Source organism: Bradyrhizobium sp. CCBAU 45384 (genome assembly GCF_028128665.1).
GTDB lineage: Bacteria > Pseudomonadota > Alphaproteobacteria > Rhizobiales > Xanthobacteraceae > Bradyrhizobium > Bradyrhizobium manausense.
This window is the reverse complement of the sequence record NZ_LBIZ01000099.1, coordinates 1-57,065: the sequence shown is the minus strand read 5'-3', so window position 1 is coordinate 57,065 and position 57,065 is coordinate 1. Positions and strand designations below refer to the sequence as shown.

Genomic DNA, 57,065 nt, shown 5'->3' with positions numbered 1-57,065 from the left:
CGGGTCTGCTGCTGGAGCTCGCCGTAGGTGAGCTGCGAAACGGTGTCGTCGAAGGCGAGCTTGTTACCTCGGCCTTCCTCGACGTTACGGTCGAGCAGCCAGGTCACCGCGTTGTAGGGTCCCTCGCTCACGGTCGCCTCCCCCGAATTTTGAATTATAATTCATAGAAAGACACTGTGCTGGCTTGCTGTCAATGCCAGCAGGCACTATGTTTCATTAAAACGCGCCGCAGGACACCTGTAAAGAAGGCTCATGACCGACAGTCCCGACGCCGAATCCCGCTTTCTCGAACAGCTCGGCCAGCGCGTGCGCACCATGCGCGCGCTGCGCGGCATGTCGCGAAAAGTGCTCGCCAAGGTATCAGGAATTTCGGAGCGCTACATCGCGCAGCTGGAGAGCGGCAAGGGCAATGTCTCGATCGTGCTGCTCCGCCGCGTCTCCGACGCGATGGGCGCTCATCTCGAAGATCTGCTTCCCAGTGCCGATCCGACGCCGGACTGGCAGATGTTTCGCGACCTCTTGCGCAAGGCGACGCCTAGCCAGATTGCGCAAGCCAAGGATCTGCTCACCGGGGGCAGCGCGTCAGCGCCGCGCCGCGCGCCGTTCTGCGGTATCGCGCTGATTGGCCTGCGCGGCGCCGGAAAATCGACGCTCGGACGCATGCTGGCGAAGAAGATCGGCTGGAGCTTTGTCGAGCTCAACAAGGAGGTCGAGCAGCAGAACGGCCTCTCGGTTGCCGAGATCATCGCGCTCTATGGCCAGGAAGGTTTTAGACGCATGGAGCAGGCGGCGTTGCAGCAGCTGCTCGCGCGCAACGAGCTGATGGTGCTGGCGACCGGCGGCGGCATCGTCTCCGAGCCTTTGACCTTCGACCAGATCCTGACCTCGTTCTACACCATCTGGCTGAAGGCCGAGCCCGAAGAGCACATGGCGCGCGTACGCCGCCAGGGCGATCTGCGCCCGATGGCGGACGATCGCTCCGCCATGGCCGAGCTGCGCAACATCCTGCTCAGCCGCGAGCCGCTCTATGCGCGCGCGACGGCGGTGGTCGATACCGCAGGCCTTTCCGTCGATGCCGCTGCTGCGCGGCTGATCGATGCGGTACGGCCGGTGCTGCAGAACGAGGCCCGGAGCTTTGGGCTGCGGAGCGTGGCGCTGTAGAAATGACCTCCACCGACGTCACCATCACGATGTTCGAGCGGATCGGCGGCCGTGCCACGATCAACGCCCTCGTCGACCGCTTCTACGACCGCATGGACGCGCTGGCGCAGGCGAAGACCATCCGCGCCATGCATGCGGACGATCTCGGCCCGATCCGGGACGTGCTGAAGCGCTATCTGACAGAATGGACCGGCGGCCCGAAGCTCTATTCCCCCGAGAAAGGCCATCCGCGGCTGCGGCAGCGGCACATCGGCTTTGCCATCGGCGATGCCGAGCGCGATGCGTGGCTGCTGTGCATGCGCGGCGCGATGGAGGAGACGGTGACGGACAGCGCCGCGCGGCAGGACCTCGACAAGGCGATATCAGGCCTCGCCGACTGGATGCGCAACAGGTAGCGACGCCGTAGCCCGGACTAGCACGACTTAGATCGACCAGTAATTCGGGTGCTGGTAGGGCCGCGAGCGGTCGCCCCAATCGAACTCCTCGCCATCAAACTCGCAGGGGCCGCTGCTCAATTGCTCCGGCGTCAGATCGACCTGGAAGGCCTGACGGCCCGGATCATATTTCAGTGCGCTCCACTGCAAGGGATAATGGTGGTGCGTGCCGAGCAGGCCGCCGGTCTTGATCACGGCATAGGCGACCGTTCCGCTCACCTTGTCGAGCATCAACCGCTCGATCGTGCCGAGCTTGGTGCCGTCACAACCATAGACGGCGACGTGCTGCACGCGATCACTGGGAACCATGGTGTGTTGCATGGCATGCTCCCTGGTCTTGGATGGAGCGCATTATAGCACGGATGCCGGGGGGCGGTGGGATTGGCGTCAACTATAGCAATTGCGTGCGCACCGACTCCGCGCCCTCGCGCAGCAGCGGCAGGAAGCGGTCGATCAATTCCTGCACCGGCACGCGATCGACATGGGCGCCCATGTTGATGGCGGCGACGATGACGTCGTCGTAGCGGCGCACCGGCACCGAGATCGAGCGGAAATGTGGTTCGGCCTCGCGGTCGACCAGCGAATAGCCTTGGGCTCGATCCGCGGCGATGCGTGCGAGCAGCGCCTTGGGATCGGTCTGTGTCTGCGGCGTCAGCGCTTCGCGCTTCATCGCCTTGAGGCGCACCAGCAGCACTGCATCGTCGTGCTGGCCGAGCATGGCGCGGCCGACCGAGGTGCAGAACGCCGGCAGGCGGTAGCCGATTTCCAGCCCACCCGAAAACATCCGCGCCGGACTGCTGCGCGCGATGAACACGACGTCATCGCCATCGAGCACCGCGAGCGAGGAGATTTCGTTGGCCGCGGTCGCGACGCGGTCGAGCACCGGTTGCAGCACCGCGACCAGCTGGTTGGAGCGCAAGTACGACGCCGCCAGGGTCAACACATGGGGCGTCAGCGAGAACAGCTTTCCGTCGCCGCTGACAAAGCCGCCGCGCTGGAGCGTGAACAGCATGCGCCGCGCGGTGGCGCGCGGCAGCTCGGCGGCACGGGCGAGATCACTCAGCGTCATCGGACCCGCATTGGCGCCGAAACATTGCAGCAGGCGCAGGCCGCGATCGAGGGCTTCGACGAAATCCGTCGGACGCTCGTCAGTCTCGCTCCGCTTCAGCTTGGGCATCGGTTGGCGCTCATCTGCAAAATAGTGCTTGCTGCCAATCCAAGGCATGTCATAATTCGCCCATTCGTTCAATAGGCGAACACAACGCACCTCCGGAAAAAGGACGCGACCGCCATGATGAGCCAGGAGCAGAACGACCTGATCACCCGCACCGGTCCGAAGGACCCTTGCGGCAAGCTGATGCGGAGCTACTGGCAGCCGGCGGCGCTGGTCGATGAGCTCGACGGTGCGCGGCCGATCCGCCCCGTGCGACTGCTCGGCGAGAACCTGGTGCTGTTTCGCGACGAGACCGGACGCTACGGCCTGATCGATCGCCACTGCGCCCATCGCGGCGCCGACCTCGCCTTCGGACGACTCGAGCATGGCGGCCTGCGCTGCGCCTTCCATGGCTGGCTGTTCGACGCATCAGGCCAGTGCATCGAGACGCCAGCGGAGCCGAAAGATTCAAAGCTCTGCCAGAACATCCGCCAGCGCTCCTATCCCGTGGTGGAGAAGAGCGGCATCCTCTGGGCCTATCTCGGCGAAGGCACCCCGCCGGCTTTTCCGGAGATCGACTGCTTCGTCGCGCCCGGCACGCACACCTTCGCATTCAAGGGCCACATGGCCTGCAACTGGCTGCAGGCGCTGGAGGTCGGCATCGATCCCGCGCACGCCTCCTATCTGCATCGCTTCTTCGAGGACGAGGACACGTCCACGGCCTACGGCAAGCAGTTCCGCGGCGCTTCTGCGGGAAGCGACCTGCCGATGACAAAAATCCTGCGCGAATACGACCGCCCGATCATCAATGTCGAGCACACCGAATACGGATTGCGGCTGATCGCGTTGCGCGAGATCGACGAGGAGCGCACGCATGTGCGCGTCACCAACCAGCTCTTTCCGCACGGCTTCGTCATTCCCATGAGCACGGAGATGACGATCACGCAGTGGCACGTGCCTGTCGATGACGAGAACTGCTATTGGTACGCGATCTTCACCAGCTATGCGAACCCGATCGACAAGCAGAAGATGCGCGAGCAGCGGCTCGAGCTCTACGAGCTGCCCGACTACGTCTCGCGCAAGAACCGCAGCAACGACTACGGTTTCGATCCGCACGAGCAGCAGACCGCGACCTATACCGGCATGGGCAGCGACATCAACGTCCACGACCAATGGGCCGTGGAGTCGATGGGCGCCATCCAGGACCGCACCAAGGAGCATCTCGGCTCGAGCGACAAGGCGATCGTACAGTATCGCCGCCTGCTGCGGCAGGAGATCGAGAAGGTTGCGGGCGGCGAGAAGCCAATGCTGTTTCTGGACGAGGCCAATGCGCGCAGCATCCAGGGCCCGGCGACCATGGACGGCATCGGCCCGACGCGGGGCTGGGAGACCTATTGGATGGAGGTCGACGTCAAGCGCCGCCGCGGCGCGCCGTGGGCCGCGCCGGTGCCGAAGGAGATCGAAAGCAAGGTGCATCGGCTGACGGCGGCGGAGTGATGTTCGGGCACCGCTGCCGTAGGGTGGGCAAAGGCGCAAAGCGCCGTGCCCACCATTTTTCCGTGATGGATAGAGATCGTGGGCACGCTCCGCTTTGCCCACCCTACGGCAGTGATGGAGTGGCCAAGTGACTTTCATCGCGCGTCACGCGCTTTGGTCGGATGAGCAGAAGGACGCCGCGGCGCGGATGCGTCGCATCGTCGAGGAGAGAAATCTCGAAGTCATCCGCCTCGCCTTCCCGGACCAGCACGGCATCTTGCGCGGCAAGACCATCATCGCCACTGAAGCGATCGTATCGCTGGAAAGCGGCTGTTCGATCACCACCACCATGCTCGCCAAGGACACGTCCCACCGCACGGTGTTTCCGGTGTTCACGTCAGGCGGTGGCTTCGGCATGAAGGAGATGGAAGGAGCGGCCGACGTGCTGATGGTCGCCGATCCCACCACGTTTCGCGTCTTGCCGTGGGCTCCGACCACCGGCTGGGTTCTCTGCGACCTCTATTTCAACGACGGCCGTCCGGTGCCGTTCGCAACCCGCGGGCTCTACAAGCGGGTGCTCGACGAGCTCGGCAGAGGCGGCCACGATTTCGTCGCGGGCCTCGAGGTCGAATTCCACATCTTCAAGCTCGATGATCCGCATATGCGTGCGGAAGACGCGGGCCAGCCGGGTACGCCGCCGTCCGTCAGCCTGCTCTCCCACGGGTATCAGTACCTCACCGAGCAGCGTTTCGATCAGATGGAGCCGGTACTGGAGATTTTACGACGCGACATCGTCGCGCTCGGACTGCCCTTGCGCTCCGTCGAGGTCGAATTCGGGCCGAGCCAGTGCGAGTTCACCTTCGCACCCAGGAAGGGGCTCGAACCCGCCGACAACATGGTGCTGTTTCGCTCTGCCGTGAAGCAGATCGCGCGCCGCCATGGTTATCACGCCACCTTCATGTGCCGGCCAAAACTGCCGAACCTGTTCGCCAGCGGCTGGCACCTGCATCAATCGATCGTCTCGCGCGCGAGCGGCGACAATCTGTTCATGGCCAAGCAAGCCGGCCAGCCGCTCAGCGAGTTCGGCCGCTACTATCTCGGCGGGCTGCTCGATCACGCCCGCGCCGCGACCGTGTTCACGACGCCGACGATCAACGGCTACAAGCGTTATCGCTCTTATTCGCTGGCGCCGGACCGCGCGATCTGGGGTCGCGACAATCGCGGGGTGATGATCCGCGTGCTCGGCGGCCCTGGCGATGCCGCCACGCGGCTGGAAAACCGCGTCGGTGAGCCCGCCGCCAATCCCTATCTCTATATGGCGGCGCAGATCCTCGCAGGCCTCGACGGGGTCGACCGCAAGCTCGATCCCGGCCCGTCCGCCGACACGCCCTACGAGACCAAGGCGCCGCTGCTGCCGAAGTCCTTGCGCGATGCGGTCTCGGCGCTGAAGGACGACCCCTTCTTCCGCGAGAAGCTCGGCGCCGAGTTCGTCGACTATTACACCCACATCAAGAACGCCGAGATCGACCGCTTCCTGGCCGAGGTGACCGATTGGGAACACCGCGAATATTTCGAGATGTTTTGAGGCAGAACCGCCTCACGGCTCTGTGAGGCGACTTCATCCCGGCCGTTCCGACGACATCACTCCGCGCGCCAACGAAGCCGTTTTCCAGGCGCCGCGAAAACCCCTGGAAAAGTGCGAGGTCTATCCTCGACTTTTATGATCAACAATGGAGTTCGATCATGTTGGGTCAATTGATCAGTCTGATTTATCGCCTGTCCTGCCGGACCACCCTGGTCGAGATCGGCACGCACCGCCTGGCCCGCTGACCGGGCTTAAACCAGGTCAGACGGATTGACCAAATGAAGGGGACTTCCATGCGCAAGCTGATCCTGATTGCGACATTGTCGCTGTTGGCGAACCAGGCTTATGCCGGCGGTTCGCGGAGCCTGAGCCTGGCCGCGAGCCCAGTGACCGAACAGCCGGCAACGACCGCTCCGCCGCAGGCGACACAAGCTCCGATGGCGACGCCGCCCGCAACTGTACAGACGGCGACGACTACGCCCGCATCAGTTCCGCCAGCCGCACCCTCGCAAGCCGCGACTACGCCAGCCGCCACGGCTTCACAGCCGATTGCCGAAACCAAGCCGAAGCACCGAGAGCCGTCCACTGAAGCGCGCGTGATCCGCGAGTTGCACCGGCATGGGATTTATTGGTGAGAGCCAATGTCGTCCTGGCGAAAGCCAGGACCCATTACCCCAAGACGAGCTTTGACGAAGACTGGTCGTTCGAGACTGATACCGCGGGCAATTGATAGATCACGCGGTATGGGTCCTGGCTTTCGCCAGGACGACGCCGAAGGAGGCGCTCCAGCGTCGCGCCCCTCACCTCAAATTCCCAAATACTTGTGCTGCAAATCCGGCTCGGCCATCAGCTGGTCCGACGTGCCGCTCCACACCGTCTTGCCGCGTTCGATGATGTAATGGCGGTCGCAGATGCGGGCGAGGTGGTCGACGTTCTTGTCGACGACCAGGATCGACTGGCCCCGGCTCTTCAGCATCGACAGGCAATTCCAGATCTCGTCTCGGATCAGGGGCGCGAGTCCTTCGGTCGCTTCGTCCAGGATCAGGAGCTTTGGGTTGGTCATCAGCGCACGGCCGATGGCCAGCATCTGCTGCTCACCGCCGGAGAGCTGGTTGCCCATATTGCTGGCGCGCTCGGCAAGGCGCGGGAACAGGACGTAGATCGCGGCGAGCGTCCAGGGGTTGGCGCTGCCAAAGCGATCAGCCGCAGCCGCGACCAGATTTTCGCGGACGGTAAGGTTCGGGAAGATCTGGCGTCCCTCGGGGACCAGCCCGACGCCGAGCTTGGCGATCCGATAGGACGGCTGCGTCCGCACGTCAGTGCCCGCAAAGCGGATCGCGCCTGATCGCGCCGGCGTTAACCCCATGATGGAGCGAATGGTGGTGGTCTTGCCCATGCCGTTGCGGCCCATCAGCGAGACCATCTCGCCTGACTTGATCGAGAGCGACAGGCCGAACAGCACCTGGCTGAGGCCGTAACAGGTCTCGATGCCGTCGACGTCAAGAAGTGTGTCAGCCATCGTTTCTTCAGCCATGGCGCGTCACCACATGCGCCTCGCCAAGGTAGGCGCGCTTGACGTCTTCATTGGCGCGGATCGCGTCGGGATCGCCGGAGGCGATGACGCGGCCATAGACCAGCACCGAAATGCGGTCGGCGAGCGCGAACACCGCCGGCATGTCGTGCTCGACCAGCACGATCGAGACTTCTTTGCGCAGCTCCTGGAGCAGCCTCACCATGCCCTGCGATTCGGTGACGCCAAGTCCGGCCATCGGCTCGTCGAGCAGCAGCAATTTCGGCTTGCTGGCGAGCGCAACCGCAAGCTCGATCTGGCGCCGCTCGCCATGGCTGAGCTTCGACACCAGGACATCGGCGCGGTGGGCGAGGCCGACGCGGTCGAGCGCAGCATGCGCGGCATCGCGCAGGCCTTTCTCCTTCCGCGCATTGGCGAAGAAACGGAACGAGGTGCCGGCATGCGCCTGCGCGGCGAGCGCGACATTGTCGGCAGCGGTGAAGTCGAGCAGCAGCGAGGTGATCTGGAACGAGCGTGCCAGTCCCAGCGCGCAGCGACGATAGGCCGGCAGATAGGTGATGTCGCGACCCGCAAGCGAAACGCTGCCGGCATGCGGTGCGAGATGCCCGGTGAGCTGGCTGATCAGCGTGGTCTTGCCGGCACCGTTCGGGCCGATGATGGCGTGCAGCTCGCCCGCCGCGACATCGAGCGAGACGTGATCGGTCGCAATGATGCCGCCGAAGCGGCGCACCAGCTTTTCGACGCGGAGCAGCGGTTCAGCCACGGCCGATCCTCCCGAGCAGGCCCATGATGCCGCCGCGGCCGAACAGCACGATCAATAGCAGCAGCGGGCCCATGATCAGCGCCCAATATTCGGTGATCTGCGACAGGAACTCCTCCAGCAGCAGATAGACCACTGCGCCCATGACGGGGCCGAACAGCGTGCCCATGCCGCCAAGGATCACCATCACCATGAGATCGCCGGACCGGGTCCAGTACATCACGGCCGGGCTGACGAAATCGGTGTTGTTGGCGAGCAGCGCGCCGGCGAGGCCGCACATCGTCCCTGATATGACGAAGCAAACCAGCTGGTAACGTTTGGCCGGAAAGCCGATCGCCTGCATGCGCTGCTCGTTGGAGCGCAGACCCTGCACGACGAGACCGAAGCGCGAATTGACGATGCGCCAGATCAGGAAGATCACGCCGAACAGGCAGGCGAGACAGAGGTAATAGAACTGCGTGCGGTTCGACAGGTTGATCAGGCCGGAGAAATCACTGCGCTTGTAGACGGTGAGGCCATCGTCGCCGCCGTAGCGCGCCAGCCCCGAGGCGACGTAATAGGCCATCTGCGCGAAGGCCAGCGTGATCATGATGAAATAGACGCCGCGGGTGCGAAGCGAGAGCGCACCGATCACCAGGGCGTAGATCGCGGAGGCCGCTAGCGCGACCGGAAACTGGATGAAGCCGCTTCCAACACCTTCCTGCGCAAGCATGCCGACGGCATAGCCGCCGATGCCGAGATAGGCGGCGTGACCGAAGCTCATCATGCCGCCAAAGCCCATGATCAGGTTGAGGCTCGCGGCCGCCAGCGCCAGGATGACGATCCGCGTGAACAGCGTCAGGATGAAGATGTTGCCGGACAGGTAGGAATAGAGTGGCAGCAGCGCGAGGCCTGCCAGCATCAGGGCCGTGACGGCCTTGCTCACGCTCAAACCCTTCATCGACGGTTGGCCGGAAACAGCCCCTCCGGCCGCACCACCAGCACGATCGCCATCAGGAGATAGATCAGCATGGAGGACAGCGCAGGCGCGGCGGTGGAGGCGGCGGCGCCGCTCAACACCTGCCGCAGCAGATTGGGCAAGAAGGCACGGCCGAGCGTGTCGATCATGCCGACGAAGATCGCAGCGAGGAACGCGCCGCGGATCGAGCCGATGCCGCCGATCACGATGATGACGAAGGCGAGGATCAGGATGTTCTCGCCCATGCCGATCTGCACGGTGAGGATCGGCGCCTGCATCAGGCCGGCGAGGCCGGCGAGCGCGGCGCCGAGACCGAACACCAGCGTGTAGAGCAACTTGATGTTGATGCCGAGCGCGCCGATCATCTCGCGGTTGGAGGCGCCGGCGCGTATCAGCATGCCGATGCGGGTGCGCATCACGCCGAGATAGAGCAGCAGAGCCACCAGCAGCGCGACAATGATGATGGCGAGGCGGTAAGCCGGATAGTGAATGCCGGGCAGGATCGGCACCGGCACGGTGAGCCAGGCCGGCAGTGGTAGCGCCAGGCCAGCCGGTCCCCAGATCAAGCGCACGGCCTCGTTGAAGAACAGGATCAGGCCGAAGGTCGCGAGCACATGGTCGAGATGGTCGCGCCCGTAGAGATGCCGCAGCGCGCTCATTTCGAGCACAATGCCGAGCACCAGCGTGGCACCGAGCGCCAGCAGCGCGCCGAGCAGGAAGCTGCCGGTCCAGGCCGCGAAGGTCGCGGCGAAATAGGCACCCATCATGTAGAGCGAGCCGTGCGCGAGGTTGACGAGATCCATGATCCCGAACACCAGCGTCAGGCCGGCGGCGAGCAGGAAGAGCAGCAGGCCGAACTGCAATCCGTTCAGGAACTGTTCGACGACGAGCAGCATCAAGACTCTTTCAGGCGCATGCAGACGCGCGCCGATGTTCGAACACAGTCGCCATCAGTGAAAGAGCTCCCCCGCCTCTACAAGGCCGAAAAAGGGGTAATGGCAGTATCGTTCCGAGGCAAGAGCGATTCCGCGCCGGACATGCACTTTGTTGCATGCCGGTGCATGCGACCCCGATCGGCCCGGCAATAAGGCTTGCCACGCAGGATAGGGCAGCCTGCCGCACCCAAACGATAATCCCTCCCCCGGTTTCCGTGGAGAGGGCGTGGGGGAGGTCGGAACGAGGGGTGACGTCTAAAGCGGGATGAGATTGGGTTGAATCGTCATCGCGCTTTAGCTCTTTGTTTGAGCATGATCTCCGCGCAAACGCGTTCCGCTGATGTCGCGAGGGAAAACCGCTTCACACTTTACGCTAACGCGGCCCTTCGGGTCCGGATCATGCTCTAGTGCGACGTGACCTGGCGGGGGAGATCGTCCGGCACGTTCAGTTCGCTATTGGCTGTCGAGGCCTCCAGCGCCGCCATCCGGAACAAATAGGCCAGCGTCGCCAACCCCGAATCTTCAGCCATGTGCGCGAGCTCGAGCGCCATGTCGGACATGTAGCTGAGATTCTCGTCCTTGGTTTGCGCCATGGTTTGGCTTTCTCGCATCATGTTAGACATCTCAGGCGCTCTTTCGTTGCGCGGCGGTGCGGCCGCAAATATTGGCATGGGCGATGCAGTCGAGACGCGGTCCGTCGTGACGGACGACCGAGGCCATGCCGATGCGATCATGCAGGGCATCGACCGTCTCCTGGCGAATCTCGATGGTCGCCGCCATGGTCCAGGCATTCTCCACCAGCGCCGGCAGGCCGAGCGGCGTCACGACGAAGCCGGCCTCGTGGAAACGCGGCAGCCACCAGGTCTCCATGATCGCGCTGACACGCGCGATTCCCTGATCGAGACAGAACTCCTGCACCGCCGCCATCAGTTGCAGATTGAGCGCGCCATCGCGGCGATCACGAACGACGAAATAGCGCGACCACTCCCAGACCAGCGGATCCTCGGGCCAGCCGCGCACGGCCGCCAGATGCGGAAACACCTCGCTCATCATCGAAGGCTTGGTGGTCGGATAGAGCCGATGGCCGCCGACGACGCGGCGCCCCTCCAGCGCGAGCAAATAGACGGTGTCCTCGTTGTCATAGGAATCGATCTCGCGGCCATCAGGCCTGCGCAGCGTCTCCCAGTGTCGTTCCTCGACGAATATGTCGTGGCGCAGCCGGAAATGCTGCTCGAGTACGTCTTCGTAGAGGTGGCGATTGATCGCGGAAATTGCGTGAATCATGAAAACCCCCATCCAGCCCCAATGGAGGTAGCCTCCGCGAAAAGGCGCAGAGTCGATATTGGGAAATTTCCCAGTACGTCGTTTAGGGATTAATGATTTTGTGGCGAATAGCGAGCGCAACCGCATGCGTACGGTTGACCGCCCCCAGCTTGCGCGCAGCGGTTGCAAGATGCTCCTCGGCGGTGCGCTGCGTGATGTTGAGAATCTCACCGATCTCCCACGCCGACTTGCCCTGCGACGCCCAGGCGATCACCTCGCGCTCACGCGGGGTCAGGCGCGCCGATCGACTCGGCACAGGATCGAGCAGACGGCGAATGTGGTCGAAGCCGTACATCGCCATCAGATGCAGAGCCGGCTTGCTGCGCGAATTCAGATCGAGATGAACGCCGCCGAGCGACACCGCGGCCTCATAGCCGGTGAGCCCGTGGATGGGCACGACGAAGCCGCGTGACATCCGGAAATCGGTAGCGCGGTTCATCACCTCTGCCGCGTTCGGTTCGAGTTCGGCATCATACGGCGCTTCCGACCACTCGAACGGGTTGAGCGATTGCCGGCACAGGCGCACCACGGGATCGACGCGGTCGTAATTGTGTTGCGTGTAAAGACTGAACCAGCCTGCGGGCCAGCGCTTGGCGAGCACCATCTGCGCGAACCGCTGATCGGGATTCGGCAATCCGGTCACGATAATGGTCTCGAAGCCGAAGCGACCGAACGCCGTTTCCAGCGCATTCATGGCATCCGGAACCCTGCCATAGGCTCCCAGCCCTTCGATGAAGTCCAGCGCCTCGCGGCCATAGTCAACGGCGGACATCGATGCGTTCCCTGCCCCTCGCGTCTCCGTATAACACGTCTTTGGGGGCAGCCTCAATTCGCCCGCGTCCGTAATTCCCCGGTGGCCTTGCCATCGAAGATTTAATCTACTTGTGGAGGAAGTGACGTATAGTTACACCTAAGGTGCCTAGAGCGGGAAAGCCACGATGGAAGACGAGAACATCGCCCTCAACAGCGTGCTCGGCCTCGAATTGAACCGCGTGTTTTTCGCCGTGCGCGACACGGCGAACAAGCAGAAGATCATCGAGTTCGCGCGAGCCGTGCTGCAAAGCGAACGCGCAGAGCGCGCCGGCAGCGTGTCGCCGGAGCAACCGGCCAGCTAGGACGCAGCCGCAGCAAGCGACCTCGGCGGCAACGGATTGCGCGACGACGCCCTTCGATTTGAGCGCGTTGATTTGAGCCAGAACAATCTAGCCGGGAAATTGGTTTCCCTTTTTTCCCTGTGGAGAAGGTCGATGAACCTGGTCGAGGCCCGTGCCCCGGACGCGGCGCAGCGTCTCTTCGATGATGCGCTGCAGAGCCGGGGCCCATCCATTCGCAATGCCCCCTCCGGCTTTCCGGGTCCCGGCTCTGCGCCGCAACGCTAGACGCGTTGCAGCGCGACCGGGACACAAGCGGCTTCCTCAATCCACACCGTCGGACACTTGCCGCTGGATGACGCCATGGCTCTCGTGAGATGATCGCCGCCACGATCGTCTTTCGGATGCCAAGACCATGATGACGCTGCGCCAGGTTGAAGTGATCCGTGCCGTGATGGTGACGGGCACCATTGGCGGCGCGGCAAAGCTGCTGAACGTGTCCGCGCCGGGGATCAGCCGGCTGGTCAAATACACCGAGCGCTCGCTCGGCATCCGCTTCTTCCAGCGTCAGAACGGCCGCTATTTCCCGACGCCGGAAGCCGAGAACATTTTCGAGCAGATCAACGGTGTCTACAAGAAGGTCGACGACCTCTCCGAGATCATCTCCAAGATCGGCCGCGGCGGCTTGTCGGAACTGCGGATCGGCTCGGTGCCGAGCATCTCGCAGGTGATGGTGCCGCGCGCCATCGAGCGCGTCCGGCGCCGGTATCCGGATCTCGGCATCGACATCAACATCCTCAAGATCGAAGAAGCCATCGACTATCTGCTGCTCGGCCGCGGCGAATGCGTGGCGATGAGCTACCGATTGGAGCATTCCGGGCTCGACTTCCTGCCGCTCGCCTCGGGCGAGCTCTATTGCGTCGTGCCGCCCGGCCACGAGCTCGCCCGCCGCAAGCAGGTGTCGGCCGCCGAGATCACCCGCTATCCGCTGATCGGCATCGATCCCAACGATCCCTATGGCCGGATCATGGCCGAGATCTTTGCGCGCCACCGGCTCGACTATAACATCACTATCCGTGCGCGCTTCGGTACCACGGTCTGCGCGCTGGTGAAGGCGGGGCTCGGCATCGCCATCATCGACCAGTTCACGGTCGCTCATGGCGGCTATCCCGGCGTCGAGCTCATCAAGATCGCCGAGCCGACGCAATTCGACACCTATATCGCCGTGAAGCGCGGCGCGCCGCTGTCGCTCCATGTCGAATATTTCATCGAATCACTGCGCGCCGAGATGCGCGCAGTCGAGCCAGCACGCAGCAACGGCAAGGCCGCGCTCGGGCGCGTGCGGAAGACCTAACATTATGTTAGGTTTGCGGGACGAAAGGGTAATTGTGCTAGGCAGAGGATTGACTATCGTCCCTCTTGGAATTGCGCGGTTTTCGCGGCTAATGGCCTGACATCGACGCGCGCCCCAAGAAATGATCAAGAAACGATCAAGGAACAATCGAGGGACGATCAAGGACCATCGAGAGACGATACTGAATCATGTCCAGCCGCGGCTCCGTTGCCTCCAAAAAACTCCTGACCGGCTTGATCGGTGCGCCGATCGCTCATTCCGCCTCCCCCGCCATGCATGAGCGCGCCGCCGAGGCGCTGGGCCTGCGGGGCCACTACCAGCTCATCGAGGTCGCCGGCGCGGATGCGACCGGGCTGAGCATGATGCTCGAGGGCGTGCGGCGGCTCGGCTTTGCCGGCGTCAACGTCACCTTCCCCTACAAGGAAGCCGTGGTGCCGCTGCTCGACGAGCTGGCATCGACGGCAGCCACGATGGCCGCGGTCAACACCATCGTGGTCAAGAATAACAGGCTGATCGGCCACAACACCGACACCACAGGCTTTGCACGCGCGGTCAAGCCGCTGCTGGCGCCTTCCGGAAATGCAGTGGCCGTGATCGGCACCGGCGGCGTCGGCAAGGCCATCGCGTTTGCGCTGGCGAGCCTCAAGGTGACTGACCTGCGCATCTTCGACAGCGAGCCGTCGCGGGCCGAGAGGCTTGCCGCGCTGCTGGCCAGTCACGGTGGCGCACGGGTCGCTCGAAGCGTCGAGGACGCGCTTGATGGCGCAACCGGCCTCGTCAACGGCACCCCCGTCGGCATGCTGCCGAACCGGGACACACCGGTCCCCCCGGCGCTGCTGCGCGAAAACCTGTGGGTCGCCGACGCTGTCTATTCGCCGCTGATCACGCCGCTGCTTGCCGCAGCGCGCGACAAGGGTGCGCGGATCATGACCGGGCGGGAGCTTGCGATCTACCAGGCTGCCGACGCCTTCGAATTGTTCACGGGCCTTGCCCCATCGACTGAAGTCATGGGAGAGGCTTTTGACGCCGTGATGGCCGCGCGCAGCGCCGCCTATCAGGTAGCTTGAGGCGAAGCGGCCGGACACAAGGCCGCTAGCAAAGATGAAACGGGAGGAGAGGACGATGAAATCAACGCTATTGGTGGGCGCGCTGCTCGCTGCCATCACGACCACGGGCGCCTTGGCGCAGACGATCAAGCTCGCCGACGTCGCCGAGTTGTCGGGTGGCGGCGCAACCGTCGGCACCAACTGGAAAAACGGCATCGACCTCGCGGTCGAGGAGATTAATGCCAAGGGCGGCATTCTCGGCCGCAAGCTCGAAGTCACTCATGCCGATTCGCAGTCCAACCCCGGCGTGGCGCGCGCGCAGGTGCAGAAGGCGCTCGACGCCGAGCCCTACGTGCTGCTCGGCCCCGGCTATTCCGGCTCGGTGAAGGTCACCGCCCCGCTCGCCGCCGAAGCCGGCATCACCCAGATCATGGGGGGCGAAGCCGCCGAGTTGACGCAAGCGGGCAACAAGTTCCTGTTCCGCACCTCGTTCGGCCAGCAATCCTCGATGCCGAAAGTCGCAAAGTACATCCACGACGACATGAAGGCGAAGTCAGTCGCAGTGGTCTGGGTCAACAATGATTTCGGCCGCGGCGGACGTGACGTCGTGATCAAGGAGCTGGAGCGTCTCGGCTCAAAGGTGGTCGCCGATCTCTCCACTGAAGCGGGCCAGGCCGATTTCGCCGCCGACGTCGGCAAGATCAAGGCCGCCAATCCCGACGCCGTCTTCGTCTACCTCAACGAAGAAGAGAGTGCGCGCATCCTGAAGGAGCTGAAGCGCCAGAGCGTCGCCGCGCCGTTGATGGGCGAGACAACGCTGATCGGCCAGAAGGTGATCGAGCTCGCCGGGGACGCCGCCAACGGCGCGCGCGGCCATGTCGGCCTCACCACGGATGCGCCGGTCGACCTGATCAAGGGTTTCCGCGATCGCTTCTCGAAGAAGTACAACTATGTGCCTGATCACAACGGCCTGAAGGGCTACCTCGCCGTCTACATGGTGAAGGCCACCACCGAGAAGATGGGCAAGGTCGATCCCAAGGCCTTCGCCGATACATTGCACGGCTTGACCATCAAGGCCTCCGAGGAGCCGGGCATTCTGATGGACGTCAGCTTCGACCAGAATGGCGACATCGATCGGCAGAGCTTCCTGGTTGAGGTGGTTGAAGGCAAGCAGGTGGTGAAGCAGGTGCTGCCGAAGCTGAAGTGATCTTCGCCTCTCTTCTCCCTCGCCCCGCTCTTACGGGGAGAGGGAGACGATAGAGCGGGGCGAGCGAGCGGCACGAGAGAGGAAGATGTCCAACCTGTTCGATCTCCTGGTCGCGGGCCTCGCCACTGGCGCGATCTATGCGCTGGTTGCGGTTGGCTTCACGCTGCTGTGGCAGACCTCGCAGACCATCAATTTCGCGCAAGGCGAGTTCGTGATGCTGCCGGCATTCCTGATGCTGGCGGCAATGCATGTCGGCGCGCCGTTCTGGCTCGCGAGCATCCTCGGCATCCTGCTCTCGATGATCCTGCTGGGCCTCGCCTTCAAGATGCTGCTGGTCGACCCGATGATGCGCCATGGCGTGCTGCCGCTGGCAATCGCGACCATGGCGCTCGCCATCGGCATCAAGGAAGCCGTGAAGCAGTTCTTCAGCGCCGAGGCCTCGCCGTTTCCGTCAATCGTGCCGACCGGCGATATCTCCGTCCTCGGCCATGCCGTGTCGCTGCAAAGCCTCGGCGTGCTCGTCGTCGCCATTCTGGCGGTGCTCTGCCTGACCACGCTGCTCAACCGCACGTCGCTTGGCCATCAGATGCAGGCCGCAGCGCAGAACCCGACCGTCGCGCGCATCATCGGCGTGCCGGTCGAGCGCATGATCCTGCTGACCTTCCTGATCAACGCCTTCCTGGTCGCGCTGGCCTCGCTGCTGATCACGCCGATCTATCTGGCGAAATTTTCCAGCGGTGAAGTGCTCGGCCAGGCCGCCTTCATCGCGGCGATCGTCGGCGGCTTCAACCAGGTGCGCGGCGCAATCATCGGCGGCCTCCTGATCGGCGTGCTCGACAATCTCGCGGCCGCCTATGTCTCGACGCAGTACCGCGCCGCCGTGCCAATGATCTTCCTGATCGCCGTCATCTTGTTCCGGCCGCAAGGACTGCTCGGCCGCGCCGAGGAGCGCACGGTATGAGCGGCTTTGCAAAGCCCCTGAAGATCGCGCTCGGCCTCGTCGTCATTGCCGGCCTGATCGTCATCCCCATGAATTTCAACCGCTACGGCCTGTTCATCCTCAGCCAATGGGCGGTGATGACGATCGCCGCCATGGGCCTCAACCTCACGCTGGGCTATGCCGGCCAGGTCTCGCTGGCGCAGGGCGCCTTCGTCGGTATCGGCGCCTATGCCGCCGCGATCATGACCACGCATGGCTGGCCGCTGCCGGCCGCGATCCTGGTTGCGATCGTGCTGAGCTTCGGCGTCGGTTGGGTGCTCGGCTATCCGGCGCTGCGCGTGCAGCACCATTACCTTGCCTTCGTCACCCTCGCCTTCTCGACCCTGGCCTTCCTGGTGTTTCGCAACGAGAGCTGGCTCACCGGCGGCATCTACGGCATCTCCAACATTCCGCGACCACACATCTTCGGCACCGCGACCAACAAGCCACTGCCGTTCTATTATGTCTGCCTCGGCTCGCTTGCGATCGTCTCGCTGGCGGTGTGGTGGCTGATCCGCACGCCCTGGGGCCGCGCCTTCATGGCACTTCGCGAGAATCCGTTGCGAGCCCAGTCAATGGGCATCGACACCCGCCGCTACACACTGATGGCGTTCGCGATCGGCTCGGCGCTCGGCGGCGTCGCCGGCGCGCTCTATGCGCCGCTGACGCAATATATCGATCCTGTTCCGTTCAACCTGTCGCTCTCGCTCGACCTCTTGATGATGGTGATCGTCGGCGGCGCCGGCTTCTATTTCGGTCCGTTCCTGGGGGCGATGATCGCGGTGCTGCTGCCGGAGTGGCTGCGCTTCACCGAGGGCTATTATCTGATGCTCTACGCGCTGGCTGTGATGGGGCTGCTGATCTGGTCGCCGACGGGAATCCTGGGAATCCTCGACCGCTACATGGCTGCACGGCGCACCAAGGCGGCGTCCGCGCAGCGCGCCGTCGCCAAATCCCGCCTGGAGACGGCGCAATGAGTGCGGTGCTCGAAGTCAACAATATCAAGAAAAGCTTTGGCGGCATCCACGCGGTCGACGGCGTCAGCTTCGATGTCCGCGAAGGCGAGATCCTCGGCCTGATCGGCCCGAACGGCTGCGGCAAGTCGACCTTGTTCAACTGCATCCTCGGCCAGCTCACGCCATCGGGGGGCGAGGTCAAGCTCGACGGCAAGGTGGTCACGGGCCTCCGCCCCTCCGAGCTCAACAAGCTCGGCGTGAGCCGCACCTTCCAGCTCTTGCAGGTCTTTCCAAAACTCTCGGTGCGCGAGAACCTGATCCTGGCGGGTCAGGAGCATCAGGGTAACATGGCCTCGCGCCTCGTCGGCCGCTCCGATGCCGGGCTGACGGATGCCGCCAACCGGATGATCGGCTTCTTCAAGCTCGATCATCTCGCGGCTGAGCCTGCCGGTGGCCTCTCCTACGGCCAGCAGAAACTGCTCGATGCCGCCATGGCGTTCATGGGCGGCCCGCGCCTGGTGCTGCTCGATGAGCCCGCCGGCGGTGTCAACCCGTCGATGCTGGCCGATCTGAAAGAGCGGCTGGTCGCCATCAACCGCGACAAAAACGCCACGTTCGTCGTGATCGAGCACAACATGGAATTCGTGATGTCGCTGTGCTCGCGCGTGATAGTGATGGCGGAAGGCAAGGTGCTGGCGATGGGACGGCCGGACGAGGTCCGGAAGAACCCGGCCGTGATCGAAGCCTATTTGGGACACTGACCATGAGCGACCCGATCCTCTCGGTTCACAACCTCGTCGGCGGCTACGGCAAGATGACGATCTTGAACGGCACCACATTCTCGGTGCCGTCCGCGACCATCACCACGATCATCGGCCCCAACGGCGCCGGCAAGTCCACTGTGTTCAAGGCGATCTTCGGTCTCCTGAAGCTCCGCGAAGGCAAGATCAGCTTCGCAGGCCGCGACGTCACAAACTTGAATCAGCGCGCGCTGCTCAATGCCGGCATCTGCTACGTGCCGCAGGGCCGCAATATCTTTCCCGAGCTCTCGGTCCGCCACAATATCGAGCTCGGCGGCGTCGCCGCCGGCAAGGGCATCGATCTGCCGACGCGGATCGAGGCCGCCCTCGACCTGTTTCCGGCGCTGCGCCGCAAATCGGCCCAGCAGGCCTCGACCTTGTCCGGCGGCGAGCAGAAACAGCTCGAAATCGCTCGCTCGCTGCTGCTCGAGCCGAAGCTGGTGCTGATCGACGAGCCCTCGATCGGGCTGTCGCCGCTGATGGTGCAGCAGACCTTCGATATCCTGAAGAATTTGCGCGACCGCGGCGTCACCATCCTGATGATCGAGCAGAACGCGCGCTCGGCGCTGGAGATTTCTGATATCGGCATCGTGCTCGAGCTCGGCCAGACCCGCATGGTCGACAAGGCGCAGCGCATCCTGAACGACCCACGCATCGGCCAGCTCTTTCTCGGGGGCGCCATGGAGGAAACTACAGCATGAACAAACGCTCGATCGCCACCGTTTCCCTCTCGGGCGCCCTCGACGAAAAGCTGCGTGCCATCGCATCGGCAGGCTACGAGGCGGTCGAGATTTTTGAGAACGACCTCTTGTCGTTCGGTTCGAAGCCGCGCGACATCGCAAAGCTTTGCAAGGACCTCAATCTCGAGATCTGCGCGTACCAGCCGTTCCGTGATTTCGAGGGTATGCCGGAGCCGCAGCGCGGGCGCAACTTTGCCCGCGCCGAGCGCAAGTTTGACCTGATGCAGGAGCTCGGCACCGATCTCCTGCTGATTTGCTCCAACGTGTCCCCTCACTCGCTCGGCGGCATCGACCGCGCAGCCGACGATTTTCGCGAGCTCGGCGACCGCGCTGCCAAGCGGGGCCTGCGCGTCGGCTATGAGGCGCTGGCCTGGGGCCGGCACGTCAACGACTATCGCGATGCGTGGGAGATCGTGCGGCGTGCCGATCATCCCGCGATCGGCGTCATCCTCGACTCTTTTCACGCGCTGGCACCGGGCTTCCCGGTTCGCGCCATGGCTTCGATCCCCGGCGACAAGATCTTTCTGGTCCAGCTCGCCGACGCGCCGAAGCTCGAGCTCGACATCCTGTCATGGAGCCGGCACTTCCGCTCCTTCCCTGGCCAGGGGGATTTGCCGGTCGGCGAATTCATGCAGGCGATCGCCGCTACCGGTTACTCCGGACCTTGGTCGCTGGAGATCTTCAACGACCAGTTCCGCGCCGGCTCCGCGGCACAGACCGCGGTCGACGGCCTGCGCTCGCTGATCCTGCTGCAGGACCAGCTCGCACCGGACTGGCCAAAGCTCGTCGGCGAGCCTCTGGCGCCGAAGCCCAAGAGCAGCGGCACCGGCTTCCTCGAATTCGCCGTCAACGAAACCAAGGCCGGCGAGCTCGCGCGATTGTTTTCGCAGCTCGGCTTCCGCAAGACCGGCAAGCATCGCAGCAAAGCGGTGGAACGCTGGTCGCAAGGCAAGGTCGAGCTCGTGATCAATTCCGAGACCGCCGGCTTTGCGCATTCGCACTATGTCACGCACGGCCCCGGCGTCTGCGCCATCGCGCTCGACGTCGACAATGCCGGCCTTGCCATGCAGCGGGCCGAAACGCTGAAGGCGCGCACCTTCTACCAGCCGGTCGGGCCGGGCGAGCTGGAGATTCCCGCGATCCACGGCGTCGGCGGCAGCCTGCTCTATTTCCTCGACCAGGCCGGCAAGAACTGGGACACGGATTTCGAGCCCGTCGCGAGCAACCCAAGCGCCGATGCGCTGATCGCGGTCGACCACATCGCGCAGTCGATGCCCTATGATGAGATGCTGTCCTGGCTGCTGTTCTACACCGGCATTCTCGACCTCAAGCGGCTGCCGCAGATGGAGATCGCCGACCCCAGAGGCCTCGTGCAGAGCCAGGCCCTCATCAATGGCGACCAGAGCCTGCGCTTCGTCGTCAACGGCTCCTCCGCCAACCGCACGCTGCCGGCCCGCTTCATCTCGGAGTTTTTCGGCTCGGGCGTGCAGCACGTCGCCTTTGCGTGCGAGGATATCTTCGCCACCGTCGCGGCGATGCGCGCACGCGGCGCCGGCTTCCTGGATATCCCCGACAATTACTACGACGACATCGAAGCCAAATACGACCTCGCCCCCGAAGTCATGGCCAAGCTCCGCGCCAACCACATCCTCTACGACCGCGAGGGCAACGGCGAATTCTTCCAGGTCTACACCCACATTTTCGACGAGCGCTTCTTCTTCGAGATCGTGGAGCGCAGAAGCTATCAGGGCTTTGGTGCGCCCAATGCCGGCATCAGGCTCGCCGCGCAGGCTCGCGAGGTGCGGCCCGCGAGCATGCCGAGGGTGTAGGCTCTATCCACGCGTCATTGCGAGCGCAGCGAAGCAATCCAGAATCCCTCCGCGGAAAGACTCTGGATTGCTTCGCTGCACTCGCAATGACGGCGGAGAGAGTCATCTCCCCGCATCCGCCTTCGCCAAGCGCTTCGGCGAGACAAGTGCGGGGAGAGGGGAGAGCCCTCACTTCATCGGGCACTTGTCGTGGAAGCGGTCCTGATCGTTGGTGACGATGGTGGCGACGGTCTTCAGCGTGAGCTCGCCGCCGGCGCCCTTCACCACGTCCTGCAGATAGAAGTTCTGGATCGGGATGTGGTTGTTGCCATATTTGAATGAACCGCGCAGCGACTTGAAGTTGGCCTTCTCCATCTCGCCCTTCATCGCGTCCTTCTTGGTCGTGTCGCCGCTGACGGCGACCACCGCGCTGTTGATGAGCTGCGCCGCGTCATAGGCCTGCGCGCCGTAATAGCTCGGCCGGGCATTCGGATATTTCGCGCGGTAGTCGGCAACGAACTTCTTGTTCTGTTCGTTCGGCAGATCGTTCACCCATTCCTGCGCGCCGGGCACACCGAATGCGTTCTCCTTCTGCAACGGCAGCGTCGTCTCGTCGACGGTGAAGGCGGTGTAGAGCGGCATGGTGCTCTTCATGCCGGCCTGGACGTATTGATTGAGGAACTGCGCGCCGGCCGCACCGGGATAGAACACGAAGATCGATTCGGCGCCGGAGGCGCGGGCTTTCGCCAGCTCCGCCGAGAAGTCGAGCTGGCTCGGCCAGACCGTGTATTCCTCGCCCTTGATCTCGCCCTTGAACGTGCTCTTCAGGCCGGCGAGCATATCCTTGCCGGCGGCGTAGTTCGGGCCGATCAGAAACACGCTCTTGACCCCGTTCGCATTCATGTAAAGGCCCATGGCGGCCGGCGTCTGGTCGTTCTGCCAGGAGGTCGAGAACACGTAAGGGCTACACAGCTCGCCCGCGAGCTGCGATGGACCCGCATTGGCCGAGATCAGGAAGGTCTTCGAGTCCACCGCGGTCTTGAGCGAGGCGAGCAGCACGTTCGACCAGATGTAGCCGACCAGGAAATCGACCTTGTCGGACTGAACCAGCTTCTCGGTCTTCTGCTTGCCGACATCAGGCTTCTGGCCATCGTCCTCATAGATCACCTCGACCGGCTTGCCGCCCATCTTGCGCCCGAGATGATCGAGCGCGAGCTCGAACGAGTTGCGCATGTCGTTGCCGATCACGGCGGTCGGGCCGCTGAAGGTCGAGACGAAACCGATCTTGATGGTGTCGCCGGCGAATGCCGGATTTGCCAGCACCAGCGTCGCTGCGCCCGCCAGCCAGAATGCCGTCCTCATAACCACTCCCCTCCTTATTATTGATCCCCGGAAAACGGGGTGATCGCCGCCCCGGAGCCTGTCTCTATTCAACGCAAAATCTGTCGCGCCGCCAATGGCTCAGCCGCCGCTCCTGCACCATATTTCGCCCTAAATGGAGATGGCAAGAAATATAATTCTACTTGCCTTGCCCGAGCCTGCGGCGCTTTTTCGCGGGGAATATCGATACGCCAAGCCTATTCCATCATTGATGACGGCTATTGGACCACGGCACCCAATCCGCACTTAAATAAGGGCGTGAAGAGGCAAGATTCGAGGGTGCATCATGGCCGCAAATCCCCATCGCGTCGTCATCGTCGGCGCCGGCTTCGGCGGGCTGGAGACGACCTACCGGCTTGCCGGCGCGCCGGTGGAGATCACGCTGATCGATCGCCGCAACCATCATCTGTTTCAGCCGCTGCTTTACCAGGTCGCAACCGCCTCGCTTGCGACCAGCGAGATCGCCTGGCCGATCCGTCATCTCATGCGCGACCGGCGCGAGGTGACGACGCTGTTCGCGACGGTGAGCGGCGTCGATAGCGCGCGCCGATGCGTGCTGATCGACGATGGCAGCGAGGTGCCCTACGACACGCTGGTGCTCGCCACCGGCGCGCGTCACGCCTATTTCGGCCATGACGAGTGGGAGACATGGGCGCCGGGACTGAAGACGCTGGAAGACGCGACCACGCTGCGCCGTCACATCCTGGTGGCGTTCGAGCGCGCCGAGCGGGAGACTGATCCCGCGAAGCGCGCGGCGCGGCTGACCTTTGTCATCGTCGGCGCCGGCCCGACCGGCGTCGAGCTCGCCGGCACCATCGCCGAGATGGCGCATCACACCCTGCCGGCAGATTTCCGCAACATCGATACCCACAAGGCGCGCGTGGTGCTGATTGAAGCGGGCCCGCGCGTGCTGGCGGGCTTTCCCGACGATCTCTCGGCTTACGCGCAGGCCTCGCTGGAAAAGATCGGAGTCGAGGTTGTGCTCGGACAGGCCGTCACCGAGATCAACCGCGATGGCGTGGTCTTCGGCGGCAAGCTGCTGGAGGCCAAGACGCGAATCTGGGCCGCCGGCGTGCGCGCATCGCCAGCCGCCGAGTGGCTGGGCGCACCAAGCGATCGCGCCGGACGCGTGCAGGTCGCCGACGACCTCACCATTCCCGGCCATCCCGAAATCTTCGCGATCGGCGACACCGTCAACATCAACGCCTGGAACGGCAAGCCCGTGCCGGGCATCGCACCGGCGGCGAAGCAGCAGGGCAAGCATGTCGCCGCGACCATCAAGGCGCGGCTGCAGGGCGCGCCGACCGGCCCGTTCCGCTACAAGCACGCCGGCAGCCTTGCACAGATCGGCAAGCGGCTCGCGGTGATCGACTTCGGCAAGGTCAAATTGCGCGGCACCATCGCGTGGTGGATCTGGGGCATCGCCCACATCTATTTCCTGATCGGCCTCCGCCACCGCCTCAGCGTCGCGCTGAGCTGGCTGTGGATCTACGCGCGAGACCAGCGCGCGGCGCGGCTGATCACGCAGGGCAGCAGCAAGGTGGTGTAGGGAACCTTCTCGTGTCCCGGACCCGGCGCGGCATGAAATGACGCGACGCAGAGCCGGGACCCGGAACCGTGGGCACGGCTCTGTAGCGCAGCGCTATACGCCGCACTGGGTTCGGGCAAGCGCCTGCCGACGCGCGACGGGCTACGGCGTCTTGCAAACGAAATTCGCGGCGTCCTCGCTGTCGCCCTGCCCGGAATACGCGGCGTAGCTCGGATACGGGCACAGCGGCCGCGTCCGGCCCGGGCTCCAGGACGCGGGGACTTCCTTGTTGGAGGGATTGGCGGACGCAATGACGCGCTCGGGTGCCTTGCCCTTCTCGACCCAATCGATCAGCGCGGACAATGCATCGAACTTGTCGAGGGTAACGCCGCCGCCGCAATGCGTTTCACCGGGAATCGTGAACAGGCGCGCGACGCCGTCGGCGCGCCCCTGCAGGTTCTTGTTCAGCCGGTCGTACCAGCGGATGCTGTCGTTCACCGAGAACACCGGATCGGCCTGACCGTGATAGATCAGCATCTTGCCGCCGGACTTCTGGAGCGCGGCGAGTTTGGGATCATCGATGTCAGGCGGCGTCATGAAGTCCATGGCTGACTCTGTGAAGGTCGCGTCCTTGGTGAAAATCTTCGGCGCGTCCTTGTCGAAATCATAGGCCTTCAGTGCCTCGACCAGCTTCTCGTTGCTGCCCTCGACCACGACCGGGGGTGTCGAGAAGATGTAGTTCAGCGACGCTGCGCCCATGGTGGCGATGATCGGGTAATTGTTCCAGGGCGCGATGGGGCTCTCGACCTTCCAGGTGCGCCAATTGCCGGTGCCGATGCCGCCGTCGAGGGGCCAGTCGGAATAGAGCGCCTCACCTTTCGAATTCTTCGGCCCGGCGAGGCTCATCTTCAGGGCGTCGACCCTGGCTTCGGACAAACAGGCGCTGTTCTGCCCCGGCGCGCAGACCAGGCTCTTGAGATCGAACGCCTTCTGACAGGCGGCGAGGTTGGCGGTCAGACCATCCTTGACGCCATCGAGCGCGTCGCAGGCCTCCGTGATGCGGGACGAAACGAGCTGGGCGTCCTCCTTGGTGATGGACTTGCGCAGATCGGGATCAACTTTCAGGAAGGCCTGCACGTCCCAGGCGTGCTGGATCGCAGCGCGCGGCAGGTCGAAGCCAGGATTGCCGACGAGGAAACCGTCGTAATTTTCCGGCATGCGCGACGCCGCGACCATGGCGTGACGCCCGCCGTTCGAGCATCCCGCCATATAGGAGCGTTCCGGCTTGCGCCCGTAATGCAGGGCGATGATCTGCTTTGCGACCGGCGACAGCGTCATGTCGGCGGCATAGCCATAGTCGCGCCGCGCCTGCGGATCGAGGCCGAACGCCGCGCCCGCAGTCAGGCCCAGCGACTTGTTCGCGGGGTCCGAGCCGGAATGGCCACTGTCCGACGACAGCACGGCAAAGCCGCGCGCCAGTGGCACTGTGCCACCGGAGGCTAAGCCCTCGGGCAAGCTGCCAAGAGCGGGCACGACGACGCCGTCGTTACCGCCATTGACCTGATGCAGGAAGCGGCCGTTCCACTCGGCCGGCAGGCGCAATTCGAACCCGATGGCATAGGACTTCCCGTCGGCTCCGGTCCGCCGGTTGGCAAGCCCCGTCAAGATGCAATGCTTGGGGAGACCGTTGGCCGCGTCCTGCGTTTTGGACCCGGTTATCTCGACGCTTGAGATACCGAGCGAAGCGGTGGTGACCGACGAGCAGGGCTCGCCGTCGGCGCGAGCCAGCGCGGTCGACCCCAGAAGCACGACCAGCGCAGCGGCTGATATCAAGCCAGTCCTCATGGCGGACCTCCCTATTTAGTTATATATTATAATCATTACCTCCATTTCTTATTTTGGCAAGTGCCGCCGCACCGCATTGGAAGCACAAGACCGTTTACCTGGCCAGTTCGCATCCGCCTTCCGCCAACGGGCGGAATGCCTGGTCGGCGGGAATCGTCGAGACCAGCTTGTAATAGTCGTACGGATATTTCGACTCTTCCGGCTTCTTCACCTCGAACAGATACATCGGATGCACGACGCGGCCGTCCTGGCGAATCGTGGTGTCGCCGAACAGCTTGTCCTTGCCCTTGAACTTCTTCATCTCGGGCACGACCTGCTTGGCATTGTCGCTGCCGGCGGCGGCGACGGCGTTGAGATAGGCGAGCGTTGAAGCATAGACCCCGGCCTGGTTGCCGCTCGGCATCTTGCCGTTCATGCCGGGCCGGGCGGCAAAGCGTTTGGCGAACGCGCGGGTGTCGTCGTTCATGTCCCAGTAGAACGCTTCCATGAGCTGGAGGCCCTGCGCCACCTTGATGCCCATGCCGTGAACGTCGTTGATGAAGAGCAGGAAGGCGACGAGCTTCTGGCCGCTCTGCTGGATGCCGAATTCGGCGGCCTGCTTCACCGCGTTGATCGTGTCGCCGCCTGCATTGGCGAGCCCGATCACCTGCGCTTTCGAGCTTTGCGCCTGCAGCAGGAAGGAGGCGAAATCGGAGGTGCCGAGCGGATGCTTGGAGGAGCCCAGCACTTTGCCACCGTGTCCCTCGATGTACTTCTGCGCCTCCGCCTCGATGCCCTTGCCGAGCGCGTAATCGACCGTGAGGAAATACCAGTCCTTGCCGCCGCGCGACATCATCGCCGCAGCGGTGGTGTTGCCGGTCGCCCAGGCATCGTTGACCCATTGGATGGTATTGGGCGAGCACGCCTTGCCGGTCAGATCGGAGCTCGCCGTCGATGACGCCAGGAAGGTCATGCGGCTGTCGCGCAGGAGCGTGTTGATGGAGAGGCCGACGGCCGAATTCGGCACGTCGACGATCGCGTCGACGCCCTCGACATCGAGCCATTTGCGCGCGATGGCATTGCCGACATCAGCTTTGTTCTGGTGATCGGCATAGACGATCTCGACCTTGATGCCTTTGCCGCCGCCGTTGAAATCCTCGGCCGCCATACGCGCGGCCTCGACGGAACCCATGCCGTTGGTGTCCTGGAAGATGCCGGAGATGTCGTTGAGCACGCCGACGCGCACGACATTCTCCGAGATCTCGGCGCTGGCCGCGCCACTGACCAGGCTCGCCACCAGAGCGAGTGTCCACTTCAGTCGCTTCATCATTCCCTCCCCTGATGTGCCGCGTTGGTCGTTGCCGCCGCGCTTGAAACGTCAGACCTGCCGCTCCGGCAGCTTCAGCACGAGCCCGTCGAGGTCTGGTGTGATCCTGATCTGGCAGGACAGCCGGCTGTTCGGGAGCCGCGCGGCCGCGGTGCCGTCGAGCAGCGCGTCCTCGTCGTCGGCCATCGCGGGCAGGCGGGCGATCCAGTTCTCGTCGACATAGACGTGACAGGTCGCACACATCGCGTTGCCGCCGCATTCGGCCAGGATGCCGTCGAAGCCGTGGCGGGTGGCCACCTGCATAGCGCTCTCGCCGTCCGAGGTCTCGACGCGGTCGGATTTGCCGTCGGGATGGACAAAGCTGATCGTGGGCATCGAGGCTCCTTGTCAGGCCGGGGTGATGGCAACGGGCAGGCTGTCGAGCCCGCGCAGCGTGTTGTTGAAGCGGCGCTTCGGTTCGCCGGTGATCTCGATCTTCGCGATCCGGCGTGCCAGCGCCGTCAGCATCACCTCGCCCTCGAGGCGGGCGACGAGCTGGCCGACGCACATGTGGATGCCCGAGCCGAAGCCGACATGGCCGGAGGTGCGGCGGGTGATGTCATAGCTGTCGGGGTCGTCCCAGCGGCGGGGATCGCGATTTGCAGCGGCGAGGAACATCAGCACCTTCTCGCCTTCGCCGATGCGCGCGCCCGACAGCTCGACCTCGCGCGTGGTGGTGCGGAAGAAGGTCTGGACCGGGCTCTCGAAACGCACCGCCTCCTCGAAGGCGCCGCGCGCCAGCGAAAGATCCTCGCGCAGGCGCTGCCATTGCTCGGGGAAGCGCGCGAGACAATAGACGGCGGCGCCGATGCCGTTGACGGTCGTGTCGAGTCCGGCCGACAGCAGCGAGCGGACCAGCAGCGGCGCTTCGGTGGGCGTGATAGCACCCTCGTCGACCTGTGCGTGAATGCAGGCCCCAAAGCCGCCGGGTGCCAGGTTCTCGCGCTGGCACTGCTCGGCAACATAGGCCTGATGCGGCGCCGATCGTTCGATCGCCTCCTGGCGCAACCGGTTCGGGGGGCCGAAGGCGTTGAACACGACGCTCGCATAGGGGATGAGGTGCTCGCGGCCTTCGGGCTTCAGGCCGAGCGCATCGGGGAAGATCGAGAGCGGATAGGCTTCCGCAAGATCGGCGATCGCGTCGAAGCTGCGCTTCTCCAGCAGGACATCGACGCGCTCCTCCGCCGCCGCGGCAAAGCGGTCGCGCACCTGCTTCATTGCGGTCGGCGACAGCACTTTCGACAGCACGGCGCGGGTGCGGGTGTGCGCGGGCGGATCGGCCTCCAGGATCAAGCTCGGCGGCCGCCACGGCGTCTCCTTCTTGAAATCCGACAGGCCGACGCCGCGGCTGGAGCAGAAGGTCGCGGGATCGTTCAGAACGGCATGGACTTCGGCATAGCGCGCGACGCCATAGGCATTCCATTTGTCGAGATAGACCACCGGCCCCGCCTCCCTCAGCACCTCGTGCGTCGGATAGGGATCGGCGAAAAAGTCCATCGCGAAGGGATCGACGTCGAGATGCGGGACGCCTGATACGGCGGAGCCGGATGTGCTCATTGAACGCCTCCCTCATTTTGATCTTGTGAAAGGGCGGCGCTTGCCATTAGGTCTGCGGGCCCCCCGCGAGTCACAAGGCCGATATGCCACCGTCTTCGACCAAAGCCCGCCACAAGCCCTCGCCCAGAGATGCGGGACCGACGCTCGATCTCGACCGTTACGTCCCGGCCTTCATCACCTTCATCGCCAACAAGCTCTCGAACAGCGCGACCGCGCTCTACCAGCGGGAGTTCGGCGTCAACGTCACGGAATGGCGGATCATGTCGCTGCTGGCGATCGAACCCGGAATTCCGGCCTCGCGCATCTGCCACGTCATTGGTTTCGACAAGGGCCCGGTGAGCCGAACGCTGGCGGGCCTGGAGAAGCGGGGGTTGGTCTCGATCCGCACCGATCCGGACGATGGCCGAACCCACTCGATCGCGCTGACGGCGAAGGGGCGCGCGACCCATGACAAGGTGATCGTGGCCGCATTCGAGCGTGAGCGGCGGCTGTTGTCCTGCCTTAGCAAGGACGAACGCGAGGTGCTGATCGACCTGCTGCGCCGCCTGCACGAGAATCTCGGCGCCGTGACCGGCAGCACGGAGACCTGACATCTCGCGCACCGGGCGCGATCCGGCGTCATCTCCTGGCATGCGCCTACGTTTGCCGACGACACCATTGCTGCCGCGCATTGTTCCCTCCGAGATCAAACGCGACGGTTCGCCCGCCGTCATTCCTGGTTCGGAATGGTTCGCACAAATTAGTTGCTAAGGCAACAAAATATTCGTGCAGCCCATTACGACAGAACGGCTGGCATATTTGGGCCTGGCGTCCGGGGCACGCCAGCGACTCTAGCCGGTGAGCGCGCAGCCGATCCACTCCGCCGACGCATCGTCGTTCAGCCGCGCCACGGCGTCTGCGCGCCGCGTCAGCACGGCACGCTGATTGATGTAGCCCTTGTCGGTGATCTCACCGCCATCGACCGAGGCCGGCTCGGCAAGCAGCAGCGCGCGCGTCGCGTGTCCGGACGAATTGGCGCTCTGCTGCTTCAGTTTGGCCAGGCCCTGCGCGATCGCAGACCGGACCTTGTCATGCGCCAGCACGTCGCTCACATCAGCAGTGTCGGGCAGGCCAGCATGCGCCCGGCACGCGGCGATATTCGGAAATACCAGGAAGCGGACCTCGTCGCCGCCATCGCCTGACACCACGATGTCCTGCGCAAGCGGCGCCAGCGCGGCGATGCCGGCGAGGCGCAACGTGCCGCCGCTGACCCAGGTACCGGAGTTGAGCTTGAAATCCTCCGCGACGCGGCCGTCGAAGAACAGGCCACGCTCGGGACGCTCCGGGTCCGCAAACTTCACGGCATCGCCGATGAGATAAAAGCCCTCTTCGTCAAATGCCTGCTTCGTCAGCTCCGGCGCTTTCCAATAGCCAGGCGTGACGTTGGGACCGCGCACCCGTACCTCCAGCTTGTCGCCTGATTTGACGAGCTTGAGCTCCGTGCCGGGAATCGGCACGCCGATATTGCCGGAGCGCTCCGCGAGGAAATGACAATCGGTCGCCAACGGCGAGGTCTCCGTCGAGCCCCAGGCGGAGACCATCGGCAGCGCACGGCCAACGGTCTCGACGGAGAGCTGCGCGAGCGCGTCCCAGAGATTCTGCGGCAACGCAGCACCGGCATAGAAGGCGAACTTCACCTCGCCGAAGAAACGCCGGCGCAGCTCCTCGTCGCCACGCAGCGCCGCGATCAGCATGTCGAAGCCGCGCGGGACGTTGAAATAGACCGTCGGCATCACGCTTTTCAGATTGGCGAGCGACATTGAAAAAAGGCCGGGCACGGGCTTGCCGCCGTCGATATAGAGCGAGCCACCATTGCGCAGCACGAGATTGAGATTGTGGTTGGCGCCGAACGTGTGACTCCAGGGCAGCCAGTCGAGAATAACGAGGTCGCCTCCGCCTCGCTCAAGGAAGGTCCAGGTCTGCGCCTTGGCCTGCTGGCTCGAGGTCAGCATGCGCTGGGTGTTGATGACGGCCTTGGGCGCGCCTGTCGAGCCCGAGGTGAACAGGAATTTTGCGATCGTATCGGGCGTCACCGCGGCAAAGGCCTTTGCGACATCGGCAGACTCGGGCGTTGTCGTGACGACGCGGAAGGCAAGCGCATCAGCATCGCCAGCATTGCCACTAATGATCTGCGCGGTGTGCAGCGGCTTGATCGCAGCGAGCGCCGCCGCGAACGGCTTGGTTCCGGAAACATAGATCGCGCCGGGCTCGAGCAGCGCGATCATGCTTTTCAGCTTGTCGAAATCCTTCGACATCAGCGAATAGGCCGGCGAGATCGCAGCCGAGGGCACGCCGACATGCTGCGCGGCAAGCGCGAGCAGCGCATGGTCAACGCTGTTGTCGGAGAGAATGACAATTGGGCGCTCCGCGCTGAGCCCCTGCGCCAGAATCCACGACGCTGCCGCACGCACCCGCCGCAGGGCACCCGCGTAAGTCATGGTGGCCCAGGGCGTATCGGCGCCATCACGCTCGGCAAGGAAGATCCTGTCGGGCGCTTGCCGCGCCCATTGCTCCAGCCAGTGGCCGACGCAGCGCGCGCTGTCGCGCAAGGGCTCGGGCGAACGCAGCACGATGCTGCCGTCGGCGCGATGCTCGGCGACGGTCTTTGGCACTGCGAACAGGCTCGAAGCGCCACCGCATGGGGCTGACGTCATGATTTTCCTCCTCGCCCGTATCCGGGATCGGTTGCGGCCTGGTTCCGGACGCTTTGACCATAATGTTTCGCACGGCAATTGTTGTCGTCAACAACCCTGCTCATGATTTGAGCAGATGCCCGTTCCGGGGCGTCGGGACCGCGACCCCATCGATCGGCAAAACATCGCACAACCCACTGATCTCGCGATAGTATCGGGCGCATCCAGCCTGCCCGGATTCTGTACACAATGGCACATCGCTTGCTTCATTCCGGGTGAAGACATGTTGCCGGAGTTTTGACGCCATGGGGGCAGAACTGGGGGCTGAGCAGCCTGAAACGATCGCCGCGATTGTGGCCGCACATCGCGCGGGCACACTCACGCCGGCGCAAACCGTGGCCCGGACCTATCAGCGCATCCGCGAGCACAACGATCCCGCCGTCTTCATCAGCCTGCGCGACGAGAAGGACGCGGTTGCCGAGGCCGAAAAGCTGGCGGCGCGCGCGGATGCCGCCGGCTTGCCGCTCTATGGCATTCCCGTCGCTGTGAAGGACAATATCGACGCGCTGGGATTTCCGACCACGGCGGCGTGTCCGGCCTTCTCCTACATGCCGACGCATGACTCCACCGCGGTGGAGCGGCTGCGCGCCGCCGGCGCAATCATCATCGGCAAGACCAATCTCGACCAGTTCGCAACCGGCCTCGTCGGCGTGCGCTCGCCCTACGGCATTCCCAAGAATTCCATCCGCGAGGATCTCATTCCCGGCGGCTCGAGCTCGGGCTCGGCGACGGCCGTCGGCGCCGGGCTGGTGCCGCTGTCGCTCGGCACCGACACCGCCGGCAGCGGCCGCGTGCCGGCGATGCTCAACAACATCGTCGGGCTGAAGCCGAGCCTCGGCATGATCTCGACTGCGGGCCTGGTGCCGGCTTGCCGCACGCTCGACTGTATCTCGGTGTTTGCGCTGACGGTCGACGATGCCGCGCTCGCGCTCTCGGTGATGGCCGGCCCCGACCAGGCCGATCCGTTCTCGCGCGACCGGCCGTTAGAGCCGATCACCCCCTTCCCGACAAAGCTGCGCCTCGGTGTCCCGCGCAACGGGCAGCTGATCTTCTTTGGCGACAAGAAATCGGAAGCCGCTTACGCGGATGCGCTGAAGCGCTGGACCGCGCTCGGTGCGACCCTGGTCGAGTTCGACCTCGAGCCGTTCTACGAGACGGCGCGACTGCTCTATGAGGGGCCGTGGGTCGCCGAACGCTATCTCGTGATCAAGAATCTGCTGGCCTCTGCGCCCGATTCAATTCATCCCGTGACCCGCGAGATCACCGCGGCCGGGGCGCGGCTGACGGCGGCCGAGACGTTCTCCGCGCTTTATCGCCTCCAGGGGTTGCGCAAGATCGCCGAGCGCACGTTCGCCAACATCGACGCGCTGGTGCTGCCGACGGCGCCGACCGCCTACACGACCGCGCAGGTGCTGGCCAATCCGATCGAGCTCAACAGCCGGCTCGGCACCTACACCAATTTCGTCAACCTGCTCGATCTCTGCGGTCTCGCCGTGCCGGCATCGATGCGCGCGGACGGCGTTCCGTTCGGCATCACGCTGCTGGCGCCGGCGGGACGCGATGGAATGCTCGCAAGCATCGGCCGCATCTTCCATGCGGATACAAAGCTGACCGTTGGCGCGAAGGGCGTGGCGCAGTCACCGCTTGCGGCCCTTCCCACAAACAGCAGCGACGAGATTCCGATTGCCGTCGTCGGCGCGCATCTCTCCGGCATGGCGCTGAACGGGGAGTTGAAGGCCCTGAATGCGAAGCTGATCGAGGTAACCAGCACTGCACCGGACTACGAGCTCTATGCGCTTCCGACCACGCCGCCGAAGCCCGGCATGTTGCGCGTCGCGGCCGGCAAGGGCGCATCGATCGAGCTCGAAATCTGGACGTTGTCGCCGTCTGCGTTCGGCAAGTTCGTGAATGCGATTCCGGCGCCGATGGCGATCGGGACGGTGCGGCTGGCCGACGGCAGAAGCGTGAAGGGATTTCTCGTCGAACCGGAAGTGCTGGGCGAGGCGCGCGATATCACGGCGTATGGCGGCTGGCGGAAGTTCATGGCGGAAGCCGCCACGGCGTAGGTCTCGTAGGGTGGGTAAGCGAAGCGTGCCCACCATCACCATCAATCGGAAAGAACGTGGGCACGGCGCTTCGCGCCTTTGCCCACCCTACGGCACCGATTGCGCCGCCCTACACCGACACCGCATAAATCTCATACTCCCCGCGCACCAGCTCGATATGGGCCCGCATCGCGGCGGCGGCGCCCTGCTTGTCACCGCGCATGATGGCGACGACGACGCGGTCGTGCTCGGCTTGCGACTTGGCGAGACGGCCGAGATTGCGGAACTGGGCGCGACGGAACGGCTGCACCCGCACGCGCGTCGCCAGCGTGATCTCGGCGATGTAGCCGTTCTGCGATCCCGCATAGATCGCGTTGTGGAAGCGCTCGTTGACCTCATGGAAGCGATCGGGGTTACCGGCGTAACTCAGCACGCGCAGTTCTTCGTGGATCGCCTCCAGACCGTGACGCTCGGCGGCCGACATGCGCTCCGCCGCAAGTCCGGCACACAATGCTTCCAGCTCCGCCATCGCCTCGAACATGCTCTTGAGACGCTCGATCGAGGGCTGAGCGACCACCGCGCCGCGATGGGGACGCGCCTCGACCAGGCCGCTCGTGACCAATTGACGCAGCGCTTCGCGCACCGGCGTGCGCGAGACACTGAAGCGCCGTGCGATGTCGGTCTCGTCCAGTGGCGTGCCAGGGGCCAGAGTTCCCCGCACGATCTCGTCGGCAAGCTGGAGACGCAGCTCCTCCGCGCGCGTGACCTTTTGCACCGACGGTGAGGCACGGTCGACGCGGGGCACCACCGGTTCGGCCGGCAGTGTCCCGGGCGGAAAATCGTCAAGCGTCATACGGTCAGGTCTCTTTCGACTCGTCGATGATGCTGACATGGGCAGCGACGACGCGCCAGCCCTCCGGGAAGCGAATCCAGGTCTGCATCTGCCGGCCGACCTTGCCGGGAGCCGTGTCGCGATAGAACAGGGTGGACGCCACCGCCGTGTCGCGGCCATAGCTGGAGATGACAGTCTTCGCCCTGCGGCGGTTGAGGCCAACAGGCGAGCGGCCGGCGCGGAAGCCGGCGATCGCCTCATAGCCGTAGAGATTCTCGCCGATGCCGTAGCGCAGCGTACGGGGATCGTTGCGGAACAGCTCGCCGAGCACGGCGACGTCGTTGCTCACGAGGGCTTGCTCATAACGCTCAAACGCGGCTTTGACTTCGGCGATCACGTCGGGGAGATCGATCTCCATCTCAAAATCCTCTTAAAGTCCCCTTGGGGCTGGCGCGGCGACCACGCCCATCTGTTCCAATGCATATGCGACGCGCAGCGCGACGTCCTCGCGCCAGGGCGCCGCGATGATTTGCACCCCGATCGGCAGCGGCTCGAGCGGCACGGGCACCGCAACCACGGGCAGACCGATGAACGAGATCGGCTGGGTGTGGATGCCGATATTGGCGCGCACTGGCAGCTCGACACCGTCGAGATTGAAGTTGACCTGGCCGAGCTTTGGCGCCGTGCAGGGCGTTGCCGGCGCCAGCAGCACGTCGACGGACTTGAATAGCTCGGCGAGCTGCGCGCGATACCAGCGGCGGAATTTTTGCGCGCGGTCGACCAGCGCCGCCGGCACCATCGCGCCGGCGATCAACCGGTCACGCACGGCGGGATCGAAATCGTTCGGACGCCTGCGCAGACGATCGAGATGCAGCGAGGCACCTTCGGTGGTGGTGATGACGTAAGCCGCCGCGCGGGCGCGCGAGGCTTCGGGCACGTCGATGACTTTCGTCGCGCCCAGTGCCTTGGCGACGCGGCCGACGGCTTCGACCGCTTCCGGGAACACATTCTTCTGGAAGTGGCCGCCGGCGATCGCGATGCGCAGATCCGAGACCGGATTGGCGAGCAGCGGCAGCGTCGGCTCCAATCCTCGCGTCGTGCAAGCGCCGTCATCGGCATCCGGGCCCTGCATTGCGTCGTAGGCGAGCGCGAGGTCGGTGACGGAGCGTGCGAACGGGCCGAGATGATCCAGGCTCGCCACGAACGGGAACGAGCGCGCGCGGGACAGCCGGCCATAGGTCGGCTTCAAGCCGAAGATGCCGCAGAATGACGACGGCACGCGGATCGAACCATTGGTGTCCGAGCCGAGCGCAAGCGGCACCAGCGCGCCGCCGACGGCGCTGCCCGAACCGCCGGAGGAGCCGCCGCTCATCCGCGTGGCGTCGTGCGGATTGCGCGAGGGACCGTCATGGACGTTCTCGCCCGTAAAATCGTAGGCGTATTCGCCCATGTTGAGCGCGCCGACGAGGACGGCGCCGGCGGCCTCCATGCGCTCGATCAGCGTCGCGTCGCGCTTGGCGGGTGCGAGGTCGCGGTTGATCTTCGAGCCGGCGCGGGTTGGAAGCCCGGCGACGTCGAACAGGTTCTTGACCGCCAACGGCACGCCGGCGAGCGGGCCGACGGCCTTGCCGGCGGCGATGTCGGCATCGATGGCGCGCGCCTTGGCGCGGGCGCGATCGGCGGTGACGTCGGTGAAGGCGTTGAGGATGGCGTCGTGCTGCTTGATGCGTGCGAGCGCGGCTTCAGTCGCATCGAGCGCGGACAATTGGCCGCCGGCCACCGCCTTTGCGATGTCCGCAGCACTCATCTCTGGCTTGGTGGTCATGGCGGCATCAGGCCGTGAAGATCGGCGCTGGCTCGGTGTCGTCCGGCAGCGCGAAATCGTCGACCAGGCGGCCAAGCCGCAGCGAGACCTCGAGATTGGCGCGGATCGCGGGCCGCCAGGCCTCCTCGACCGGCAGTCCCAGCGCTTTCGATACGGCGTCGATATAGTCGTCCAGCGGCTCGGCCATCACTCTCTCAAGCTCAGTGCAGTCTTAGTGGACCTGCAACGGCGGATGCGGGATCGCCGTCAGCAGCTCCTTGGTGTAGTCATCCTGCGGATCGCTGAGGACCTTTTCGGAAGAGCCTTCCTCGACGATCCGCCCCGTCCGCATCACAATGACACGATCGCACAACAAGCGTACTACATTCAAATCATGCGAGACAAACAGATAGCTCATACCTAGCCGCGCCTTGAGGTCCTGGAGCAGGTTCAGGACCACCGCCTGCACCGAGACGTCGAGCGCCGCGGTCGGCTCGTCGAGGATCACCAGCTTCGGATGCAGCGCGATGGCGCGGGCGATGCCGACGCGGGCCTTCTGGCCACCGGAAAGCTGGTGCGGGAACCGGTCCAGCAAATTGTGCGGCAGGCCGACCATGGTGGCCAGCTCCTCGCAGCGGGCGCGGAGCGCGTCACGGCCCTTGATATCGCCCAATTGCATGATCGGATCGGCGATGGCGCGCGCGGCGGTGAAGCGCGGGTTGAGGCTGTCGGTCGGATCCTGGAACACCATCTGGATGCGGCTGCGCTGCGGCAGCCGGGCAAAGGCTGCTGGCGCGATGGCGCCGATGTCCTCGCCGTCGAACTGGATCAGGCCGGAGGTCTGGTCGAGCAGGCGCATCACCATCATCGAGGTGGTCGATTTGCCGCAGCCGGATTCGCCGACGAGGCCGACGCTCTCGCCATGGCCGATCGTGAAGCTGATGCCATCGACGGCACGAAACACGTCCAGCTCGACCGGCGGCTTGCGGCCGAACAGTTTTCCGAGCGTGGCGGTGGCGCCCTGGCGCGGATATTCTTTCACGAGCTTTTCGATGAGGAGGAGCGGCTTCTGACTCTCGGCGCTTGCCGCGGCTGGCGCAGCAGGCTCCGCGGGTGCGGCGGGCGTCGCGCCCTCTTCCTCCGGCAACAGATCCCGCAGTGACACGCCGAGCCGTGGCGTCGCGCGCATCAGCTTCTTGGTGTAGGGGTGCTGCGGGCTCGCGAAGATGTCGGCGGCGTTGGCGGTCTCGACCACGCGCCCCTTCTCCATCACCACGACGCGGTCGCAATAGGCGGCGGCAAGGCCCAGGTCGTGGGTGATCAGGATGGTCGACATCGCCTTGCGTTTGGTCAGCTCGACGATCAGGTCCATCACCGCCTTCTGGGTGGTGACGTCGAGACCGGTGGTCGGCTCGTCGGCGATCAGGAGCTGCGGATTGCAGGCGAGCGCGAGCGCGATGACGACGCGCTGGCACATGCCGCCGGACAGCTCGAACGGATAGGCATGATAGCGCTCGCGCGGGCGGGCGATCTTGACCTGCTCCAGCGCCTCGATCGCCTTCTCGCCGTGATCGGCAACCTGGGCCTGCTGCACATGGGTGCGCAGCACGTCCTCGATCTGGTCGCCGACTTTCCTGATCGGGTTCAGCGCCGCGCGCGGGTTCTGGAAGATCATCGAGACTTCGCGGCCGCGCAGGTCGCGCATCTGGTCTTCGCTGGCGGCCTTGACGTCGATGCCGGAGAACATCACCGAGCCCTCGGCGATCTTGCCGGCGCGGTCGAGGATGCGCATCACCGCATAGGACGTCACCGACTTGCCGGAGCCTGATTCGCCGACGATGGCGAGCGTCTCGCCCTTGGCGACGGAGATGTTGACATGCTGCACGGCCTTGACGATGCCGCGCCGGGTGGTGAATTCGACGGTGAGGTCCTGAACGTCGAGCAGCGGCTGAGCGGTCACGAACGCCTCCGGTCGCTCAGACGCGCGAAAACAACCCCATGCACAGTAGAAGCTCCACTGAAATCGTTGGAGAATTTCTGCCAGACCATCACGTCCTCCGCTGGGGGTCGACGATATCGCGCAGGCCGTCGCCAAGGAGGTTGAAGCAGAACACGGCGATCATCAAAGCGAGGCCGGGGAACAGCGCGATCCACCATTCGCCCGACACCATGAAGCCCGCGCCCTCGGCGACCATGATGCCCCATTCCGCCGTCGGCGGGCGGACGCCGAGGCCGATGAAGGAGAGGCCCGCGGCATTCAGAATGGCGTAGCCCATGGTCAGCGACATCTGCACGATCATGATCGGCATGATGTTGGGCAGGATGTGCACCAGCAGGATGCGGAATTCGCCGTTGCCGGACAGCCGCGCCGCCTGCACGAAGCCGGCATTGCGGCGGACATTGGCTTCGGCGCGCGCGACGCGTGCATAGAGCGGGAAGTTCACGATGGCGGTGGCGAGGATGATGTTCTGCACGGTGTTGCCGAGCGCGGCGACGATGCCCATCGCCAGCACGAACAGCGGAAAGGCCATGATGGTGTCGGCGATGCGGCCGACGATGCGGTCGGTCCAGCCGCCGAAATAACCCGCGGCGATACCGGCGAGGCCGCCCATCAAAAACACCAGCACGACGGAGGCGACCGCGATGAAGGTATCGAGCCGCGTCGCCACCACGACGCGGCTGAAGATGTCGCGGCCGAGTTGATCGGTGCCGAACCAGTGCGCGGCTGAAGGCGGTTTCAGCGCCGCGGCGGTGTCGGAAGCGAGCGGATCATACGGCACCACATAGGGGCCGAAGATCGCGGCGGCGAGGATCAGGATCAGCAGCGCGAAAGCAAAGCCCGTGACCTTGTTCTCGCTCAGCACGTAGCGGGTCTGTTCGAGGATGGCGGTAAGCCCGGAGGTGCGGGCGGGGCCGACCGGTTCAACGGCAGGCGCAACGGAGCTCATTGTTTCACTCCTGGTGCTTGGGTAGCGAGCTGGAAATTGGCTTCACCTCTCCCGCTTGCGGGAGAGGTCGCGCCGAAAGGCGCGGGTGAGGGCTCTCTCCTCTTGGGGGTTCTCGACAGAGGAGAAACCCTCTCCCCAACCCTCCCCCGCAAGCGGGGGAAGGGAGCGCACCGTTCGCGTGACCCGCATCGAATGCGATCATGGCTAGCCCTCCAACCGCACGCGCGGATCGATCACGCCGTACAAGATGTCGATCACGAGATTGAGCAGCACGTACATCACCGCCATGGTGAGGACAAAACCCTGCACCGGCGCGAAGTCCGACGAGATCAAGGCTTCCACCGCATAGGAGCCGATGCCTGGCCAGGCGAAGACTTTTTCCACCAGCACGTTGGCGCCCAGCAGGAACGAGAACACCATGCTGAGCGTGGTGATGACGGGCAGCATGGCGTTGCGGAAGGCGTAAGTGACGATCACGGTCGTCGGCGACAGGCCGCTGGCGCGCGCGGTGCGGACAAACTCAGAGGCGAGCACCGCCAGCATCGAGGCGCGCGTCATGCGCGCGATCGGCGCCAGCGAGAAGATCGCGAGCGTCGTCGCGGGCAGGACGAGCTGGCTCAGCGCCGAGCGGAATGCTTCGAAGTCGCGCGCGATGAGGGTGTCGATGAGATAGAAGCCGGTGACCGTGGGCGGCGCGCTGTAGAACACGTCGAGCCGGCCGAGCGGCGCGGGCGACCAGCCGAGCTGAAAGTAGAAGAGATAGACCAGCACCAAGCCCGTGAAGAACACGGGGAGCGAAACGCCTGCCGTCGTCGTGATGCGACAGAGATGGTCGATCCAGGAGCCCGGCCGCGTTGCCGCCAGCACGCCGAGCGGGATGGCGATGACGATGGAGACGATCAGGCCGAGCAATGTCAGCTCGGCCGAGGCCGGCAGGCGGTTGCGGATCTCGGTCGCGACCGGCTGGCCTGTCGTCAGCGAATTGCCGAAATCGCCATGGGCGAGATCGTTGGTGTAGCGGAGGAACTGCTCGATCAGCGGCCTGTCGAGACCGAGCTTCTTGCGGATCTGCTCGACGGCTTCCTTGGTGGCGGCGGGGCCGGCGAAATACGCGGCGGGATCACCGGGCAGCGCGCGCGTCAGCAGGAAAGTGACGATGACGACGCCGATAAGCGAGGGAATCGCAAACATCAGGCGCTTGCCGATCATGGTGAGCATGCGGTGCTCCTCGTGCTTGCCTTGCCTCTCCCGCTTGCGGGAGAGGCCGACGCGCGCCCGGGCGATGCGGAGCATCGTCCCGCGCGCGGCGGGTGAGGGCTCTCGTCACGGAGGGACATCCTCCGCACTTCCCGACAATCCCGACGCGGAGATACCCTCTCCCCAACCCTCTCCCGCAAGCGGGAGAGGGAGCCCAGCGCCGATGCCGATGGGTCACCGACGATCAGCATGTCCCCTCACCCCTTCGCCAGCGCGCGGTAATCCAGCCTGCGGTGGAACCAGTACTGATAGCCCGAGATGTTCTTCTGCATCGCGACGTTGACGAAGGGCTGGTACAGCGGGATGCGCGGGACGTCGGCGAAGGCCAGATCGACAAAGCCCTTCACGTCGGTGTCGTAGGCCGCCTTGTCCCCGGTCGCAGCCGACGTGCGCGCCCCGTCGATCAGCTTGTCCATCTCCGCCGACTTGTAGCTCATGGTGTTGAAGACGGAATTGTTGCCGTGATAGCACCAGTAGAAGAAGTATTCGGGGTAATCGAGCCAGCCCGAGAACACGTTGGTGAAGAGCGGCATCTCCTTCTTGTTCAACTCGGTGCGCCAGTTGGCGCCGGGCACCTTGTTGATGATGGTCTTGATGCCGAGCTGGGCGAGGCTCTCCTGCACCAGCACGCAGAGCGGCTCGTTGACGCCGGCGAAGTTGAGGTCGAACGAGATCGTGGTCTCGAAACCGTTGGCATAGCCGGCTTCAGCCAGCAGCGCCTTCGCCTTCTCCATGTCGGTATTGTACTTGTGCGGCTGCGGCCATGCGACCTCGGTGGCCTTGTCCGCGGGCGCGCCGAACATGGGATTGCCGAGGCCGAACAGCACGGCGTCCATGATCTTCTGATATGGCAGCGCATAGGCGATGGCCTGCCGCACCTTGACGTTATCGAACGGCGGCTTGGTGACGTTCATTCCGATATACTGGATGCCGTTGGAGAACGGCAGCGACACCACGTTGAGCTTGCCGTTCGCCTTCATCTCCTGGAAGTCCTTGAACGGCAGCTCGTAGGAGATGTCGGCGTCACCGCGCTCCAGGAGCGCGCGGCGGTTGCCGGCCTGCGGCACCATGCGCCAGATCACGCGCTTGATCTTCGGCAAGGGACCGCCGACCCAATCCTCGTTGCGCTCCATGATCACCTCGGTGCCGGCGGTCCATTTCGTCACCTTGTAGGCGCCGGAGCCCGCGGTCTGCTGCTTGGTGAACTCGAGCCCCCAGGGGTCCTTCTCGCTGGCGTTCTTCTTCACCAGCTCGGAGTTGACGATGCAGGGCACGATGACGGCGAGATCGGGAACGGTCAGCCTGTCCTTCTTCAGGAAGTCGACCCGCACGGTGTAGTCGTCGATCACGACGAACTGCTCCGGCTTGGTGAGAGAGCCCGCGCTCATCTGGAACGTCGGGAAGCCGCCGACGCTGACGGCGCGGTCGAGCGACCATTTCACGTCTTTCGCCGTCACCGGCGTGCCGTCATGGAATTTGGCGTTCTTCTTCAGCTTGAAGGTGACCGACATGTCGTCGATCTTGAACTCTTCGGCGAGCTCGCCCTTGAACTTGTCGCGGTCGTAATAGGGCACCCCGCCGGGGCCGGCTTTCATCTCATGGCTGATCAGGCGGTCGTAGCAATTCCACGACACTTCGTAGCCGGGCACGTTGGTGCCGACGCCGTGAATGTCGAGATTGTTGGGACCGCCTTCCGACACGATCAGCAGTGTCTCGGAGCGGGCATCGGCATAGGCCGATGAGATGACCTGCGGCACGGCCGGAAGCGCCGCGCCAGCGGCCAATCCGGAAACGGATTTGAGGAAATCGCGGCGCTTCATGGCGGGTGCTCCAACGCAGAAGTTTTCTGGTTGGAACTGGATTCGCAAGGTTCGTGCCAAGGGTTAGCGGCAGGTTAAATCAAGGCTAAGGCGTTGATATCGATTATGTATTATCGGTTGTGGCGAACCAAACTTCGAAGCCCAGGTTCCATAATTGCATGCAAAGAAAGATATTTGCCTATCTAATAGGCAAAGTTCGGAGCCAGCGCACCGAATAGGCAACTCCTGTCACTCCGGGGCGATGCGCAGCATCGAGCCCGGAATCCATCGGGCCGCAGAACACGCGGGAGCTCGCCGCTTCCGCCTTCGCTCTTCGAGCTTCGGCGGACAGGCTGCGGCGCCCCCGAATCACGGGCGAGGCGTTCAGTGGAAGCGATCACTCCGCCCAGATCAGCTCCTGCAGTTCGATCAGATCGCTCGCCTTGTCCTGCCAACCCTCAATGCAGATGTGGCTGTTGAGGTCGCTGGCGTGGTGCAGCAGCATCAAGGCCATCAGGCGGCGCTTGAGCGCGAAATCAGGCTTCGCGTAACCGAAGCCTTCGAGCAGGCTGCGCACCCTGCCCGGCCCGCCCGCCGCCATGAAGGCGCTGGGGCCGAGCAGGTCGTAATCGCGAAAGCCGGCGCGCACGTCGCCGAAATCGAACAGGCCGGCGAGCGACCAGTCGCCGTCGCGGCAGGCGAGCAGGACGTTTTCCGGAATGTATTCGCCGATCAGGATCACCGGCGGCGCGTCCATCGGGATCAGCGTCGCCGCATCGCGCAGGAGATCGTCGAGACCTTCAAGGAATTTCGGCGCGAGGCCGAGCCGCGTGTGCCTCGTACGACAGCCCTGCATCTGCGCGCGCATGAACGCATCCCAGCGCGGCTCAAGCTCAGCGAGCGGGCCGAGCGGCGCGCGCTGCACGGCGGCGATGGTCTCGCCGACCTGGCGCAGCACCCGCTCCTTCTGCGCTTCCGGCAGCTGCGGCCAGATCTCCGAGCCGAGCGTGCCTGATAGCCGCGTGATGATCAGATAGGGCCAACCGTCGCGCACCCCCTCCGCGACGATCGCGGGGATCGGCAGATGAAGGCGGCCGGCAAGCTGCATCAACGAACCGCGCTCGGAGATGAATTGCGCGCGCAGCAGCGGCGGGAAGATTTTCAGGATCAGCCTGTCACCGATGCCGACGACGAGATTGGTGCCGGTCGAGAACACATGCGGCGAGGCGACGTCGACGCCGTGGCTCCGCGCGATGTCGAGCGCGATCGGCAGCCATTGCGGCGGATCGGAGCGAAAGCTGCGGAAGGACTGCGCGTCAGTGAAGTGAGGCAGTGACACGGTGGTCATCGCCGCAAACCCGGCAGACGGTGCACCTCTCCCGCTTGCGGGAGAGGTCGACGCGAAGCGTCGGGTGAGGGTTCTTTCCTGTTGGGGATTACCCCGTTGCGGAGACACCCTCTCCCCGACCCTCCCCCGCAAGCGGGGGAGGGAGCGCAGCGCCGTTGTGGCGGCTTGCGAGTGCTGATCGCAAGATCCATTACTGCTCCGGGCTCGCACGCTCGAACTGGCGCAGCAGCTTGTTGCCGCGCTCGACGGCGACATCGAGCGCGGCTTGCGCGCTCTTCTGGCCGGCAAAGGCCTGCTCGAGCTCTTCCTCGATGGTGCCGCGGATCAGGTTGAAGGAGCCGAGCCTGATGCCCTTGGAATTCTCCGTCGGCGGATGCAGGGTGATCTGCTCGAACGAGATTGCCGAGCCCGGATTGCGCTCATAGAAGCCCTGCGCGCGCGTCAGCTCATAGGCGGCGCGGGTGATCGGCAGGTAGCCGGTGTTCTGGTGCCAGGCGGCCTGCACGCCGGGCTGCGACAGATAGGCGAAGAACCGCGCCACGCCCTTGTATTCCTGGCGCGGCCGGTCGCGCAGCACCCACAGCGTGGCGCCGCCGATGATGGAATTCTGCGGCGCGCCCGCAACATCGGGCCAATGCGGCATCATGCCGTAGCCGATCTCGAATTTCGAGAAGGCCTTGATGTCGGCGCGCGTCGCCGACGAGCCGATAAAGATGCCGCATTCGCCGTTCTGGAAACGCGGCTCGGCAGCCTGCCCGCGGCCGCTATAGTCGAACAGTTTTGTCTTCTGCCATTCGGCGAGCTGGGCGACGTGCTTGATCACGGCCGGATTGTTGATGGTCAATTCCGCATCAAGACCAGCAAAGCCGTTCGCGCGCGTGGCCACCGGCAGATTGTGAAACGCCGAAAAATTCTCGATGTGGATCCAGGACGGCCACGACGTGGTGAAGCCGCACACGGCGCCGCGCTCGCGCAGGCGCCTGGCCGCCTGACCAAGCTCGGGCCAGGTCTTCGGCGGCGTCTCCGGGTCGAGGCCGGCGTCGCGAAACATGGTCTTGTTGTAGTAGAGGATCGGCGTCGACGAGTTGAACGGGAAGGACAGCAGATTGCCTGACGCATCGGTGTAATAGCCGGAGACCGCCGGAAGGTAGTCGTTCAGCGAGAACGGCTCGCCCATGTCGCGCATCATGCTGTAGACCGGATAGATCGCGCCCTTGGCGGCGGTCATGGTCGCGGTGGCGACCTCGTTGACCTGGACGATCGCAGGCTGGCTGCGCGAGCGGAAGGCGAAGATCGCGGCCGTCACCGTCTCGGTGTAATTGCCCTTGTACGCAGGCACGACGCGGTAATCCGACTGCGAGGCGTTGAAGTCGGAGGTGAGCTTCTCGAGCTGCTTGCCGAGCTCGCCCGACATGGCGTGCCACAACGCGATGTCGGTAGCGGCACGCGCCTCGCAGCTCAAGGCGAGGGCCAAGGTGGCGGCGGCGACCTGCAAAAGGCGCAATGCTGAAGTCACGATGGCTCTTCCCGTATGACGCGGCAAAAGGCGGCCACACCCTGCTTAAGGCGCGCGAGAAGCGGTTTCAACCGGGAATGACGACGTACGGCGGCGCACAATCGGCCTCTTGCTTCGCCTCTCCCGCTTGCGGGAGAGCATAGGCCGACTTCGGCGGCCGTCCTTAAAGGACGCCGAGGCGTAGCCTCGGCTATGCACGCCCCGGGGCGATGCGAAGCATGTCCCGAGCGTGGCGGGTGAGGGCTCTTTGGATTGTCCCAACGCGGAGACACCCTCTCCCCGACCCTCCCCCGCACACGGGGGAGGGAGCCCACTGCCGATGCCGCAGCATCGTGCGCACCACATGCGATTGCCTGCCCCCGGCGGCGGGATGGCCTTCCCTTTACCATCTGCTAGATTGCGTTGAACCTTTTGGTCCCGCCATAGACTCCATCACCGAGGGGTTGAGTGTGCCAGTGTTAAACCGTGCCGAACGCTCACGGGCCGGGGTGATTTTCGTCGCGCTACTGCTCGCCATTTGCGCGACGAGCGCCGCTGCGCGTGAATTCCGCGCCGCCGACACCCAGACCGAGGATTATCCGACCGTCCAGGCGCTGCGCTACATGGGCGCGCTGATCTCTGAGCGCACCGGCGGCCGGCACCAGATCAAGGTGTTTCACTCCCGCCAGCTCGGCGAGGAGAAGGAGACGATCGCGCAGACCCGCGCCGGCGCGATCGACCTCAACCGGACCAATGTGGCCCTGATCGGCAATTTCGTTCCGGCGATGAACGTGCTGGCCATGCCGTTCCTGTTCCGGTCCATCGAGCACATGCAGAAGGTGCTGGACGGGCCGATCGGCAAGGAGATCCTCGGCAGCTTCGAGCCCTACGGCTTTGTCGGGCTCGCCTTCTACGATTCCGGGGCCCGCTCGATCTACAACAACGTCCGTCCGGTCAGGAGCCTTGCCGACCTCAAGGGATTGCGGATCCGGGTGCAGCAATCGGAGTTGATGAGCCAGATGATCCGCGCGCTCGGCGGCGAGCCGGTCGAGCTGCCCTACGGGCAGGTGCTCACGGGGCTCTCGACCCATCTGATCGACGGCGCCGAAAACAACTGGCCCTCCTTCGTGACCACAGACCATTACAAGCATGCCGCCTACTACACCCTCACCGAGCACACGATGAGCCCGGAGGTGCTGGTGATCTCGCTCAAGGCCTGGCAGAGCCTGTCGGCTGAGGACCAGACCATCTTCAGGGAAGCCGCCGCCCGTTCGAGCCTGTACATGCGCGAGAAATGGCGCGACCTCGAGGAGCAGTCGCAGCGCAAGGCGGACGCCGCCGGCATCACCGTGATCAAGACCATCGACCGCAAGCCGTTCGAGGATGCGATGGCGCCGATCTACGCCAAGGCCGCGCAGGATCCCGCGGCGGCGGCGCTGATCGAACGCATTCGCAAGGTGGAGTGACGCTGTTTGATCGTGCCCGGCACCAGCGAGAGTGCAGAGCGGCCGCCCGGCCCGATCGGGCGGCTGCGCGCGCGCCTCGTCGGCGTGCTGCGGGCAGTGCCGATCCGCTGGCGCATCCTGTCGATCGCGGCGCTGAACTCCGCCGTGGTGATCGTGCTGGTGGCGATGATCTGGAACGGCGCGCAGGTGCTGAGCTCGGCCTGGGACGACGTGCGGCAGGTGCGGGAATCCGACCGCATCCTGGCCCTGCTCGAGAGCGAGACCGGGCGGCTGCAGAACCTGATCCACCGCTACATCAACCAGCCGAGCCCGGACCTGTTCGCCGAGATCCTGCTGCTGCGCGAGGCCGTGCTGGGCACGCTGACCGACCGCGCCGCCAAGGACCCGATGCTGTCAGGCTCGGTCGAGGAGCTGGAGCGCACCACCGACCGCTTCCTCAACGGCTTCGGCGAGCTGCGCAGCGTGCAGGCGACCATCGCCAGGACCTATGAGGAACAGGTGCAGGGCCCCGCCAAGGACATGGCGGGCCTCTACTCCATCATCGAGGGCGCTACCGGCCATCGCGACGCGCTGATCTGGCCCTCGCTCGGCAAGTCGCGCGAGGCCTTCACCGCGATGCTGGTCGCGGCCAATTCCTACTATCTGTCGCAGTCGGTCGCGGCCGCCGACGACGCGCGCCGCCACACCGAGACGATCGAGAAGACGATTCCCGTCATGATCGATCTCGCCGACAATGATTTGCAGAAGATGGCGCTGCAAAAGCTCGCGACCCGCACCATGGCGCTGCGCGAGGGCTTTGCAAAACTCTCGGAGCAATTGACGAGCCGCAACGAGCTCTTGCGCAACACCATCGACGCCAGCCAGGCCGAGGCGATCGGCGCCATCGACAATCTCTCGACCAAGATGCGCCAGCGCGAGCAGAGGGCGCAGGAGACGTTCGACCGCACGCTGGCGGACATTTCACGTCGCGTGCTCTCCATCGCGGTGATCTTCCTCGGCATCATCCTCTCCGCCGGCGTGCTGATCGCGCTGTCGATCCGGCTGCCGCTGCAGCAGATCATGACCGCGATGCGCGCGATCACGCTCGGCGATCTCGGCCGCGAGGTGCAGGGCACCAAGGCCCGCGACGAGGTCGGCGCCATGGCGCGCGCGGTGGAGGTGTTCCGCGAGAACGCGATCGCCAAGCGCCAGACCGAGGACGAGCTGCGCGCGTCCAAGGAAAAGGCCGAAAGCGCGCTGCTCGAGCTCAACGCCGCGCAGCAGAATTTGATCGACGCCGAACGGCTCGCGGCCCTCGGCGGCCTCGTCGCCGGCGTCGCGCACGAGGTCAACAACCCGATCGGCATCAGCCTGACGGTGGCCTCGAGCTTTGCGCGGCGCACCGAGATTTTCGAGGCCCAGCTGAAGGGCGACGGCGGCCTGCGCCGCTCGCAGCTGGATGAATTCGTGCAGTCCTCTCGCGATGCATCCCAGCAGCTGGTCGCCAACCTCGCCCGCGCCGGCGAGCTGATCCAGTCGTTCAAGCAGGTCGCGGTCGACCGCTCCCATGCCGAGCGGCGGCAGTTCTCGCTGAGCGAAGCCACCGACCAGATCATCGCGAGCCTGCGGCCCGTGCTGAAGCGCTCGCCGATCACGCTGCAGGTCGACGTGCCCGAGGGGCTCTTGCTCGACGGCTATCCCGGCTCCTATGGCCAGATCCTGACCAACCTGTTCCTCAACGCCGCCAACCACGCCTTTGCCGACGGCCGCGCCGGCACCATCGCGATCTCGGCCCGGCCGCGCGGCACCGAGGATATCGAGATCATCTTCGCCGATGACGGGGCCGGCATGACCCCGGACGTGCAGCGCCAGGCCTTTGACCCATTCTTTACCACAAGACGCAACGAAGGTGGCACGGGCCTGGGCTTGCATATCGTCTATAACCTTGTCACCCAGCAGCTCGGCGGGCGGATGATGCTGGAATCCAAGCTGGGACAAGGCACTACTTTTCGGATTATCATGCCGCGCATCGCCAAGGGCGGGGCGCAAAGCACAGAAAGTGACGGGACTTCTCAATGGCCGAACAGGACGATGTCCTCCACCTGATCGACGATACCGGTACCGCGTCGGAGGACACGGACGCCCGGAAATGGAAGATCGCCGTCATCGACGACGATCCGGCCGTGCATGACGGCACCCGTTTTGCGCTCTCGGATTACAGCCTGAACGGCCAGGGACTGGAGATCCTCTCCGCCCATTCCGCGGCGGAAGGCCGCAAGCTGATGGCCGCGCACAGCGACATCGCCGCGGTGCTGCTCGACGTCATCATGGAGACCGACGTCGCCGGCCTCGAGCTGGTCGAATACATCCGCAACGTGCTCAAGAACGAGACCGTGCGCATCATCCTGCGCACCGGACAGCCGGGCCAGGCGCCGGAGCGGCGCGTGATCGTGCAGTACGACATCAACGACTACAAGGCCAAGACCGAGCTCACTGCCGACAAGCTGTTCACCTCGCTGACCGCGGCGCTGCGCTCCTACCAGCAGCTCGAGCGCATGGTGCAGACGCGGCGCGGGCTCGAGATCATCATCGATGCGGCCTCGACCCTGTACGACTTCAAGTCGATGCAGCGGCTCGCCGAGGGCGTGCTGACCCAGCTCGCCTCGCTGCTCAATGTCGACTGCGCCGGCATATTGGTGCTGCGCGACAATGGCGGCGTCGATGCCGAGCTCTCGGTGCTGGCCGGCAGCGGCTGCTACAGCCGCTTCATCGGCACGACCTCGTCGAAGGCGCTCGACCCTGATTTGCGCCAGCTGGTGGAGGACGCGTTCCAGCGCCGCAAGAACGAATTCGCCGACCATCGCAGCGTGATCTATTTGCGCACCGGAAGCGGCCGCGAGGTCGTGGTGCTGCTGCAGTCCGAGCGCGATCTGTCCGAGACCGACCGCTCGCTGGTCGAGATCTTCTCGAGCCGGCTCTCGATCGCGTTCGACAACGTCATCCTCTATCAGCAGCTCCAGGACGCCAACACCCAGCTGGAGGACCGCGTCGCCCAGCGCACCCGCGCCTTGATGCAGGCCAACCGCCGGCTGTCGGCACAATGGCTGCGGCTGCAGCGCGCCAACGGCTTCAAGAACGAGATCCTGGGCACCGTCGCGCACGATCTGAAGAACCCGCTCGGCGTCATCCTCGGCCGCACCGAGATGCTGAAGGAGCTGATCTCGACCGGCGCCTCGGCATCAGGCGTGGTCTCCCAGGTCGACCATATCAGAGACGCCACCAAGCGCCTGACCACGATGGTCGACCATCTGATCTCGGATGCGATGGCGGATGCCTTCGACATCACCATCCGCCGCGAGCCGGTCGACGTCGCCGCGCTGGTGAAGGAGGTCGCCGAGGCCAACCAGCCCCTCGCCGTCAACAAGCAGCAGTCGATCAGCGTCAGCGCGCCCACCAACATCGTCACCATGTGCGACACCGACCGCATCCGCGAGGCGATCGACAATCTGATCAGCAACGCCATCAAATACTCGCCGTTTGCGGGCAAGATCACCGTCGCGGTCAGCCATGAGGGCAACGACACCATCATCCGCGTCAGCGACGAGGGCGCCGGCCTGTCGCCGGAGGACCTCGGCCGCCTGTTCGGCCGGTTCCAGCGGCTCTCCGCAAAACCGACGGCAGGTGAGAGCTCGACGGGGCTTGGGTTGTCCATCGTCAAGCGTATTATCGACATGCATGGCGGCGAGGTAACCGCCGACAGCGACGGCCCGGGCAAGGGCTCGACCTTCACCATCACCCTACCCGCGACCGAGATGCCGTGATTCGAGCGTGACATGACACAAAGCCCGCACATCATGATCGTCGACGACGAGGCCCCGGCCCGCGAGATGGTCGGCGATTACCTCAAGATGCACGGCTTCACCGTGACGCTGTGCGACGGCGGCAAGAGCTTGCGCGCCGCGATCGACGGCAGCATGCCCGACCTCGTCGTGCTCGACCTCAACATGCCCGAGGAGGACGGCCTCTCGATCATCCGCGACCTCAAGAGCCGCAGCAACGTGCCCGTCATCATGCTCACGGCGACCGCGAGCCCGATCGACCGCGTCGTCGGCCTCGAGCTCGGCGCCGACGATTACGTCGCAAAGCCCTGCGAGCTGCGCGAGCTGATGGCGCGGATCCGCTCGGTGCTGCGGCGGAGCACGCCGGCGAAATCAGCCGGCAGCGATGCGGCGCCGGCGAAATCCGACAAGGATCAGCTGGTACGCTTTGGGACAAAATGGCTCGACCTCGAAGCCCAGGCGCTGCGCGACGACGAGGGCAATGAGCATCCGCTGACCGCGTCCGAGTTCGGGCTTTTGAAAGTGTTCGCGGCCAATCCGAAGCGCGTGCTATCGCGCGAGCGGCTGCTGGAGCTTGCCAACGCGCGCGATGCCGAAGCCTTCGACCGCGCCGTGGACCTGCGCATCATGCGCATCCGCCGCAAGATCGAGCCCGACCCGACCAAGCCCGCCGTGATCCGCACCATCCGCGGCGGCGGCTATTTGTTCTCGCCGCAGGGCGAGAAGGCCTAGGCACACCACGAGTTGCCGTAGGGTGGGCAAAGGCGCAACGCGCCGTGCCCACCATCTCTCACGAATCTTGGAAAGAACGTGGGCACGGCGCAGAAGGGCGCCTTTGCCCACCCTACGGCACTGTGTCTGGAGCCGGACCTGCGTCGTGACGACGGCAATGGGTGCGGCGCGACGTAACGCAAGCCCCGGAAATTCGTTCCTCCCAGTCCAATTCCGCAGCACCGTATTTTCCAAGCCTTGAAATTCCACGCTTTTTTGGTCCCGATGTTTCGTCGCGACTTGAACGACGAAACAATTTAGCGGCGCACGAAACCATTTTCCCCTTTTCGTGCAGACGTCCCGAAACGATGGCTGATTAACACTTTGGCTCAAGGAAACGCCGCTCGGTTGCGGCGCACCGGGGAGCCAAGTCAATGCCGAACGTCATCGCCATCAACGCCCAAGCCAGCCAGAGCATCATCGCTGCCCAGGCGACCTCGGACGACATGCTTCTCGAAAGCATTGCCGACGGCAACCGGACGTCCATGCACATCCTCTATTGCCGTCACAACGTGCGGGTGTACCGCTTCATCCTGCGCATGGTGCGTGACGCGACCACGGCCGAAGATCTGGTCAGCCAGGTGTTCCTGGACGTGTGGCGGACCGCCGGCCAATTTCAGGGCCGCTCGCAGGTCTCGACCTGGCTGCTCTCGATCGCCCGCTTCAAGGCGCTGACCGCGATGCGCCAGCGCCGCTTCGAGGACATCGACCAGGAGGACGTGCGCCAGATCCCCGACGATTGCGACACGCCCGAGACCTCGCTCGACCGCAGCGACACCAGCGCCATCCTGCGCGCCTGCGTCCAGAAGCTGTCGCCGGCGCATCGCGAGATCATCAACCTCGTCTACTACCATGAGAAGTCGGTGGAGGAGGTCGGACAGATCATCGGCATCCCGCAGAGCACGGTGAAGACGCGGATGTTCTACGCCCGCAAGCAACTGGCCGATTTGCTTAAGACTTGCGGCGTCGACCGTTTCGCGGCCTAAGCCAAGCGATTTCAATGGGATAGGGGCGGATTTCCGGCCCCGTCCCAGGACACGAAAGCGTTACCGCCGACGAAACAAATGAAACAAAGCACAACATCAGGCGGAAAAACTTCGTCCCTATAAAGCTCCCATACGGTTTCGTTAAACCCTCCCAAGACCTAAAACGACCCGGACGGGATGCCCCCCTCCGGGTCGTTTTATATTTTGGGGTGGGTGGGGAGCGGCCGCCCCGTCACGACCGCGTGACGGCGCGTAACGACCGGCATCTCCATCGCGAACTGCCCTCGTGACCTCCTTCACGAGTGCCCCATGCTTGAGCTTCTGTTCGCTGTCCTCGCCGGCATCCTGACCATCGCCGCTCCCTGCACGCTGCCGATGCTGCCGATCCTGCTTGGCGCCTCGATCGGGCATTCCTCGCGTGCGCGGCCCGCGATGATCGCGCTTGGCTTCGTCGTCTCGTTCTCCGCGGTCGCGCTGCTGCTCGGCGCGCTGACAAGACTGTTCGATTTCGATCCGAATCTGCTGCGCGAGGCGGCGGCGATCCTGCTGCTCGGCTTTGGCCTCTTGATGCTGTGGCCGGCGCCGTTCGAATGGCTGTCGATCCGGCTCAATGGCTGGCTCAATCTTGGCGCCGCCGGCGGCGCGCCGCGCGAGGGTGCGCTTGGCGGGCTCCTGCTCGGCACCACGCTCGGACTGGTCTGGACGCCCTGCGCCGGCCCGGTGCTCGGCTCGATCCTGACGCTGGTTGCGACGTCAAGGAATCTGGCCTGGGCCGGCACGCTGCTGGTTGCCTATGCGATCGGCGCTGCGATCCCGATGCTTGCGATCGCCTATGGCGGACAGGCCGCGACCACGCGCGTGCGCAACCTGTCGCGCATCTCGCCGCTGATGCAGCAGGGCTTTGGCGTGGTCGTGATCGCCTTCGCGCTCGCCGCCTACTTCCAATACGACACGCTGATCGTGGCGTGGCTCACCGGCTTCTATCCCACCGGCCAGATCGGCCTGTGATCCCTCACCTCTTAACGGAGAACATGACCATGACTTTCAAGCTGCTCGCCGTCTCCGCCGCCCTGATCGGCTTCACCGTGACCGGCGCCGTCATCCCCGGCATTTGCGACGAGGCCATACAAGCAGCGCCGGTCAAGGTCGCCGCCGCAAGCCAGGCGGTGAGCGCGCCTGATTTCACCGGCATCAGCAACTGGTTCAATTCCAAGCCGCTTCATGTCGCCGATCTCCGCGGCAAGGTCGTTCTGGTCGACTTCTGGACCTATGGCTGCGTCAACTGCGTCAACACGCTGCCGCACGTCACCGAGCTCTATGCCAAGTACAAGGACCAGGGTCTCGTCGTGGTCGGCGTGCATACGCCGGAATTCCCGTTCGAGCGATCGGCGTCCAACCTGCAGGCGGCGCTGAAGCGTCACGGCATCACCTATCCGGTGGCGCAGGACAATGACTCCAAGACCTGGAACGCCTACAGCAACCAATATTGGCCGGCGCAATACATCATCGACCAGAGCGGCAAGATCGTGTTCCAGCATGAAGGCGAAGGACGCTACGACGAGATCGACCGAACCGTGGCAAAGCTGCTGAACGCCAGCAGCTGAGTCGGATAGGGCGGCCTTGCGTTGCTGCTTGACTCCACGGACCGGTCCGTGGAGTTTCGCGCGCGACGCAATCAGCCGCCGCAATGAACGACGCGACCACCAGCAACGACATCCGCCTTCGCGAAGGCGCCTCGATCGCGCAGCGGCTGGTCGTGGCCGGCTCGGCGGCGGCTGTTGCGCTGTGCTTCACGCCGGGGCTGTTCACCCACGATGCCCTTGAGGTGATCATCTCCGTGGTCGCGCTGCTGGCGGGCACCGCGTTTGTCGGTGTCGTCATGCTGACGCCGGCGGTGGTGTGGATCATCACCCCTGACGAGATCCTGATCGGACGGCAGCGTCCGTTCGGGAAGCTCCAGACCAGGGTCGTCGCGAAAGACGAGATCACTGGGCTTCAGGTTCCCGGCAGCAAGACCGCCAAGGCCCGATTTCAACTGGCCTTCACGCTGGCCTCGGGCGAGCGCCTGACCTCCCCGCCGCTGTCCGACGTCACCCATGTTCATGACACCGTGGCGCGGATTGCGGCGCAGTTCGACGTCCCCGATGTCGAGGCGCCCCTCAACCCGCTCGATGCCAGCAATCCCGAAATGCGGCTTGGCGAACCCGTCGAGCCGTTTTCCCAAAGAGACATCCGAATCGCGGCCGTGATCGCCGTCGCGGTGAGTGCCGCGCCCTACGCCTACAAGCTCTGGCGGGGTTTGCCGCCAAATTGGACCGACTTCATGCTGCTGCCGCTTGGCGTGGTCGCGGCGTTCGCGGTCACCAGATTTGCCAATCTCGTCACGGGCGCCTTCTGGATTGTCCGCGAGGGCGACATCCGCGTCGAACGCCTCTGGGGCAACGGCGAGCCGCGCGCGGACCATATCGAAGGGCACGACGTCAAGGCGATCACGGTCGAACGCCGCGGCCGGTCCGAGGATGAGCACTGCATCGTGGTGATCCGCCTGCACTCCGGGCGACGCTTTCGCAGCCCCCGCATCGGCTCGCGCAACGAGGCGCGCGCCGTGGGCGCGGAGATCGTGCGGCGGCTCGGGATCGGGGCGGAGGCTAATCGGATTTAGGGCGCTGTTGCCGCATCGTCATGGCCGGGCTCGTCCCGGCCATCCACGTCTTGACCCGCGGCACCAAGAACGTGGATGCCCGGGACAAGCCCGGGCATGACGGCAACTGTGGATGCAAATTCGGCCTCCCCGCCCAAAGAGGCAACCTCTGCCACTGCTTTTCGCGCCAACCCACCCTGTTCATGGTGTTGATCCACGTCAAAAAACCAAAGCATTCTCGTGACATACGAATCGGGCGCGCCTTGAACTTGCCACGAAGCTGCCCCTGAGTTCAGATGCAACCTGACGATTTGCGCTGTGGCAGCGGGGAGAGCTTGAAATGACGGATTTTCGTCGCCTGACCGGGACATTGCTGGCTGCGATGGGCCTGATCCTGTCCGCACCGCAGGCTTTCGCCCAGCAGCCTGATCGCGGCGACGAGCCCGGCCTGATCGCCGACGACAGCTACGAGCTCGATCCGGAATGGCAGAAGCAGGTCGTGTACTATCGCACCACCGAAGCGCCGGGCACCATCATCATCTCGACCGCCGAGCGGCACCTTTATCTGATCCAGCCGGGCGGGCGCGCGATCCGCTACGGCATCGGCGTCGGTCGTGACGGCTTCCAGTGGCAGGGCCTGGTGCAGATCACCAACAAGAAGGAGTGGCCGGACTGGACGCCGCCGCCGGAGATGATCCAGCGCCAGCCTTATCTGCCGCGCTTCATGGCCGGCGGCCCCGGCAATCCGCTGGGGGCCCGCGCCATGTATCTGGGCACCACGGTCTACCGCATCCACGGCACCAACCGGCCTGACACGATCGGCACCAAGGTGTCCTCGGGCTGCTTCCGCCTGGTCAACAACGACGTCGCCGATCTCTATGATCGCGTTCCTGTCGGGACCAAGGTGGTCATCCGGCAGAAGCCCGAACTCTAAGCCCGTCCTTCGAGCATGATCCCTTGGAGTTTCCTTGGAATCATGCTTCCCGCCTCTTCCAAATTTCCTTGTCCCGATTTTTTCGAGAGAGCAACATGATGCGCACATTTCGAGGCGGCCTGCTGATCGGGCTCGCGGTCGCCGTGCTGGTCGCCGCCTTGGCCATCACCTACGAATTCTACGACACCCGCACCCTGAAGCGCACCGTGCGCCGCGGCGAGGTGCTGTGCGGCGTCAACAAGGGCCTGCCGGGCTTCTCGATTCCCGACGACAAGGGCAACTGGACCGGTTTTGACGTCGATTTCTGCCGTGCCGTCGCGGCGGCGATCTTCGACGATCCGAGCAAGGCGAAGTTCATCCCGCTCGATGCCAGCGAGCGCTTCAAGGAATTGCAGAGCCGCAAGGTCGACATCCTCTCGCGCAACTCGACCTGGAGCATGTCGCGCGAGCTCGAATATGATCTGTATTTCCCGGCCGTCGCCTATTACGACGGCGAAGGCTTCATGGTGCCGCGCTCCCGCAACAAGGAGACCTCGCTCGACCTCGCCGACAGCAAGGTCTGCGTGCAATCCGGCACCACCACGCTGCTCAACCTCGCCGACTACTTCAAAGCCAACAACATGAAGTATGAGCTGGTGAAGTTCGACAAGCTGGAAGATGTGGTGAAGGCCTACGATACCGGCAAGTGCGACACGCTCACCGCCGACGTCTCCCAGCTCTATGCGCTCCGGCTGAACCTGTCCAAGCCCGGCGATCACATGATCCTGCCCGACATGATCTCCAAGGAGCCGCTCGCCCCCGTCGTGCGCCAGCGCGACGACGACTGGATGATGATCGTGAAGTGGACGCTCTACGCGATGATCAACGCCGAGGAGCTCGGCGTCACCTCGCAGAACATCGACGAAGCGCTGAAGTCGAAGAAGCCTGAGGTGATGCGCCTCGTCGGCACCGAAGGCAATTATGGCGAGCAGCTTGGCCTGACCAAGGACTGGGCCGTGCGCATCATCCGCCATGTCGGCAATTACGGCGAAATGTACGAGCGCAACATCGGCGAGAAGTCGCAGTTGAAGATCCCGCGCGGCATGAACCAGCTGTGGAATGCCGGCGGCGTGCAGTATGCGCCGCCGATGCGGTGAGGGCTCTCCGGCGACACTTCGTAGGGTGGGTTAGCTGTGGAATTTCAACAGGTCGTCCATCGGCAGGCCGAGGCGGCTGATGGGCGGCTTGGCTTGCAGAC

General features: G+C 64.5%; 54 protein-coding genes (1 of these 54 running past the window's edge). 28 read left to right on the top strand and 26 right to left on the bottom strand.

The window, feature by feature from the left end:
- On the bottom strand, positions 1-131 hold the beginning of the coding sequence (locus XH80_RS11295; RefSeq protein WP_271598663.1) for a benzoate-CoA ligase family protein. 1,411 nt of this gene lie to the left of the window's left edge; the window shows 131 of its 1,542 coding nt (coding positions 1-131); the start codon lies at positions 129-131; its stop codon lies off the left edge, out of view.
- Between the two features lie 121 nt (positions 132-252).
- On the opposite strand from XH80_RS11295, the gene XH80_RS11290 reads away from it, so the two are divergent.
- Both XH80_RS11290 and XH80_RS11285 read left to right on the top strand, forming a co-directional pair.
- Positions 253-1,161 carry a helix-turn-helix transcriptional regulator gene (locus XH80_RS11290; RefSeq protein WP_271598662.1) on the top strand — a complete coding sequence of 303 codons (909 nt, stop codon included), beginning with the start codon at positions 253-255 and terminating at the stop codon, positions 1,159-1,161.
- 2 nt (positions 1,162-1,163) lie between these two features.
- A complete protein-coding gene (locus XH80_RS11285) occupies positions 1,164-1,556 on the top strand; it encodes a group II truncated hemoglobin (RefSeq protein ID WP_271598661.1) in 393 nt (130 codons plus the stop codon).
- Between the two features lie 27 nt (positions 1,557-1,583).
- Here the strand turns inward: XH80_RS11285 and XH80_RS11280 are convergent, their stop codons facing one another.
- Complete coding sequence (locus XH80_RS11280) at positions 1,584-1,916, bottom strand: PRC-barrel domain-containing protein (protein ID WP_057745130.1); 333 nt, start codon at positions 1,914-1,916, stop codon at positions 1,584-1,586.
- 70 nt (positions 1,917-1,986) lie between these two features.
- Complete coding sequence (locus XH80_RS11275) at positions 1,987-2,772, bottom strand: IclR family transcriptional regulator domain-containing protein (RefSeq protein WP_271598660.1); 786 nt, start codon at positions 2,770-2,772, stop codon at positions 1,987-1,989.
- 114 nt (positions 2,773-2,886) lie between these two features.
- Here XH80_RS11275 and XH80_RS11270 point away from each other — a divergent pair, with 114 nt between their 5' ends.
- The 3 genes from XH80_RS11270 to XH80_RS11260 all read left to right on the top strand — a co-directional run bounded on the left by XH80_RS11270 (position 2,887) and on the right by XH80_RS11260 (position 6,444).
- Positions 2,887-4,245 carry an aromatic ring-hydroxylating dioxygenase subunit alpha gene (locus XH80_RS11270; RefSeq protein ID WP_271598659.1) on the top strand — a complete coding sequence of 453 codons (1,359 nt, stop codon included), beginning with the start codon at positions 2,887-2,889 and terminating at the stop codon, positions 4,243-4,245.
- A gap of 127 nt (positions 4,246-4,372) precedes the next feature.
- Positions 4,373-5,809 (top strand): glutamine synthetase family protein, encoded by a 1,437-nt coding sequence (locus XH80_RS11265; RefSeq protein WP_271598658.1) that lies wholly within the window; start codon positions 4,373-4,375, stop codon positions 5,807-5,809.
- Positions 5,810-6,102: 293 nt separating this feature from the next.
- Positions 6,103-6,444: a hypothetical protein gene (locus XH80_RS11260; RefSeq protein ID WP_271598657.1), complete on the top strand. Its 342-nt coding sequence runs from the start codon at positions 6,103-6,105 to the stop codon at positions 6,442-6,444.
- Positions 6,445-6,614: 170 nt separating this feature from the next.
- Here XH80_RS11260 and XH80_RS11255 read toward each other — a convergent pair whose 3' ends face one another.
- The 7 genes from XH80_RS11255 to XH80_RS11225 all read right to left on the bottom strand — a co-directional run bounded on the left by XH80_RS11255 (position 6,615) and on the right by XH80_RS11225 (position 12,088).
- Positions 6,615-7,328, bottom strand: coding sequence for an ABC transporter ATP-binding protein (locus XH80_RS11255; RefSeq protein WP_083514104.1), 714 nt, complete (start codon positions 7,326-7,328; stop codon positions 6,615-6,617).
- A gap of 7 nt (positions 7,329-7,335) precedes the next feature.
- Positions 7,336-8,103 (bottom strand): ABC transporter ATP-binding protein, encoded by a 768-nt coding sequence (locus XH80_RS11250; protein WP_271598656.1) that lies wholly within the window; start codon positions 8,101-8,103, stop codon positions 7,336-7,338.
- A complete protein-coding gene (locus XH80_RS11245) occupies positions 8,096-9,040 on the bottom strand; it encodes a branched-chain amino acid ABC transporter permease (RefSeq protein WP_271598655.1) in 945 nt (314 codons plus the stop codon). The genes XH80_RS11250 and XH80_RS11245 overlap by 8 nt, the downstream gene beginning before the upstream one ends.
- Positions 9,037-9,954, bottom strand: a complete 918-nt coding sequence (locus XH80_RS11240) for a branched-chain amino acid ABC transporter permease (protein WP_092251677.1) — start codon at positions 9,952-9,954, stop codon at positions 9,037-9,039. The genes XH80_RS11245 and XH80_RS11240 overlap by 4 nt, the downstream gene beginning before the upstream one ends.
- Positions 9,955-10,397: 443 nt before the next feature.
- Positions 10,398-10,616: a hypothetical protein gene (locus tag XH80_RS11235; RefSeq protein WP_333931744.1), complete on the bottom strand. Its 219-nt coding sequence runs from the start codon at positions 10,614-10,616 to the stop codon at positions 10,398-10,400.
- A 1-nt stretch (position 10,617) separates the two neighbouring features.
- Entirely contained in the window at positions 10,618-11,277 is a 660-nt protein-coding gene (locus XH80_RS11230; RefSeq protein ID WP_271598653.1) for an acyl-homoserine-lactone synthase, read from the bottom strand.
- A gap of 82 nt (positions 11,278-11,359) precedes the next feature.
- The gene (locus XH80_RS11225) at positions 11,360-12,088 is read right to left on the bottom strand and encodes a helix-turn-helix transcriptional regulator (protein ID WP_271598652.1); all 729 of its coding nucleotides are present in this window, start codon (positions 12,086-12,088) and stop codon (positions 11,360-11,362) included.
- 166 nt (positions 12,089-12,254) lie between these two features.
- Here XH80_RS11225 and XH80_RS11220 point away from each other — a divergent pair, with 166 nt between their 5' ends.
- From XH80_RS11220 to XH80_RS11175, 10 genes are all read left to right on the top strand, one after another.
- Positions 12,255-12,431 (top strand): hypothetical protein, encoded by a 177-nt coding sequence (locus XH80_RS11220; protein ID WP_271598651.1) that lies wholly within the window; start codon positions 12,255-12,257, stop codon positions 12,429-12,431.
- Positions 12,432-12,563: 132 nt separating this feature from the next.
- Positions 12,564-12,695 (top strand): hypothetical protein, encoded by a 132-nt coding sequence (locus XH80_RS11215; protein ID WP_271598650.1) that lies wholly within the window; start codon positions 12,564-12,566, stop codon positions 12,693-12,695.
- A gap of 127 nt (positions 12,696-12,822) precedes the next feature.
- Positions 12,823-13,761 (top strand): LysR family transcriptional regulator, encoded by a 939-nt coding sequence (locus XH80_RS11210; protein WP_271598649.1) that lies wholly within the window; start codon positions 12,823-12,825, stop codon positions 13,759-13,761.
- Between the two features lie 188 nt (positions 13,762-13,949).
- Positions 13,950-14,828 (top strand): shikimate dehydrogenase, encoded by an 879-nt coding sequence (locus XH80_RS11205; RefSeq protein WP_271598648.1) that lies wholly within the window; start codon positions 13,950-13,952, stop codon positions 14,826-14,828.
- A 55-nt stretch (positions 14,829-14,883) separates the two neighbouring features.
- Positions 14,884-16,014: an ABC transporter substrate-binding protein gene (locus XH80_RS11200; protein ID WP_271598647.1), complete on the top strand. Its 1,131-nt coding sequence runs from the start codon at positions 14,884-14,886 to the stop codon at positions 16,012-16,014.
- 85 nt (positions 16,015-16,099) lie between these two features.
- Complete coding sequence (locus XH80_RS11195) at positions 16,100-16,975, top strand: branched-chain amino acid ABC transporter permease (protein WP_271598646.1); 876 nt, start codon at positions 16,100-16,102, stop codon at positions 16,973-16,975.
- On the top strand, positions 16,972-17,970 hold the full coding sequence (locus XH80_RS11190; protein ID WP_271598645.1) for a branched-chain amino acid ABC transporter permease: 999 nt from the start codon (positions 16,972-16,974) through the stop codon (positions 17,968-17,970). Before XH80_RS11195 ends, XH80_RS11190 begins: the two co-directional genes overlap by 4 nt.
- Positions 17,967-18,710 (top strand): ABC transporter ATP-binding protein, encoded by a 744-nt coding sequence (locus XH80_RS11185; RefSeq protein ID WP_271598644.1) that lies wholly within the window; start codon positions 17,967-17,969, stop codon positions 18,708-18,710. Before XH80_RS11190 ends, XH80_RS11185 begins: the two co-directional genes overlap by 4 nt.
- A gap of 2 nt (positions 18,711-18,712) precedes the next feature.
- Positions 18,713-19,450, top strand: coding sequence for an ABC transporter ATP-binding protein (locus XH80_RS11180; protein ID WP_271598643.1), 738 nt, complete (start codon positions 18,713-18,715; stop codon positions 19,448-19,450).
- Positions 19,447-21,318: a bifunctional sugar phosphate isomerase/epimerase/4-hydroxyphenylpyruvate dioxygenase family protein gene (locus tag XH80_RS11175; RefSeq protein WP_271598642.1), complete on the top strand. Its 1,872-nt coding sequence runs from the start codon at positions 19,447-19,449 to the stop codon at positions 21,316-21,318. The genes XH80_RS11180 and XH80_RS11175 overlap by 4 nt, the downstream gene beginning before the upstream one ends.
- 168 nt (positions 21,319-21,486) lie before the next feature.
- Here XH80_RS11175 and XH80_RS11170 read toward each other — a convergent pair whose 3' ends face one another.
- Complete coding sequence (locus tag XH80_RS11170) at positions 21,487-22,659, bottom strand: ABC transporter substrate-binding protein (RefSeq protein WP_271598641.1); 1,173 nt, start codon at positions 22,657-22,659, stop codon at positions 21,487-21,489.
- Positions 22,660-22,963: 304 nt separating this feature from the next.
- Between XH80_RS11170 and XH80_RS11165 the strand changes: the two genes are divergently transcribed.
- Positions 22,964-24,226, top strand: coding sequence for an NAD(P)/FAD-dependent oxidoreductase (locus XH80_RS11165; RefSeq protein WP_271598640.1), 1,263 nt, complete (start codon positions 22,964-22,966; stop codon positions 24,224-24,226).
- A 141-nt stretch (positions 24,227-24,367) separates the two neighbouring features.
- Here XH80_RS11165 and XH80_RS11160 read toward each other — a convergent pair whose 3' ends face one another.
- The 4 genes from XH80_RS11160 to XH80_RS11145 form a co-directional block, all read right to left on the bottom strand.
- Positions 24,368-26,050: a tannase/feruloyl esterase family alpha/beta hydrolase gene (locus XH80_RS11160; protein ID WP_271598639.1), complete on the bottom strand. Its 1,683-nt coding sequence runs from the start codon at positions 26,048-26,050 to the stop codon at positions 24,368-24,370.
- 94 nt (positions 26,051-26,144) lie between these two features.
- A complete protein-coding gene (locus XH80_RS11155) occupies positions 26,145-27,356 on the bottom strand; it encodes an ABC transporter substrate-binding protein (protein WP_271598638.1) in 1,212 nt (403 codons plus the stop codon).
- A gap of 51 nt (positions 27,357-27,407) precedes the next feature.
- On the bottom strand, positions 27,408-27,731 hold the full coding sequence (locus tag XH80_RS11150) for a 2Fe-2S iron-sulfur cluster-binding protein (RefSeq protein ID WP_220004070.1): 324 nt from the start codon (positions 27,729-27,731) through the stop codon (positions 27,408-27,410).
- A 12-nt stretch (positions 27,732-27,743) separates the two neighbouring features.
- Entirely contained in the window at positions 27,744-28,952 is a 1,209-nt protein-coding gene (locus XH80_RS11145; RefSeq protein WP_271598637.1) for a cytochrome P450, read from the bottom strand.
- An 83-nt stretch (positions 28,953-29,035) separates the two neighbouring features.
- On the opposite strand from XH80_RS11145, the gene XH80_RS11140 reads away from it, so the two are divergent.
- Positions 29,036-29,542: a MarR family winged helix-turn-helix transcriptional regulator gene (locus XH80_RS11140; protein WP_271598636.1), complete on the top strand. Its 507-nt coding sequence runs from the start codon at positions 29,036-29,038 to the stop codon at positions 29,540-29,542.
- A gap of 240 nt (positions 29,543-29,782) precedes the next feature.
- Here the strand turns inward: XH80_RS11140 and XH80_RS11135 are convergent, their stop codons facing one another.
- On the bottom strand, positions 29,783-31,645 hold the full coding sequence (locus XH80_RS11135; protein WP_271598635.1) for a feruloyl-CoA synthase: 1,863 nt from the start codon (positions 31,643-31,645) through the stop codon (positions 29,783-29,785).
- A 284-nt stretch (positions 31,646-31,929) separates the two neighbouring features.
- Here XH80_RS11135 and atzF point away from each other — a divergent pair, with 284 nt between their 5' ends.
- Entirely contained in the window at positions 31,930-33,750 is a 1,821-nt protein-coding gene (atzF, locus tag XH80_RS11130; protein ID WP_271598634.1) for an allophanate hydrolase, read from the top strand.
- A gap of 109 nt (positions 33,751-33,859) precedes the next feature.
- Here the strand turns inward: atzF and XH80_RS11125 are convergent, their stop codons facing one another.
- The 10 genes from XH80_RS11125 to ugpB form a co-directional block, all read right to left on the bottom strand.
- Positions 33,860-34,582, bottom strand: a complete 723-nt coding sequence (locus XH80_RS11125; protein ID WP_057747096.1) for a GntR family transcriptional regulator — start codon at positions 34,580-34,582, stop codon at positions 33,860-33,862.
- Positions 34,583-34,586: 4 nt separating this feature from the next.
- Positions 34,587-34,979 carry an oxalurate catabolism protein HpxZ gene (hpxZ, locus tag XH80_RS11120; RefSeq protein WP_057747099.1) on the bottom strand — a complete coding sequence of 131 codons (393 nt, stop codon included), beginning with the start codon at positions 34,977-34,979 and terminating at the stop codon, positions 34,587-34,589.
- A 12-nt stretch (positions 34,980-34,991) separates the two neighbouring features.
- On the bottom strand, positions 34,992-36,386 hold the full coding sequence (locus tag XH80_RS11115; RefSeq protein WP_271598633.1) for an AtzE family amidohydrolase: 1,395 nt from the start codon (positions 36,384-36,386) through the stop codon (positions 34,992-34,994).
- A 7-nt stretch (positions 36,387-36,393) separates the two neighbouring features.
- Positions 36,394-36,573 carry a DUF4089 domain-containing protein gene (locus XH80_RS11110; RefSeq protein WP_271598632.1) on the bottom strand — a complete coding sequence of 60 codons (180 nt, stop codon included), beginning with the start codon at positions 36,571-36,573 and terminating at the stop codon, positions 36,394-36,396.
- 24 nt (positions 36,574-36,597) lie between these two features.
- A complete protein-coding gene (locus tag XH80_RS11105; protein WP_271598631.1) occupies positions 36,598-38,325 on the bottom strand; it encodes a dipeptide ABC transporter ATP-binding protein in 1,728 nt (575 codons plus the stop codon).
- 88 nt (positions 38,326-38,413) lie between these two features.
- On the bottom strand, positions 38,414-39,313 hold the full coding sequence (locus XH80_RS11100) for an ABC transporter permease (protein WP_188108389.1): 900 nt from the start codon (positions 39,311-39,313) through the stop codon (positions 38,414-38,416).
- A 204-nt stretch (positions 39,314-39,517) separates the two neighbouring features.
- A complete protein-coding gene (locus XH80_RS11095; protein WP_271598724.1) occupies positions 39,518-40,531 on the bottom strand; it encodes an ABC transporter permease in 1,014 nt (337 codons plus the stop codon).
- A 236-nt stretch (positions 40,532-40,767) separates the two neighbouring features.
- Entirely contained in the window at positions 40,768-42,390 is a 1,623-nt protein-coding gene (locus tag XH80_RS11090; protein ID WP_271598630.1) for an ABC transporter substrate-binding protein, read from the bottom strand.
- A 376-nt stretch (positions 42,391-42,766) separates the two neighbouring features.
- Entirely contained in the window at positions 42,767-43,717 is a 951-nt protein-coding gene (locus XH80_RS11085; protein ID WP_271598629.1) for an aminoglycoside phosphotransferase family protein, read from the bottom strand.
- Between the two features lie 190 nt (positions 43,718-43,907).
- Positions 43,908-45,233, bottom strand: a complete 1,326-nt coding sequence (gene ugpB / locus XH80_RS11080; RefSeq protein ID WP_271598628.1) for a sn-glycerol-3-phosphate ABC transporter substrate-binding protein UgpB — start codon at positions 45,231-45,233, stop codon at positions 43,908-43,910.
- A 449-nt stretch (positions 45,234-45,682) separates the two neighbouring features.
- On the opposite strand from ugpB, the gene XH80_RS11075 reads away from it, so the two are divergent.
- The 10 genes from XH80_RS11075 to XH80_RS11030 all read left to right on the top strand — a co-directional run bounded on the left by XH80_RS11075 (position 45,683) and on the right by XH80_RS11030 (position 56,964).
- The gene (locus XH80_RS11075; RefSeq protein ID WP_271598627.1) at positions 45,683-46,678 is read left to right on the top strand and encodes a TRAP transporter substrate-binding protein; all 996 of its coding nucleotides are present in this window, start codon (positions 45,683-45,685) and stop codon (positions 46,676-46,678) included.
- A 54-nt stretch (positions 46,679-46,732) separates the two neighbouring features.
- Positions 46,733-48,763 carry a sensor histidine kinase gene (locus tag XH80_RS11070; protein ID WP_271598723.1) on the top strand — a complete coding sequence of 677 codons (2,031 nt, stop codon included), beginning with the start codon at positions 46,733-46,735 and terminating at the stop codon, positions 48,761-48,763.
- The gene (locus XH80_RS11065; RefSeq protein WP_220004055.1) at positions 48,733-50,478 is read left to right on the top strand and encodes an ATP-binding response regulator; all 1,746 of its coding nucleotides are present in this window, start codon (positions 48,733-48,735) and stop codon (positions 50,476-50,478) included. The genes XH80_RS11070 and XH80_RS11065 overlap by 31 nt, the downstream gene beginning before the upstream one ends.
- 12 nt (positions 50,479-50,490) lie before the next feature.
- Positions 50,491-51,228, top strand: coding sequence for a response regulator (locus tag XH80_RS11060; protein ID WP_057747121.1), 738 nt, complete (start codon positions 50,491-50,493; stop codon positions 51,226-51,228).
- A gap of 413 nt (positions 51,229-51,641) precedes the next feature.
- Positions 51,642-52,253, top strand: coding sequence for a sigma-70 family RNA polymerase sigma factor (locus XH80_RS11055; RefSeq protein ID WP_057747123.1), 612 nt, complete (start codon positions 51,642-51,644; stop codon positions 52,251-52,253).
- A 309-nt stretch (positions 52,254-52,562) separates the two neighbouring features.
- On the top strand, positions 52,563-53,261 hold the full coding sequence (locus XH80_RS11050; RefSeq protein WP_271598626.1) for a cytochrome c biogenesis CcdA family protein: 699 nt from the start codon (positions 52,563-52,565) through the stop codon (positions 53,259-53,261).
- A 29-nt stretch (positions 53,262-53,290) separates the two neighbouring features.
- Positions 53,291-53,857, top strand: a complete 567-nt coding sequence (locus XH80_RS11045) for a thioredoxin family protein (RefSeq protein ID WP_057747190.1) — start codon at positions 53,291-53,293, stop codon at positions 53,855-53,857.
- A gap of 83 nt (positions 53,858-53,940) precedes the next feature.
- Positions 53,941-54,915, top strand: coding sequence for a hypothetical protein (locus XH80_RS11040; protein WP_271598625.1), 975 nt, complete (start codon positions 53,941-53,943; stop codon positions 54,913-54,915).
- A 319-nt stretch (positions 54,916-55,234) separates the two neighbouring features.
- The gene (locus XH80_RS11035) at positions 55,235-55,828 is read left to right on the top strand and encodes a L,D-transpeptidase (RefSeq protein ID WP_057747129.1); all 594 of its coding nucleotides are present in this window, start codon (positions 55,235-55,237) and stop codon (positions 55,826-55,828) included.
- A gap of 98 nt (positions 55,829-55,926) precedes the next feature.
- The gene (locus XH80_RS11030; RefSeq protein WP_271598722.1) at positions 55,927-56,964 is read left to right on the top strand and encodes an amino acid ABC transporter substrate-binding protein; all 1,038 of its coding nucleotides are present in this window, start codon (positions 55,927-55,929) and stop codon (positions 56,962-56,964) included.
- Positions 56,965-57,065: the final 101 nt, after the last annotated feature.

Coding starts and splice junctions, on each gene's coding strand:
- XH80_RS11065 (WP_220004055.1), top strand. CDS start 48,733: ATGGCCGAACAGGACGATGTCCTCCACCTGATCGACGATACCGGTACC.
- XH80_RS11100 (WP_188108389.1), bottom strand. CDS start 39,313: ATGAGCTCCGTTGCGCCTGCCGTTGAACCGGTCGGCCCCGCCCGCACC.
- XH80_RS11175 (WP_271598642.1), top strand. CDS start 19,447: ATGAACAAACGCTCGATCGCCACCGTTTCCCTCTCGGGCGCCCTCGAC.
- XH80_RS11050 (WP_271598626.1), top strand. CDS start 52,563: ATGCTTGAGCTTCTGTTCGCTGTCCTCGCCGGCATCCTGACCATCGCC.
- XH80_RS11150 (WP_220004070.1), bottom strand. CDS start 27,731: ATGCCCACGATCAGCTTTGTCCATCCCGACGGCAAATCCGACCGCGTC.
- XH80_RS11160 (WP_271598639.1), bottom strand. CDS start 26,050: ATGAGGACTGGCTTGATATCAGCCGCTGCGCTGGTCGTGCTTCTGGGG.
- XH80_RS11090 (WP_271598630.1), bottom strand. CDS start 42,390: ATGAAGCGCCGCGATTTCCTCAAATCCGTTTCCGGATTGGCCGCTGGC.
- atzF (WP_271598634.1), top strand. CDS start 31,930: ATGGGGGCAGAACTGGGGGCTGAGCAGCCTGAAACGATCGCCGCGATT.
- XH80_RS11135 (WP_271598635.1), bottom strand. CDS start 31,645: ATGACGTCAGCCCCATGCGGTGGCGCTTCGAGCCTGTTCGCAGTGCCA.
- XH80_RS11235 (WP_333931744.1), bottom strand. CDS start 10,616: ATGTCTAACATGATGCGAGAAAGCCAAACCATGGCGCAAACCAAGGAC.
- XH80_RS11035 (WP_057747129.1), top strand. CDS start 55,235: ATGACGGATTTTCGTCGCCTGACCGGGACATTGCTGGCTGCGATGGGC.
- XH80_RS11280 (WP_057745130.1), bottom strand. CDS start 1,916: ATGCAACACACCATGGTTCCCAGTGATCGCGTGCAGCACGTCGCCGTC.
- XH80_RS11230 (WP_271598653.1), bottom strand. CDS start 11,277: ATGATTCACGCAATTTCCGCGATCAATCGCCACCTCTACGAAGACGTA.
- XH80_RS11290 (WP_271598662.1), top strand. CDS start 253: ATGACCGACAGTCCCGACGCCGAATCCCGCTTTCTCGAACAGCTCGGC.
- XH80_RS11055 (WP_057747123.1), top strand. CDS start 51,642: ATGCCGAACGTCATCGCCATCAACGCCCAAGCCAGCCAGAGCATCATC.
- XH80_RS11210 (WP_271598649.1), top strand. CDS start 12,823: ATGATGACGCTGCGCCAGGTTGAAGTGATCCGTGCCGTGATGGTGACG.
- XH80_RS11040 (WP_271598625.1), top strand. CDS start 53,941: ATGAACGACGCGACCACCAGCAACGACATCCGCCTTCGCGAAGGCGCC.
- XH80_RS11155 (WP_271598638.1), bottom strand. CDS start 27,356: ATGAAGCGACTGAAGTGGACACTCGCTCTGGTGGCGAGCCTGGTCAGT.
- XH80_RS11185 (WP_271598644.1), top strand. CDS start 17,967: ATGAGTGCGGTGCTCGAAGTCAACAATATCAAGAAAAGCTTTGGCGGC.
- XH80_RS11145 (WP_271598637.1), bottom strand. CDS start 28,952: ATGAGCACATCCGGCTCCGCCGTATCAGGCGTCCCGCATCTCGACGTC.
- XH80_RS11165 (WP_271598640.1), top strand. CDS start 22,964: ATGGCCGCAAATCCCCATCGCGTCGTCATCGTCGGCGCCGGCTTCGGC.
- XH80_RS11180 (WP_271598643.1), top strand. CDS start 18,713: ATGAGCGACCCGATCCTCTCGGTTCACAACCTCGTCGGCGGCTACGGC.
- XH80_RS11030 (WP_271598722.1), top strand. CDS start 55,927: ATGCGCACATTTCGAGGCGGCCTGCTGATCGGGCTCGCGGTCGCCGTG.
- XH80_RS11195 (WP_271598646.1), top strand. CDS start 16,100: ATGTCCAACCTGTTCGATCTCCTGGTCGCGGGCCTCGCCACTGGCGCG.
- XH80_RS11125 (WP_057747096.1), bottom strand. CDS start 34,582: ATGACGCTTGACGATTTTCCGCCCGGGACACTGCCGGCCGAACCGGTG.
- XH80_RS11190 (WP_271598645.1), top strand. CDS start 16,972: ATGAGCGGCTTTGCAAAGCCCCTGAAGATCGCGCTCGGCCTCGTCGTC.
- XH80_RS11240 (WP_092251677.1), bottom strand. CDS start 9,954: ATGCTGCTCGTCGTCGAACAGTTCCTGAACGGATTGCAGTTCGGCCTG.
- XH80_RS11085 (WP_271598629.1), bottom strand. CDS start 43,717: ATGACCACCGTGTCACTGCCTCACTTCACTGACGCGCAGTCCTTCCGC.
- XH80_RS11285 (WP_271598661.1), top strand. CDS start 1,164: ATGACCTCCACCGACGTCACCATCACGATGTTCGAGCGGATCGGCGGC.
- XH80_RS11045 (WP_057747190.1), top strand. CDS start 53,291: ATGACTTTCAAGCTGCTCGCCGTCTCCGCCGCCCTGATCGGCTTCACC.
- XH80_RS11255 (WP_083514104.1), bottom strand. CDS start 7,328: ATGGCTGACACACTTCTTGACGTCGACGGCATCGAGACCTGTTACGGC.
- XH80_RS11205 (WP_271598648.1), top strand. CDS start 13,950: ATGTCCAGCCGCGGCTCCGTTGCCTCCAAAAAACTCCTGACCGGCTTG.
- XH80_RS11225 (WP_271598652.1), bottom strand. CDS start 12,088: ATGTCCGCCGTTGACTATGGCCGCGAGGCGCTGGACTTCATCGAAGGG.
- XH80_RS11110 (WP_271598632.1), bottom strand. CDS start 36,573: ATGGCCGAGCCGCTGGACGACTATATCGACGCCGTATCGAAAGCGCTG.
- XH80_RS11270 (WP_271598659.1), top strand. CDS start 2,887: ATGATGAGCCAGGAGCAGAACGACCTGATCACCCGCACCGGTCCGAAG.
- XH80_RS11215 (WP_271598650.1), top strand. CDS start 12,564: ATGAACCTGGTCGAGGCCCGTGCCCCGGACGCGGCGCAGCGTCTCTTC.
- XH80_RS11140 (WP_271598636.1), top strand. CDS start 29,036: ATGCCACCGTCTTCGACCAAAGCCCGCCACAAGCCCTCGCCCAGAGAT.
- XH80_RS11115 (WP_271598633.1), bottom strand. CDS start 36,386: ATGACCACCAAGCCAGAGATGAGTGCTGCGGACATCGCAAAGGCGGTG.
- XH80_RS11260 (WP_271598657.1), top strand. CDS start 6,103: ATGCGCAAGCTGATCCTGATTGCGACATTGTCGCTGTTGGCGAACCAG.
- hpxZ (WP_057747099.1), bottom strand. CDS start 34,979: ATGGAGATCGATCTCCCCGACGTGATCGCCGAAGTCAAAGCCGCGTTT.
- XH80_RS11200 (WP_271598647.1), top strand. CDS start 14,884: ATGAAATCAACGCTATTGGTGGGCGCGCTGCTCGCTGCCATCACGACC.
- XH80_RS11220 (WP_271598651.1), top strand. CDS start 12,255: ATGGAAGACGAGAACATCGCCCTCAACAGCGTGCTCGGCCTCGAATTG.
- XH80_RS11245 (WP_271598655.1), bottom strand. CDS start 9,040: ATGAAGGGTTTGAGCGTGAGCAAGGCCGTCACGGCCCTGATGCTGGCA.
- XH80_RS11170 (WP_271598641.1), bottom strand. CDS start 22,659: ATGAGGACGGCATTCTGGCTGGCGGGCGCAGCGACGCTGGTGCTGGCA.
- XH80_RS11095 (WP_271598724.1), bottom strand. CDS start 40,531: ATGCTCACCATGATCGGCAAGCGCCTGATGTTTGCGATTCCCTCGCTT.
- XH80_RS11060 (WP_057747121.1), top strand. CDS start 50,491: ATGACACAAAGCCCGCACATCATGATCGTCGACGACGAGGCCCCGGCC.
- XH80_RS11275 (WP_271598660.1), bottom strand. CDS start 2,772: ATGCCCAAGCTGAAGCGGAGCGAGACTGACGAGCGTCCGACGGATTTC.